The sequence below is a fragment of the Mycobacterium sp. MMS18-G62 genome (assembly GCF_053877835.1).
In genome coordinates, this window is the sequence record NZ_CM132662.1 from 1,306,659 (window position 1) to 1,362,847 (window position 56,189).

At 66.1% G+C, this 56,189-nt stretch carries 59 protein-coding genes and 1 riboswitch (2 of these 60 cut by a window edge); of the genes, 31 read left to right on the forward strand and 28 right to left on the reverse strand.

Annotation, left to right across the window (positions count from 1 at the left end; genetic code table 11):
• From ACWW36_RS06480 to ipdE1, 3 genes are all read right to left on the reverse strand, one after another.
• Positions 1–263: the beginning of a response regulator transcription factor gene (locus ACWW36_RS06480; protein WP_456140765.1), read on the reverse strand. The gene continues 403 nt to the left of window position 1, outside the view; 263 of the gene's 666 nt are visible here — the first part of the coding sequence; its start codon is at positions 261–263; the stop codon falls past the left edge of the window.
• Positions 264–335: 72 nt separating this feature from the next.
• The gene (gene ipdF, locus ACWW36_RS06485; protein WP_456140766.1) at positions 336–1,124 is read right to left on the reverse strand and encodes a (5R,7aS)-5-hydroxy-7a-methyl-1-oxo-2,3,5,6,7,7a-hexahydro-1H-indene-carboxyl-CoA reductase; all 789 of its coding nucleotides are present in this window, start codon (positions 1,122–1,124) and stop codon (positions 336–338) included.
• A 31-nt stretch (positions 1,125–1,155) separates the two neighbouring features.
• Positions 1,156–2,304 carry an acyl-CoA dehydrogenase IpdE1 gene (gene ipdE1, locus ACWW36_RS06490; RefSeq protein WP_456140767.1) on the reverse strand — a complete coding sequence of 383 codons (1,149 nt, stop codon included), beginning with the start codon at positions 2,302–2,304 and terminating at the stop codon, positions 1,156–1,158.
• Between the two features lie 47 nt (positions 2,305–2,351).
• Here ipdE1 and fadD3 point away from each other — a divergent pair, with 47 nt between their 5' ends.
• The 6 genes from fadD3 to ACWW36_RS06520 all read left to right on the forward strand — a co-directional run bounded on the left by fadD3 (position 2,352) and on the right by ACWW36_RS06520 (position 8,909).
• Positions 2,352–3,881 (forward strand): 3-((3aS,4S,7aS)-7a-methyl-1,5-dioxo-octahydro-1H-inden-4-yl)propanoate--CoA ligase FadD3, encoded by a 1,530-nt coding sequence (fadD3, locus tag ACWW36_RS06495; RefSeq protein ID WP_456140768.1) that lies wholly within the window; start codon positions 2,352–2,354, stop codon positions 3,879–3,881.
• A 1-nt stretch (position 3,882) separates the two neighbouring features.
• The gene (locus ACWW36_RS06500; protein ID WP_456140769.1) at positions 3,883–5,007 is read left to right on the forward strand and encodes an acyl-CoA dehydrogenase family protein; all 1,125 of its coding nucleotides are present in this window, start codon (positions 3,883–3,885) and stop codon (positions 5,005–5,007) included.
• A 15-nt stretch (positions 5,008–5,022) separates the two neighbouring features.
• The gene (locus ACWW36_RS06505; protein ID WP_456140770.1) at positions 5,023–5,991 is read left to right on the forward strand and encodes an acyl-CoA dehydrogenase family protein; all 969 of its coding nucleotides are present in this window, start codon (positions 5,023–5,025) and stop codon (positions 5,989–5,991) included.
• Complete coding sequence (gene ipdE2 / locus ACWW36_RS06510) at positions 5,988–6,929, forward strand: acyl-CoA dehydrogenase IpdE2 (protein ID WP_456140771.1); 942 nt, start codon at positions 5,988–5,990, stop codon at positions 6,927–6,929. Before ACWW36_RS06505 ends, ipdE2 begins: the two co-directional genes overlap by 4 nt.
• Positions 6,930–7,008: 79 nt before the next feature.
• On the forward strand, positions 7,009–8,118 hold the full coding sequence (locus tag ACWW36_RS06515; RefSeq protein ID WP_456142383.1) for a pyridoxal phosphate-dependent aminotransferase: 1,110 nt from the start codon (positions 7,009–7,011) through the stop codon (positions 8,116–8,118).
• Positions 8,119–8,135: 17 nt separating this feature from the next.
• Positions 8,136–8,909, forward strand: a complete 774-nt coding sequence (locus ACWW36_RS06520) for an enoyl-CoA hydratase/isomerase family protein (RefSeq protein ID WP_456140772.1) — start codon at positions 8,136–8,138, stop codon at positions 8,907–8,909.
• On the opposite strand, the gene ACWW36_RS06525 is transcribed toward ACWW36_RS06520, so the two are convergent.
• The 3 genes from ACWW36_RS06525 to ACWW36_RS06535 are packed head-to-tail and all read right to left on the reverse strand — an operon-like array spanning position 8,906 to position 12,833.
• The gene (locus tag ACWW36_RS06525) at positions 8,906–10,801 is read right to left on the reverse strand and encodes an acetoacetate--CoA ligase (RefSeq protein ID WP_456140773.1); all 1,896 of its coding nucleotides are present in this window, start codon (positions 10,799–10,801) and stop codon (positions 8,906–8,908) included. The genes ACWW36_RS06520 and ACWW36_RS06525 overlap by 4 nt on opposite strands.
• Positions 10,798–11,544 carry a 3-hydroxybutyrate dehydrogenase gene (locus tag ACWW36_RS06530; protein WP_456140774.1) on the reverse strand — a complete coding sequence of 249 codons (747 nt, stop codon included), beginning with the start codon at positions 11,542–11,544 and terminating at the stop codon, positions 10,798–10,800. The genes ACWW36_RS06525 and ACWW36_RS06530 overlap by 4 nt, the downstream gene beginning before the upstream one ends.
• Positions 11,541–12,833 carry an MFS transporter gene (locus ACWW36_RS06535; RefSeq protein WP_456142384.1) on the reverse strand — a complete coding sequence of 431 codons (1,293 nt, stop codon included), beginning with the start codon at positions 12,831–12,833 and terminating at the stop codon, positions 11,541–11,543. The genes ACWW36_RS06530 and ACWW36_RS06535 overlap by 4 nt, the downstream gene beginning before the upstream one ends.
• 146 nt (positions 12,834–12,979) lie before the next feature.
• Between ACWW36_RS06535 and ACWW36_RS06540 the strand changes: the two genes are divergently transcribed.
• From ACWW36_RS06540 to ACWW36_RS06555, 4 genes are all read left to right on the forward strand, one after another.
• A complete protein-coding gene (locus tag ACWW36_RS06540; protein ID WP_456142385.1) occupies positions 12,980–13,936 on the forward strand; it encodes a LysR family transcriptional regulator in 957 nt (318 codons plus the stop codon).
• Between the two features lie 9 nt (positions 13,937–13,945).
• Complete coding sequence (locus tag ACWW36_RS06545) at positions 13,946–14,719, forward strand: alpha/beta fold hydrolase (RefSeq protein WP_456140775.1); 774 nt, start codon at positions 13,946–13,948, stop codon at positions 14,717–14,719.
• A gap of 4 nt (positions 14,720–14,723) precedes the next feature.
• Positions 14,724–14,969, forward strand: coding sequence for a fibronectin-binding protein (locus tag ACWW36_RS06550; RefSeq protein ID WP_456140776.1), 246 nt, complete (start codon positions 14,724–14,726; stop codon positions 14,967–14,969).
• A gap of 133 nt (positions 14,970–15,102) precedes the next feature.
• Positions 15,103–15,453: a hypothetical protein gene (locus tag ACWW36_RS06555; RefSeq protein WP_456140777.1), complete on the forward strand. Its 351-nt coding sequence runs from the start codon at positions 15,103–15,105 to the stop codon at positions 15,451–15,453.
• A gap of 12 nt (positions 15,454–15,465) precedes the next feature.
• Here ACWW36_RS06555 and hsaB read toward each other — a convergent pair whose 3' ends face one another.
• From hsaB to hsaA, 4 genes are read right to left on the reverse strand one after another with little or no spacing between them, the layout of a single operon-like run.
• Positions 15,466–16,032 carry a 3-hydroxy-9,10-secoandrosta-1,3,5(10)-triene-9,17-dione monooxygenase reductase subunit gene (gene hsaB / locus ACWW36_RS06560; RefSeq protein ID WP_456140778.1) on the reverse strand — a complete coding sequence of 189 codons (567 nt, stop codon included), beginning with the start codon at positions 16,030–16,032 and terminating at the stop codon, positions 15,466–15,468.
• Complete coding sequence (hsaC, locus tag ACWW36_RS06565; protein WP_456140779.1) at positions 16,032–16,934, reverse strand: iron-dependent extradiol dioxygenase HsaC; 903 nt, start codon at positions 16,932–16,934, stop codon at positions 16,032–16,034. The genes hsaB and hsaC overlap by 1 nt, the downstream gene beginning before the upstream one ends.
• On the reverse strand, positions 16,931–17,821 hold the full coding sequence (gene hsaD / locus ACWW36_RS06570) for a 4,5:9,10-diseco-3-hydroxy-5,9,17-trioxoandrosta-1(10),2-diene-4-oate hydrolase (RefSeq protein WP_456140780.1): 891 nt from the start codon (positions 17,819–17,821) through the stop codon (positions 16,931–16,933). Before hsaD ends, hsaC begins: the two co-directional genes overlap by 4 nt.
• 12 nt (positions 17,822–17,833) lie before the next feature.
• Positions 17,834–19,018, reverse strand: coding sequence for a 3-hydroxy-9,10-secoandrosta-1,3,5(10)-triene-9,17-dione monooxygenase oxygenase subunit (hsaA, locus tag ACWW36_RS06575; protein ID WP_456140781.1), 1,185 nt, complete (start codon positions 19,016–19,018; stop codon positions 17,834–17,836).
• Between the two features lie 142 nt (positions 19,019–19,160).
• Here hsaA and ACWW36_RS06580 point away from each other — a divergent pair, with 142 nt between their 5' ends.
• Entirely contained in the window at positions 19,161–20,213 is a 1,053-nt protein-coding gene (locus ACWW36_RS06580) for a 2Fe-2S iron-sulfur cluster-binding protein (RefSeq protein WP_456140782.1), read from the forward strand.
• A gap of 39 nt (positions 20,214–20,252) precedes the next feature.
• The gene (locus ACWW36_RS06585) at positions 20,253–20,798 is read left to right on the forward strand and encodes a hypothetical protein (protein WP_456140783.1); all 546 of its coding nucleotides are present in this window, start codon (positions 20,253–20,255) and stop codon (positions 20,796–20,798) included.
• Here ACWW36_RS06585 and ACWW36_RS06590 read toward each other — a convergent pair.
• Positions 20,795–22,906, reverse strand: a complete 2,112-nt coding sequence (locus ACWW36_RS06590; protein ID WP_456140784.1) for an acyl-CoA dehydrogenase family protein — start codon at positions 22,904–22,906, stop codon at positions 20,795–20,797. The genes ACWW36_RS06585 and ACWW36_RS06590 overlap by 4 nt on opposite strands.
• A gap of 262 nt (positions 22,907–23,168) precedes the next feature.
• Here ACWW36_RS06590 and kstR point away from each other — a divergent pair, with 262 nt between their 5' ends.
• A complete protein-coding gene (gene kstR / locus ACWW36_RS06595) occupies positions 23,169–23,774 on the forward strand; it encodes a cholesterol catabolism transcriptional regulator KstR (protein WP_456142386.1) in 606 nt (201 codons plus the stop codon).
• A gap of 3 nt (positions 23,775–23,777) precedes the next feature.
• Positions 23,778–26,324 (forward strand): trehalose-phosphatase, encoded by a 2,547-nt coding sequence (otsB, locus tag ACWW36_RS06600; protein ID WP_456140785.1) that lies wholly within the window; start codon positions 23,778–23,780, stop codon positions 26,322–26,324.
• Positions 26,325–26,327: 3 nt separating this feature from the next.
• On the opposite strand, the gene ACWW36_RS06605 is transcribed toward otsB, so the two are convergent.
• A complete protein-coding gene (locus tag ACWW36_RS06605) occupies positions 26,328–27,428 on the reverse strand; it encodes a LacI family DNA-binding transcriptional regulator (RefSeq protein ID WP_456140786.1) in 1,101 nt (366 codons plus the stop codon).
• 127 nt (positions 27,429–27,555) lie between these two features.
• Between ACWW36_RS06605 and ACWW36_RS06610 the strand changes: the two genes are divergently transcribed.
• From ACWW36_RS06610 to ACWW36_RS06620, 3 genes are read left to right on the forward strand one after another with little or no spacing between them, the layout of a single operon-like run.
• Complete coding sequence (locus ACWW36_RS06610; RefSeq protein WP_456140787.1) at positions 27,556–28,464, forward strand: metal ABC transporter solute-binding protein, Zn/Mn family; 909 nt, start codon at positions 27,556–27,558, stop codon at positions 28,462–28,464.
• Between the two features lie 9 nt (positions 28,465–28,473).
• Complete coding sequence (locus ACWW36_RS06615) at positions 28,474–29,286, forward strand: metal ABC transporter ATP-binding protein (protein WP_456140788.1); 813 nt, start codon at positions 28,474–28,476, stop codon at positions 29,284–29,286.
• Positions 29,279–30,136 carry a metal ABC transporter permease gene (locus ACWW36_RS06620; protein WP_456140789.1) on the forward strand — a complete coding sequence of 286 codons (858 nt, stop codon included), beginning with the start codon at positions 29,279–29,281 and terminating at the stop codon, positions 30,134–30,136. The genes ACWW36_RS06615 and ACWW36_RS06620 overlap by 8 nt, the downstream gene beginning before the upstream one ends.
• On the opposite strand, the gene ACWW36_RS06625 is transcribed toward ACWW36_RS06620, so the two are convergent.
• Positions 30,133–30,936 (reverse strand): sulfurtransferase, encoded by an 804-nt coding sequence (locus ACWW36_RS06625; RefSeq protein ID WP_456140790.1) that lies wholly within the window; start codon positions 30,934–30,936, stop codon positions 30,133–30,135. The two genes, ACWW36_RS06620 and ACWW36_RS06625, sit on opposite strands and share 4 nt — an antisense overlap.
• Before the next feature lie 24 nt (positions 30,937–30,960).
• Between ACWW36_RS06625 and bluB the strand changes: the two genes are divergently transcribed.
• From bluB to ACWW36_RS06650, 5 genes are all read left to right on the forward strand, one after another.
• On the forward strand, positions 30,961–31,656 hold the full coding sequence (gene bluB, locus ACWW36_RS06630) for a 5,6-dimethylbenzimidazole synthase (protein WP_456142387.1): 696 nt from the start codon (positions 30,961–30,963) through the stop codon (positions 31,654–31,656).
• Between the two features lie 10 nt (positions 31,657–31,666).
• Positions 31,667–32,425, forward strand: a complete 759-nt coding sequence (locus ACWW36_RS06635; RefSeq protein WP_456140791.1) for a LamB/YcsF family protein — start codon at positions 31,667–31,669, stop codon at positions 32,423–32,425.
• Entirely contained in the window at positions 32,425–33,345 is a 921-nt protein-coding gene (locus ACWW36_RS06640) for an MBL fold metallo-hydrolase (RefSeq protein WP_456140792.1), read from the forward strand. Before ACWW36_RS06635 ends, ACWW36_RS06640 begins: the two co-directional genes overlap by 1 nt.
• On the forward strand, positions 33,336–34,574 hold the full coding sequence (locus ACWW36_RS06645) for an SLC13 family permease (protein ID WP_456140793.1): 1,239 nt from the start codon (positions 33,336–33,338) through the stop codon (positions 34,572–34,574). The genes ACWW36_RS06640 and ACWW36_RS06645 overlap by 10 nt, the downstream gene beginning before the upstream one ends.
• 117 nt (positions 34,575–34,691) lie before the next feature.
• Positions 34,692–35,450, forward strand: a complete 759-nt coding sequence (locus tag ACWW36_RS06650; RefSeq protein ID WP_456142388.1) for an SGNH/GDSL hydrolase family protein — start codon at positions 34,692–34,694, stop codon at positions 35,448–35,450.
• Positions 35,451–35,467: 17 nt separating this feature from the next.
• Here ACWW36_RS06650 and rlmB read toward each other — a convergent pair whose 3' ends face one another.
• The 4 genes from rlmB to carD all read right to left on the reverse strand — a co-directional run bounded on the left by rlmB (position 35,468) and on the right by carD (position 38,827).
• Entirely contained in the window at positions 35,468–36,406 is a 939-nt protein-coding gene (gene rlmB, locus ACWW36_RS06655) for a 23S rRNA (guanosine(2251)-2'-O)-methyltransferase RlmB (RefSeq protein WP_456140794.1), read from the reverse strand.
• Positions 36,407–37,798 carry a cysteine--tRNA ligase gene (gene cysS / locus ACWW36_RS06660; protein ID WP_456142389.1) on the reverse strand — a complete coding sequence of 464 codons (1,392 nt, stop codon included), beginning with the start codon at positions 37,796–37,798 and terminating at the stop codon, positions 36,407–36,409.
• 64 nt (positions 37,799–37,862) lie between these two features.
• Positions 37,863–38,339 carry a 2-C-methyl-D-erythritol 2,4-cyclodiphosphate synthase gene (ispF, locus tag ACWW36_RS06665; RefSeq protein ID WP_456140795.1) on the reverse strand — a complete coding sequence of 159 codons (477 nt, stop codon included), beginning with the start codon at positions 38,337–38,339 and terminating at the stop codon, positions 37,863–37,865.
• A complete protein-coding gene (gene carD / locus ACWW36_RS06670) occupies positions 38,339–38,827 on the reverse strand; it encodes an RNA polymerase-binding transcription factor CarD (RefSeq protein WP_015309632.1) in 489 nt (162 codons plus the stop codon). Before carD ends, ispF begins: the two co-directional genes overlap by 1 nt.
• Positions 38,828–39,119: 292 nt before the next feature.
• Here carD and ACWW36_RS06675 point away from each other — a divergent pair, with 292 nt between their 5' ends.
• Genes ACWW36_RS06675 through disA form a run of 3 tightly spaced genes read left to right on the forward strand, consistent with a single transcriptional unit; the run spans position 39,120 to position 42,258 of the window.
• The gene (locus tag ACWW36_RS06675; protein ID WP_456140796.1) at positions 39,120–39,695 is read left to right on the forward strand and encodes a hypothetical protein; all 576 of its coding nucleotides are present in this window, start codon (positions 39,120–39,122) and stop codon (positions 39,693–39,695) included.
• Positions 39,696–39,739: 44 nt separating this feature from the next.
• Positions 39,740–41,149 carry a DNA repair protein RadA gene (radA, locus tag ACWW36_RS06680; RefSeq protein WP_456140797.1) on the forward strand — a complete coding sequence of 470 codons (1,410 nt, stop codon included), beginning with the start codon at positions 39,740–39,742 and terminating at the stop codon, positions 41,147–41,149.
• Complete coding sequence (gene disA, locus ACWW36_RS06685) at positions 41,140–42,258, forward strand: DNA integrity scanning diadenylate cyclase DisA (RefSeq protein ID WP_456140798.1); 1,119 nt, start codon at positions 41,140–41,142, stop codon at positions 42,256–42,258. Before radA ends, disA begins: the two co-directional genes overlap by 10 nt.
• Position 42,259: 1 nt before the next feature.
• Here the strand turns inward: disA and ACWW36_RS06690 are convergent, their stop codons facing one another.
• Positions 42,260–43,198 (reverse strand): hypothetical protein, encoded by a 939-nt coding sequence (locus ACWW36_RS06690; protein ID WP_456140799.1) that lies wholly within the window; start codon positions 43,196–43,198, stop codon positions 42,260–42,262.
• Positions 43,199–43,365: 167 nt separating this feature from the next.
• Here ACWW36_RS06690 and ACWW36_RS06695 point away from each other — a divergent pair, with 167 nt between their 5' ends.
• Entirely contained in the window at positions 43,366–43,929 is a 564-nt protein-coding gene (locus tag ACWW36_RS06695; protein WP_456140800.1) for an XRE family transcriptional regulator, read from the forward strand.
• Here ACWW36_RS06695 and ACWW36_RS06700 read toward each other — a convergent pair whose 3' ends face one another.
• Positions 43,930–44,697 (reverse strand): hypothetical protein, encoded by a 768-nt coding sequence (locus ACWW36_RS06700; protein WP_456140801.1) that lies wholly within the window; start codon positions 44,695–44,697, stop codon positions 43,930–43,932. It lies immediately after the preceding gene.
• A gap of 59 nt (positions 44,698–44,756) precedes the next feature.
• A complete protein-coding gene (locus ACWW36_RS06705) occupies positions 44,757–45,377 on the reverse strand; it encodes a carbonic anhydrase (protein ID WP_456140802.1) in 621 nt (206 codons plus the stop codon).
• Between ACWW36_RS06705 and ACWW36_RS06710 the strand changes: the two genes are divergently transcribed.
• Positions 45,376–46,251 carry an A/G-specific adenine glycosylase gene (locus tag ACWW36_RS06710; RefSeq protein ID WP_456140803.1) on the forward strand — a complete coding sequence of 292 codons (876 nt, stop codon included), beginning with the start codon at positions 45,376–45,378 and terminating at the stop codon, positions 46,249–46,251. The two genes, ACWW36_RS06705 and ACWW36_RS06710, sit on opposite strands and share 2 nt — an antisense overlap.
• A 9-nt stretch (positions 46,252–46,260) precedes the next feature.
• Positions 46,261–47,625: an alpha/beta fold hydrolase gene (locus ACWW36_RS06715; protein ID WP_456140804.1), complete on the forward strand. Its 1,365-nt coding sequence runs from the start codon at positions 46,261–46,263 to the stop codon at positions 47,623–47,625.
• Here ACWW36_RS06715 and ACWW36_RS06720 read toward each other — a convergent pair.
• Positions 47,615–48,601, reverse strand: coding sequence for a GlxA family transcriptional regulator (locus tag ACWW36_RS06720; RefSeq protein WP_456140805.1), 987 nt, complete (start codon positions 48,599–48,601; stop codon positions 47,615–47,617). The genes ACWW36_RS06715 and ACWW36_RS06720 overlap by 11 nt on opposite strands.
• Before the next feature lie 71 nt (positions 48,602–48,672).
• On the opposite strand from ACWW36_RS06720, the gene ACWW36_RS06725 reads away from it, so the two are divergent.
• The gene (locus tag ACWW36_RS06725; RefSeq protein ID WP_456140806.1) at positions 48,673–48,927 is read left to right on the forward strand and encodes a hypothetical protein; all 255 of its coding nucleotides are present in this window, start codon (positions 48,673–48,675) and stop codon (positions 48,925–48,927) included.
• On the opposite strand, the gene ACWW36_RS06730 is transcribed toward ACWW36_RS06725, so the two are convergent.
• Entirely contained in the window at positions 48,901–49,665 is a 765-nt protein-coding gene (locus ACWW36_RS06730; protein WP_456140807.1) for an alpha/beta fold hydrolase, read from the reverse strand. The genes ACWW36_RS06725 and ACWW36_RS06730 overlap by 27 nt on opposite strands.
• 39 nt (positions 49,666–49,704) lie before the next feature.
• Here ACWW36_RS06730 and mhuD point away from each other — a divergent pair, with 39 nt between their 5' ends.
• Positions 49,705–50,022: a mycobilin-forming heme oxygenase MhuD gene (mhuD, locus tag ACWW36_RS06735; protein ID WP_325337630.1), complete on the forward strand. Its 318-nt coding sequence runs from the start codon at positions 49,705–49,707 to the stop codon at positions 50,020–50,022.
• Positions 49,997–51,361, forward strand: a complete 1,365-nt coding sequence (locus tag ACWW36_RS06740) for a serine hydrolase (protein ID WP_456142390.1) — start codon at positions 49,997–49,999, stop codon at positions 51,359–51,361. The genes mhuD and ACWW36_RS06740 overlap by 26 nt, the downstream gene beginning before the upstream one ends.
• A gap of 105 nt (positions 51,362–51,466) precedes the next feature.
• Here ACWW36_RS06740 and ACWW36_RS06745 read toward each other — a convergent pair whose 3' ends face one another.
• The 6 genes from ACWW36_RS06745 to clpC1 form a co-directional block, all read right to left on the reverse strand.
• The gene (locus tag ACWW36_RS06745) at positions 51,467–52,018 is read right to left on the reverse strand and encodes a histidine phosphatase family protein (RefSeq protein WP_456140808.1); all 552 of its coding nucleotides are present in this window, start codon (positions 52,016–52,018) and stop codon (positions 51,467–51,469) included.
• On the reverse strand, positions 52,015–52,746 hold the full coding sequence (locus tag ACWW36_RS06750; RefSeq protein WP_456140809.1) for a CbtA family protein: 732 nt from the start codon (positions 52,744–52,746) through the stop codon (positions 52,015–52,017). The genes ACWW36_RS06745 and ACWW36_RS06750 overlap by 4 nt, the downstream gene beginning before the upstream one ends.
• A gap of 12 nt (positions 52,747–52,758) precedes the next feature.
• Positions 52,759–52,902, reverse strand: coding sequence for a CbtB domain-containing protein (locus tag ACWW36_RS06755; RefSeq protein WP_456140810.1), 144 nt, complete (start codon positions 52,900–52,902; stop codon positions 52,759–52,761).
• 25 nt (positions 52,903–52,927) lie between these two features.
• Positions 52,928–53,120, reverse strand: a riboswitch (cobalamin riboswitch).
• A gap of 47 nt (positions 53,121–53,167) precedes the next feature.
• Positions 53,168–53,443 carry a hypothetical protein gene (locus ACWW36_RS06760; protein ID WP_456140811.1) on the reverse strand — a complete coding sequence of 92 codons (276 nt, stop codon included), beginning with the start codon at positions 53,441–53,443 and terminating at the stop codon, positions 53,168–53,170.
• Between the two features lie 131 nt (positions 53,444–53,574).
• On the reverse strand, positions 53,575–53,943 hold the full coding sequence (locus tag ACWW36_RS06765; RefSeq protein ID WP_456140812.1) for a YbjQ family protein: 369 nt from the start codon (positions 53,941–53,943) through the stop codon (positions 53,575–53,577).
• An 80-nt stretch (positions 53,944–54,023) separates the two neighbouring features.
• Positions 54,024–56,189 carry the 3' portion of an ATP-dependent protease ATP-binding subunit ClpC gene (clpC1, locus tag ACWW36_RS06770; RefSeq protein ID WP_456140813.1) on the reverse strand. Its footprint extends 384 nt past the window's final position, so only the last 2,166 of its 2,550 coding nucleotides appear in the window; its start codon lies off the right edge, out of view; its stop codon occupies positions 54,024–54,026.

The following is a 56,189-nucleotide window of genomic DNA, read 5'->3' on the forward strand; positions in this document are numbered from 1 at the left end:
AGCATGTCGGTCTCATCGCTTCGTGCGGTCAGCATCAGCACGGGGATGGACTGCACGGCCTGGATTCGCCTGCACACCTCGAGCCCGTCGAATCCCGGCAACATGACGTCGAGCACCACGAGGTCCGGCGGGGAGGCCGTGGCCGCGGCGACGGCCGACGGTCCGTCAACGGCCGTCTCTACCAGGAACTCCTCGGCGCGCAACCGGGTCGCGACGGCGGCCAGGATGGTCGGCTCGTCATCGATGACCAGGATTCGCTTCACACATCCGACTGTAAGTGCCGGATGTGGGGCTTCCGAGCAGCGTTCGTGAAGATTCCGTGGAGATTTCGGTCGTCAGGCCCGCTGGCTCGACACCGAGATGACTTCGCCGGTCAGGTAACTGGAGTACTCGCTGGCCAGGAATGCAATGGTGGCGGCGATCTCCCACGGCTCTGCCGCCCGGCCGAACGCCTCGCCTTCCGACAGCCTGTCCAACAGCTCCGAGGAGCTGGTCTTCTCAAGGAACTTGTGCCTGGCGATGCTCGGTGACACGGCGTTGATCCGCACCCCGTATTCGACGGCTTCGATTGCGCTGCAGCGGGTCAGCGCCATCACACCGGCCTTGGCCGCCGCGTAATGCGACTGCGAATGCTGCGCTCGCCAGCCGAGCACGCTCGCGTTGTTGACGATCACGCCGCCATGGTCGGCATCGCGGAAATACCGCAGCGCCGCACGCGTTGCCCGCATCACGGAGGTCAGCGTGACGTTGAGGACGCGGTCCCATTCCTCGTCGGTCATGTCGACCACGGGAGTCTGCCCGCCGAGGCCTGCGTTGTTGACCAGCACATCGAGCCGGCCCATCCGCGCGGTGGTCGACGCGATCAGCGCATCGACCTGCGCGGTGGACGTCACGTCGCAGACCACGCTTTCGACCCGGCCAAGCCCGAGTTCCGTCAACTGGTCGCGGGTCTCGCTCAGCCGCCGTTCGTGGTGATCGGACACGACGACGTCGGCACCTTCGGCCAAAGCACGCCGCGCCACCGCGGACCCGATGCCGGTGCCGGCCGCAGCCGTCACGACGACGACCTTGCCGTTGAGAAGTCCGTGTCCCTCAATCTCTTTCGGGGGGTCAGATAAGGTCATACGGCCCTTCCTATGGTCTTCGCGCAAGCGCTCATCCGCGAACCTCCCTGGGTAAGCCGAGCACGCGCTCGGCGATGATGTTGCGCTGGATTTCATTAGATCCGCCGTAGATGGTGTCGGCGCGGCTGAACAGATAGAGCCGCTGCCACTCGTCGAAGTCGCCGTCGGTCAACACCAGCCCGGCCTTGCCGACGACGTCCATCGCGATCTCGCCGAGATCGCGATGCCAGTTGGCCCACAACAGCTTCGAGACGTTGTCTTGGCCTGGCTGCTCGACGTCCATCGTCGCCAACGCGTACGACCGCATCGACTGCAGGCCAGCCCACGACCGGGTCAGCCGCTCGCGGATCAGCGGGTCGTCGGCGGCACCGGTCCGCTTGGCCACCTCCACCAGATTGGAAAGCTCACGCGCATAACGGATCTGCTGGCCCAGCGTGGACACGCCCCGCTCGAACGTCAGCGTTCCCATCGCCACCCGCCAGCCGTCACCGGGCTGTCCCACCACCAACGAGGCGTCGGTGCGCGCGTCGTCGAAGAAGACCTCGTTGAACTCCGAGTCTCCGGTCAGCTGCACGATAGGCCGGACTTCTACGCCCGGTTGATCCAGCGGCACAAGCAGATACGACAGACCGGCGTGTCGTTTGGAGCCCTTCTCGGTACGGGCCACCACGAAGCACCACTGGGCCCAGTGCGCCAGCGACGTCCACACCTTCTGCCCGTTGATCACCCACTCATCGCCGTCGAGCTCGGCCGTGGTCGACACATTGGCCAGGTCACTGCCCGCACCGGGCTCGGAGTAGCCCTGGCACCACAGCTCGGTGACATCGAGGATCTTCGGGAGGAATCGCTTCTGCTGCTCTTCAGTGCCGTACGCGATCAGCGTCGGCCCGAGCAGTTCCTCACCGAAGTGGTTGACCTTGTCGGGCGCGTCGGCCTTGGCGTATTCCTCGTAGAACGCGACGCGGTGCGCGACGGACAATCCGCGGCCGCCATGCTCTTCCGGCCAGCCCAGGCAGGTCAGTCCGGCGGCGGCCAGATGCTGGTTCCACGCACGTCGTTCCTCGAACGCCTCGTGCTCGCGACCCGGTCCGCCGAGGCCTTTGAGCGCGGCGAATTCGCCGACGAGGTTGTCGGCGAGCCACTGCTTTACCTCGGCCCGGAACTCCTGGACCTCTATCACCCTTGTAGGCTAACCTACCAAGCACTTGCTTTGTTAGAGGAGCATCGATGACGACCTCCGCGAGGACCATTCCTGCGGTTCTCGACCGGATTGCCGACCGATTTTCCGACCACGATGCGCTGGTCACCGAGGACCGCCGGTTCACATACGCCGAGCTTCGGGCCGAGGTCCGGCAGGCCGCCGCGGCACTGATCGACCTCGGCGTGGGCCCCGGCGACCGGGTCGCGATCTGGTCGCCGAACACCTGGCACTGGGTCGTCGCATGCCTGGCCACGACCTACGCCGGCGGCGTGCTCGTCCCGCTCAACACCCGGTACACGGCTAGCGAGGCCAGCGACATCCTGGCCCGCACGGGCGCACCGGTGCTCGTCGCGGCCGGCGAGTTCCTTGGCGCCGACAAGGCGGCTGACCTCGACCGTGGCGAGCTGCCGAAGCTGCAACACATCGTGCGGGTGCCCATCGACAAAGAGGACGGCAGCTGGGACGACTTCATGGCGCGGGGAGGCGACCTGGACGCGGCGGATGCGCGGGCAGCGGCCGTCAGGCCCGACGACGTCTCCGACATCCTGTTCACCTCCGGCACCACCGGCCGCAGCAAAGGCGCGTTGTGCGCGCACCGTCAGTCCCTGGCGGGGTCCGCGGCGTGGGCCGAGTGCGGGCAGATCACCAGCGACGACCGCTACCTGTGCATCAACCCGTTCTTCCATAACTTCGGCTACAAGGCCGGCATCCTGGCCTGCCTGCAGACCGGTGCCACGCTGATTCCCCAGCTCACCTTCGACCCCGAGCGGGCCATGGCCGCAGTGCAGGAGCACCGCGTCACCGTGCTGCCTGGGCCGCCGACGATCTATCAGACGCTGCTCGACCATCCCAAACGCTCTGATTACGACCTGACCTCGCTGCGGTTCGCCGTCACCGGCGCCGCGGTGGTGCCGGTCGTGTTGATCGAGCGCATGCAAACCGAGCTGGACATCGACATCGTGCTGACCGCCTACGGCCTCACCGAAGCCAACGGGTTCGGCACGATGTGCCGCGCCGACGACGATGCGGTCACCGTCGCCACTACATGCGGTCGTCCCATTGCCGATTTCGAGCTGCGCATCGGCGACCACGATGAAGTGCTGCTGCGCGGGCCCAACGTCATGCTCGGCTACCTCGACGACCCAGAAGCCACCGCAGCCGCAATTGATGCCGAGGGTTGGCTGCACACCGGTGACGTGGGGCGCGTCGACGACGACGGCAACCTCACGATCACCGATCGACTAAAAGACATGTACATCTGCGGCGGTTTCAATGTCTATCCCGCCGAGATCGAGCAAGTGCTCGCGCGCCTCGACGGAGTGGCCGAATCGGCGGTCATCGGTGTGCCCGACGAGCGGCTCGGCGAGGTCGGCAAGGCTTTCGTCGTGATTAAGCCTGGTGCCACGCTGGACGAGCAGTCCGTAATCGCTTATACACGACAGTATTTGGCCAACTTCAAGACCCCACGGTCGGTGGAGTTCCTCGACGTGCTTCCGCGCAACCCCGGCGGCAAAGTGGTCAAGCCTCTCTTGCGCCAACACAGTGAAAGGGCCTGAATTGGACCTGAACTTTGACGACTCCACCCTCGAGTTCCAGGCCGAGGTGCGCGACTTCCTGTCGGCGAACAAGGATTCGTTCCCAACGAAGTCGTACGACACCGCAGAAGGTTTCGAGCAACACCGGCGCTGGGACAAGGTACTTTTCGACGCCGGCCTGTCGGTGATCACCTGGCCCGAGAAGTACGGCGGTCGCGACGCCACCCTGCTGCAATGGGTCGTGTACGAGGAGGAGTATTTCCGCGCAGGCGCGCCGGGACGGGCCAGCGCCAACGGGACATCGATGCTAGCGCCGACGCTGTTCGCGCACGGCACCGAAGAACAACTGGATCGCGTGCTGCCGAAAATGGCGAGCGGCGAGGAGATCTGGGCGCAGGCGTGGTCGGAGCCGGAGTCCGGCAGCGATCTGGCGTCGCTGCGCTCGACGGCCACCAAGACAGACGGCGGCTGGCTGCTCAACGGCCAGAAGATCTGGAGCTCACGAGCACCCTTCGGCGACAGGGCCTTTGGACTGTTTCGCTCTGACCCGGAGGCCGAGCGTCATCGCGGCCTGACGTACTTCATGTTCGACCTGGAGGCAGACGGCATCACCGTCCGGCCCATCGCGCAGCTCGGCGGAGATACCGGGTTCGGCGAGATCTTCCTCGACGACGTTTTCGTACCCGACAACGACGTGATCGGCGATGTGCACGACGGCTGGCGCGCGGCGATGAGCACGTCGAGCAACGAACGCGGCATGTCGCTGCGCAGCCCCGCCCGCTTCGTCGCACCGGCGGAACGGCTTGTGGCGCAGTGGAAGACCGATCCAAACGAGGCATTCGCCGACCGCGTGGCCGACGCGTGGATCAAGGCGCAGGCCTACCGGCTGCACACGTTCGGGACCGTCACACGGCTGGCCGCCGGCGGCGAGCTGGGTGCCGAGTCGTCGGTGACCAAGGTGTTCTGGTCAGATCTCGATGTGGCGCTGCATCAGACGGCACTGGACATGCGGGGTGCCGACGCTGAGCTCGCGGACTCGTGGACAGAGGGACTGCTGTTTGCGCTCGGCGGCCCGATCTACGCCGGCACCAACGAGATTCAGCGCAACATTATTGCCGAGCGGCTGCTGGGCCTGCCCCGAAAATGAAGGTGAAATTCGACTGTGTTTTTTGAGACTGACGAACAGCAGCGCGATTTCGCCGCCAGCATCGACGCGGCACTGGCGTCCGCCGATCTGCCGGGCGCGGTGCGCGCATGGGCCCAAGGCGATACCGCACCGGGCCGCAAGGTGTGGGCACGGCTTGCCGACCTCGGCGTCACCGCGCTGATGGTTCCGGAGAAGTTCGACGGGATCGAGGCGCATCCTGTCGACCTGGTCGTCGCCGCGGAACGGCTTGGCCGGTGGTGCGTCCCGGGACCAGTCACCGAATCCATCGCTGTCGCACCGATTCTGCTCGCCGACGACGAACGATCCGCCGCCCTGGCCGCCGGTGAACTCATCGCAACCGTCGCCCTGCCGCCACGCGTGCCGCGTGCCGTGGACGCCGATACCGCGGGCCTGATCCTGGTGGCCGCAGACGACGCCGTCCGCGAAGCCACGGCGGGAGATCAACACGAATCCGTCGATCCGAGTCGAAAGCTGTTCGACGTCAACGCATCCGGCGATTCTCAGGCAGCAGACGTGGCACGCGCATTCGAGTTCGGTGTGCTAGCCACGGCCGCACAGCTGGTCGGCGCCGGTCAGGCGATGCTGGACATGTCCGTCGAATACGCCAAGCAACGAAGCCAATTCGGCCGGGTGATCGGCACCTACCAAGCGATCAAGCACAAGCTGGCGGATGTGCACATCGCCGTCGAACTGGCGCGTCCGCTTGTCTATGCGGCGGCGCTGTCACTGGCCAGCGACAACACTGGGGCATCACCCGGCACCGCGCGCGACGTCAGCGCTGCACAGGCGGCGGCCGCAGACGCCGCGCTATTGGCGGCGCGCTCGTCACTGCAGACCCACGGGGCCATCGGCTTCACCCAGGAGCACGACCTGTCGCTGTGGCTGCTGCGCGTGCAGGCCCTGCGTTCGGCATGGGGTGATCCGACATGGCATCGCCGCCGGGTATTGGAGGCCCTCTCGTGACTGAAGAACGGGAACTGCTGCGCCAAACCGTCGTGGCGCTGGTCGAAAAGCACGCGTCCCCAGCAGCGGTGCGCGAGGCGATGGCGTCCGAGCACGGCTACGACGAGTCGCTGTGGAAGCTGCTGTGCGAGCAGGTCGGTGCCGCCGCTCTCGTGGTGCCTGAGGAGTTGGGCGGCGCCGGTGGGGAGCTCGCCGACGCCGCCGTCGTGCTCGAGGAGCTGGCCAAGGGATTGGTGCCGACGCCGCTGCTGGGCACCACGCTTGCCGAGCTCGCGCTACTGACGGCTGACGAACCGGACGCCGACGCCCTCGAGGGTCTCGCCGAGGGCACGAAGATCGGCGCCGTCGTCTTCGACCCCGGCTATGTGGTCAACGGCGACATCGCCGACGTGGTCATCGCCGCCGACGGCACGACGCTGAACCGCTGGACAACTTTCACCGCTGAGCCGTCCGACACCATGGACCTGACGCGTCGGCTCTCGCGGGTCGAGCCGCAAGACACGGCCGAGATCGGTGCCGATCCTGGGCTGGGCGAAACCGCCGCGATCCTGCTGGCCGCCGAGCAGATCGGCGCCGCCACGAAGTGTCTCGATCTGACCGTCGAATACACGAAGGACCGCGTGCAATTCGGCCGGCCGATCGGCAGCTTCCAGGCGCTCAAGCACCGGATGGCGGACCTGTACGTCGCGGTGCAGTCCGCGCGGGCTGTCGTCAACGACGCAATCGCCGAACCGTCGCCGGCTTCGGCCGCGCTGGCCCGCGTCGCGGCCAGTGAGGCGTTCTCCAAGGTCGCAGCCGAAGCGGTGCAGATGCACGGCGGCATCGCGATCACGTGGGAGCACGACATCCAGCTGTACTTCAAGCGCGCGCACGCCAGCGCGCAGCTGCTCGGGCCGCCGCGGGAGCATCTGCGTCGGCTCGAATCCGAGGTGTTCTAGCGTTGACGACGTGAGCGCCGCGGACGCGAGGAGCACAGGGGGCCCCGCGCTGCGGGCCGGGATTCCGCCGTTCTATGTGATGGACGTGTGGCTGGCCGCCGCCGAGCGCCAGCGCACGCACGGCGATTTGGTCAACCTGTCGGCCGGCCAGCCGAGTGCGGGCGCACCCGCTGCCGTGCGAGATGCCGCCAAGGAGGCTTTGGACAGCGGCCCACTCGGGTACACCGTCGCACTCGGCATTCCGGAGCTGCGGACCGCGATCGCGGGTTCGTACAAGGACCGGCACAGCCTCGATGTCGACCCGAATGACGTCGTGATCACCACCGGCTCGAGCGGCGGGTTCCTGTTGGCGTTCCTGGCGTGCTTCGACGTCGGCGACCGGGTGGCCATCGCGAGTCCCGGTTATCCCTGTTACCGCAATATTCTGTCGGCGCTCGGCTGCGAGGTCGTTGAGATCCCCTGCGGGCCGGACACCCGGTTCCAGCCGACCGCGCAGATGCTGCGAGAACTGGACCCGCCGATCAAAGGCGTAATCGTCGCAAGCCCGGCCAACCCGACAGGGACGGTGATTCCACCTGGCGAACTCGCGGCGATCGCGTCGTGGTGTGAGGCCTCGGGTGTGCGATTGATCAGCGACGAGGTGTATCACGGGCTGGTCTACGAGGGCGCACCGGCGACCAGCTGCGCGTGGGAAACGTCACGAGATGCCGTGGTGGTCAACAGCTTCTCGAAGTACTTCGCGATGACTGGCTGGCGGCTCGGCTGGCTGCTGGTGCCGCAGGAGCTGCAGCGTGCGGTGGATTGCTTGACGGGAAACTTCACAATCTGCCCGCCGGCACTGGCGCAGGTCGCCGCCGTCGCGGCGTTCACGCCGGAATCGGTGGCGGAGGCCGATGCGCTGCTGCATCACTACGCGGCGAATCGCCAGCTGCTGCTCGATGGGCTTCGTAAGATCGGCATCGACAAAGTGGCGCCGACCGACGGCGCATTCTACGTCTACGCCGATGTCTCGCATCTGACCACGGATTCGCTCTCGTTTTGCTCAAAGCTGTTGGAGGACACCGGTGTTGCGATCGCGCCGGGTATCGATTTCGACACCGTCCGCGGCGGCGCGTTCGTCCGGCTGTCGTTCGCAGGCCCGACGGGCGATATCGACGAGGCTCTGCGCCGCATCGGCAGCTGGCTCTAGCGAACTAAGCTGCGGCCATGAGCCTGGTTACCTATGAGCTCCAAGACCACATTGCGACCATCACCCTCAATCGCCCGCAAGCGCGCAATGCCATCAACGGCGCCCTGCGGCAAGACCTGAATGCGGCTTGGGACCGGTTCCGCGACGACGAGGAAGCCTGGGTGGCGATCCTGACGGCGAACGGGGATGTCTTCTGCGCCGGCGGCGATCTGAAGGACGGCGAGGGGTCGGTCGGCACGTTTGGCGGCACTTTTTGGGAAAAGCCCACGATCAACTCTTTCGAGAGCGGAATGGAACTGTTCAAGCCGACGATCGCGGCCGTACACGGGCCGTGCATCGGCTATGGGCTCACCGGAGTGCTCTTCTGCGACTTCGTGATTGCCACGACCGACGCGGTGTTTTCCTTCCCCGAGGTGTCCATCGGAGTCCCCACCATCGTCGGGGCCATCCGGCTCCCGCAGCGGGTCGGTTGGGCCAATGCCATGGAGTTGCTGCTGACAGGCAAACCGATGAGCGCCCAGCGGGCCAAGGAAGTCGGTTTGGTGTGGAAGCTGGTCGAGCCTGAACAGCTGCAGGAGGAGGCCCGGACGTGGGCCAAAACCCTCACGGAGGCCGCACCCTTGGCTCAGCGCGCGACCAAGGAGGTGGCGTGGCGCACCGCGGACATGGGCTGGATCGAGTCGGTTCGCTTCGGTGAGACCATGCGCAAGGTGGTCGCGGTCACCGAGGACGTGGCCGAGGGTATTCGGGCATGGCGCGAAAAACGCAAGCCGGATTGGCGGGGCCGTTAGCGCTTCTGGTCCGCGTACCAGTCGAGCAGTGCCGGGTCGTCGACGGCGCTGCGTTCCACCACGTTCGCGGGGTCGGCGCCTTGGAACAGCTTCTTGATCGGCACCTCGAGCTTCTTGCCGGTGCGGGTGTGCGGAACACCGGGCGCGACAAGGATTTCGTCGGGGACGTGCCGCGGCGACACCTCGGAGCGGATCGTGGCCTTGATGCGCTCCTGTAGCTCGTCGGTCAACTCCGCATCATCGGCGAGTACCACGAACAGCGGCATCCAGTACCCGCCGTCGGGTTGCTCTGCGCCGATCACGAGCGCCTCCGCGACCTCCGGCAGGCGCTCGACAGCCTGGTAGATATCCGCGCTGCCCATGCGGATGCCGTGCCGGTTCAACGTCGAATCCGACCGGCCGTGCACGATGATGCTGCCGTGCTCGGTGATCGTGATCCAGTCGCCATGACGCCACACGCCGGGAAACATCTCGAAATACGCTGCGCGATAGCGTGATCCGTCAGCATCGTTCCAAAACGCCACTGGCATCGACGGCATCGGCTTCGTGATGACCAGCTCGCCGACCTCGCCACGCACCGGCTTCCCGGATTCGTCCCAGGCATCCAACGCCACGCCCAGATACGGTGCTGACAGCTCCCCCGGCCACACGGGCACGGTCCGCACGCCGCCGATGAACGCCGACACCACATCGGTTCCGCCGCTGATCGACGCAACCTGGACATGCTCACCGACGTTGTCGCCCAACCACAATGACGACGACGGCGGCAATGACGAGCCGGTGATGCCGACCGTCCGCAGCGCCGATAGGTCATGCTCCTTGCGTGGCACCGCGCCGGCTTTGGCGCAACCGAGCACATAGCCCGGACTTGTCCCGAGGACCGTCGCCCGGACGCGGGCCGCGATGTCCCACAGCGCGTCGGGCTTCGGGAAGGTGGGGCTGCCGTCGTAGCAGACGATGGTCGCACCCACGAGCAGGCCGGCCACCTGGAAATTCCACATCATCCAGCTAGGGCTGGTGAACCAGAAGAACGTGTCGTCGCGCCCGATATCCGACTGCAGCGCAATTGCTTTCAAGTGTTCGAGCAGTACGCCGCCGTGCCCGTGCATGATGCCCTTCGGCAAGCCGGTGGTGCCCGACGAGAACAGGATCCACAGCGCATGGTCGAAATCGACTGGGACGGTCTGCAGCGGGTGATCGACCGTGGCCGCGAGCTCTGACGCCATCACGGTGGCCTTCAGCGTCGGCAGGCCTGCTTGCAGAGCGGCGATGTCGTCGTGCTTGTCGTGCGTTTTCCCGCCATACTGGTAGCCCTCCGACGTCACCAGCACTACCGGCTCCAGCTGACCCAAACGATCCAGCGCAGCCTTGGCCGAGTAATCCTGGCCGCAGGCGCTCCAGATCGCGCCGATGCTGGCCGTCGCCAGGAACGCGATGACCGCCTCCGGGATGTTCGGCAGGTACCCCACGACACGATCTCCCGTGGCCACCCCAAGTGACCGAAGTCGATCTGCGAAAGCCGCAGTGCGGCTGATTAATTCGGCCCAGGACAGTTCGGTGACGGATTCATCCTCGCTGACGTACAGGATCGCGGGGCGGTCGGTGCGGGCGTTGCGGACAATCTGGTCGACGTAGTTGAGCTGCGTGCCGGTGAACCATCGCGCGCCCGGCATCTGTGCATCGTCGAGCACCCGATCGGGCCGGTCGCCGAGCTCGAAGTAATCCCATAGCGAGGCCCAGAACGCGGCCGGATCATCGACCGACCATTGCCACAGTGATTTGTAGTCGACGGCGGAGACACCGGTGCGCTGCTGCACGAACCGGGCGAAGTCCGTCACCCGCGCACGCGAGATGTCTTCGTCGGTCGGGACCCATTGGGGCGAATCGGTCATCGAGAGCTCCATCCGCCGTCCATCGTGTACGAGGCGCCTGTCACCATGCCCGCGGCCGGCGAGGCGAGCCATCCGACCAGGTCGGCAACCTCTTCTGGCTCCACGAGCCGCTTGATCGCGCTTTCCTTCAGCAGGATATCTGCCACCACCTGGTCCTCGGGAACGCCGTGTGTGCGGGCCTGGTCGGCGATCTGCTTGGTCACCAGTGGCGTTCGCACATATCCAGGGTTTACGCAGTTGCTCGTCACCTCATGCGGGCCGCCCTCCAAGGCGGTGACCTTGGACAGGCCTTCGAGTGCATGCTTGGCCGTGACGTAGGCGACCTTGTACTCGGAGGCCCGAATGCCGTGCACCGACGAGATGTTGATGATGCGGCCGAACTTCTGCCCATACATGTGGGGCAGCGACGCGCGAATGAGGAGAAACGGCACTTCGACCATCAGCGCCATCATCGATCGGAACACCTCGGGCGGAAAGTCCTCGATCGGGGCGATGCTCTGCACGCCGGCGTTGTTGACCAGGATGTCGGTCTCCAGCCGAAGGGTCTCCAGCTGCGCGACGTCGAGAAGGTCGACGGCCCAGGCTTTTCCGCCGATGTCCTGAGCCAGCTTCTTGGCTGCGACCTCGTCGACGTCGGCGACGGTGACCGTCGCACCGCGGGCGGCAAGCTCGCGCGCACAGGCCGCACCGATGCCGCTCGCGCCACCGGTGACCAGTGCGGAGCGGCCGCTCAGGTCCGTCATACGACGCCAGCCTTGGCGAGTTCCTCGCGGTCGGCCTGATCGATCGAGGCCAGGTCGATGCCCTTGGTCTCACGGGTGAAGTAGACGGCGATCAGTGTGACGATGGCGGCCGCCGCCAGGTAGACCGCGATCGGCACCGAGGAGTCGTACGCCTTGAGCAGGGCCGCTGCGATCGACGGTGCCAGCGAGCCGGCGAAGATCGCAGTGACCTGATAGCCAAGGGACACACCGGAATACCGCATCCGCGTCGGGAACATCTCGGCCATGATCGCCGGCTGCGGGGCGTACATGATCGCGTGGATCACCAGGCCGATGATGATGGCGCTCATGATCAGCAGATAGTTCGCGGTGTCCATCATCGGGAACGCGAAGAAACCCCACGTGCCCGCCGCGAGAGCGCCGACGAAGTACACCGGACGCCGGCCGTAACGGTCGGACAGCCTGCCGATCTGCGGAATGACGATGAAGTGCACAGCATGCGCGGCCAGCAGCCACCACAGGATGTCGGCGGTGTTGGCGTGTACCTGTTCCTTGAGGTAGACGATCGAGAAGGTGACCACAAGGTAGTACATGATGTTCTCGGCCAGCCGCAGGCCCATCGCGGTGAAAACGCCTCGGGGATAACGCTTTAGCACCTCGACGACGCCGAAGGAGACGGCCTTGACCCGTTCGACCTCCTGCTGCGCTTCGAGGAAGATCGGCGCGTCGGTGACCTTCGTCCGGATGTAGTAGCCGACCAGCACCACCACCGCCGACAACCAGAATGCGACCCGCCATCCCCACGACAGGAATGCCGAATCCGACAGTGTCCCGTTGAGCACCAGCAACACCACAGTCGCGAGCATGTTTCCGACTGGCACTGCGGCCTGCGGCCAACTGGCCCAGAATGCGCGACTCTGGTTGGGGCTGTGCTCGGCGACCAGTAACACCGCGCCGCCCCATTCGCCCCCAACTGCGAAGCCCTGCAGGAACCGCAGTGTCACGAGCAACACCGGAGCCCAATAACCGACTTGTGCGAACGTCGGCAGACATCCCATCAGAACCGTCACCGCGCCGACCATCAAGAGGCTGAACTGCAGCAGCTTCTTGCGGCCGTACTTGTCACCGAAGTGCCCGAAAACCACGCCGCCTAGCGGGCGAGCTAGGAAGCCGACCGCGTAGGTCAGCAGCGCGGCGATGATCGCGTCGAGGTCGCTGTCGCTCTTGGCGAAGAAGATCTTGCCGAAAACCAGCGTGGCGGCGGTGCCGTAGAGGAAGAACTCGTACCACTCGACGACGGTGCCCGCCATCGAGGCGGCAACCACTCGCTTGAGGCCGGTCGGGATGGACTCGCGTTCACCTTCGGTGGTCTCGGTGCTGATGGTCAATTCAGGCTCCTCGTTGTGACGCGGCACACAGATGCGTGTGAGTATTCATGCAGGTGCTTGACGGCGCAATGGCCAAATCTGCAGGAGCCATCTGCAAAAATGCAGAAATGACCGGTCCCTCGTCCAGCCGCCGCCCCAGCGCCGATGACCTGCTGGTGCTGCTGGCCGTCGGCCGCTCTGGGCGCTACAACATCGCCGCTGAGGAGCTCGGACTGAATCACACCACCATCTCCCGCCGCATCGCCGCGCTCGAAGAGTCGATCGGCGGCCGGGTGCTGGCGCGCGTCGGCGGCGGCTGGGAGCTGACCGACCTCGGCCGGGAAGCGCTGGCCGCGGCCGAAGCCGTCGAAACGGCGGTCCGCTCGCTGACGGTCGACTCCGCCGGCGCGCGCACATTGGAGGGTGTGGTGCGGATATCGGCGACCGACGGGTTCTCCGCATACATCGCGGCCCCGGCAGCGGCCCAGGTGCAGCGCAAGCATCCGCGCGTGGCCGTCGAGATCGTGGCGGCAACCCGACGCGCCACCCAACAGCGGTCGGGCCTCGACGTCGAGGTCGTGGTCGGTGAACCGAAGGTGCACCGCGCCAAGGCGATCCGGCTTGGTGACTATTGCCTCGGCCTATACGGCGCCCGTGACTACCTAGCGGAGCACGGCACGCCGACGAGTGTCGCGGACCTTGCGCACTACCCGCTGGTCTACTTCATCGACTCGATGCTGCAGGTCGACGATCTCGACCGGGCAACGAGTTTCGCTCCCGCGATGCGCGAATCAGTCACGTCGACAAACGTTTTCGTGCATGTGGAGGCGACCCGCGCTGCCGCAGGCATCGGCCTGCTGCCGTGCTTCATGGCTGACCGCCACGACGACCTGATCCGTGTGCTGCCCGACGCAGTGGCGATCCGGCTGACGTATTGGCTCGTGACCCGTCCCGAGACGTTGCGCCGGCCGGAAGTCGCGGCCGTCGTCGACGCGATCCGCGCTCGCATGGATGACCAGCGCGACGTGCTGCTGGGTGCGCGCTAGCGTCAACTCATGCCGTTCATCGATCACCCCAAGGGCCGGGCGTACTACCGGCACTGGGCCGCCGCCGAGCCGCGCGCCGCCGTCATCTTCCTGCATGGCTTCGGCGAGCACACGGGCGTCTACCACCGTTACGGCTTCGCCCTGAATGCCGCAGGCATCGACCTGTGGGCCGTCGATCAGTTCGGCCACGGCCTGAGTCCTGGCAATCGGGGTGATTTCGGTTCGATCGAAGACAGCTCGGATCTGGCCGACACATTGACCGAACTTGCAGAAGGCGCCCGGCCGGGGCTGCCGCTCGTCGCCCAGGGGCATTCGTTCGGTGCGGTGGTGACATTGTTCCGCTTATTGGGGCAACCGGATCGCTATCGAGCCGGCGTGATCTCCGGTGCGCCGCTGGTTCCCGTCCCCGAACTGCTCGACACCGACAGCGATTTGGACCTCGATCCCAGTTGGCTGTCCGGCGACCCGTTCTATCTGGATTCAATGGAGAACGACCCACTGGCGTTCGTCGATGCCGACGGCAAGCCGCTGGCCCGTGAACTCGACAGGGCGTGGGACCGGTTCGGCGCGGAGCTGCCGACGTTGTCCGTTCCGACGGTGGCGATACACGGCGAAAACGATCCGATTGCGCCGATTAGTGCTGTGCATGCCTACGCAGAGCAGATCGACGCACTGCAGGTCGCGGACTTCCCCGGCGCGCATCACGACATCCTCAACGAGGCCGTTCACGCCGAGGTGGCCGCGACCATCGTGGACTTCATCGAGAAGCAAGCGCTAGGGTGACGCGATGGTGAAGAAGGCGGTGATCGCCGCAGTTGGCGCTCTAACGGCGGGCCTGCTGTTCGCCGCGCCGGCCACCGCCGAGCCAGGCAACCCGTGCGAATTGGCCATCAACTTCTTGTGCCGGTTCGTCCCCGTCGCGCCCGAGCTGGACCACGACATCGACCTCACCCAGCAGCAAGCTGTCGACCCCAACGCGCCGCCACCGGACTCGCTTCCGCCGGCCAACCCCTGCGCGGCGGGCTGCATCTAGCGCCCGATTGGCCGTACCCGACGCCAGGCCGTTGGCATCCCCTGTGGGGTTTGCCGAAAAGTAACTCCTCCCAGTAGGCAAAGGCGTTAATGTGCGCTGGGACGGGGAGCATGAACAATATGGGGGAACAATCGTGTCGACAAAATCGGTGAGGGCCGCCGTATGCGGCGTTGGCTTGGCACTCGCGTGGCTTTCCGCCGCGGCGATTCCTACGGCGGCTGCCCTACCTGGGCTTGCCCCTCCGCTCGGCCCGCAGGTCGAACAACCGTGTAACGACTTCGACAAACTCGCCTACGACCCCTCGGCTGGTCAGATCGTCTGCAATGGAAGTGAATGGTCCCTGTCGGTCATACCGGTTGGCGTCCAGCGCATCGGGGCAGCCTGCCTGCCGGACCAGATCGATCGGCAGTTCGCTACATCGGACGACGGCTACCTGATCTACTGCCCGTCCTCGACCGGGGTGTGGGGTCTTTACCAGCCGTAGCTGAGAACGTCGCTACAGCCAGGTGTCGTCGGTGGTGGCGGTGAGGAACGCCTCCAGGTCGTCTCGCCACTGAGCCGGCGTGTTCTTGTCGGGCTCGATGCCGGTGTACTGACCGCGGTAGAACAGCAGCGGTCTGGGCTTCTTGTGAGGCACGTCGGACATCGAATGTACCGCGCCGAACACGACGAAGTGATCGCCGCCGTCGTGCACAGAATGCACCGTGCAGTCGATGTGCGCGAGCGTGTCGTTGATGACGGGTGAGCCCAGTTTGGAAGGGCGCCATTCGATTCCGGCGAATTTGTCCGGCTCCTTGGATCCGAACCGCGCGGAGACGTCCTTCTGGTTCTCGTGTAGCACGTTCACACAGAATCGGCCGCTCGCCTCGATCGCCTGCCACGACCGCGACACCTTCGTCGGACAGAACAACACCAGCGGTGGCTCGAGCGACAGCGCCGCGAACGACTGGCACGCAAATCCGATCGGCGAGCCGTCGTGCATCGTGGTGATCACAGTGATCCCGGTGCAGAACTGCCCGAGCACATTACGGAATGTGCGAGGGTCTAGCGGTTCGGGTGTCACTAGCCCTTGAAGCCGATGCTGAAGTCGTGACCCCACAGACTGACCGCTGTGCTTTCGCGGGCGATCCAGTCATGATCGTCGACCTTCAGTCCTTCGCAGCCGAATTCGACGTCGAAGCCGCCCGGCGTCTTCATGTAGAAGGACAGCATTTTGTCGTTGACGTGACGGCCGAGTGTCGCCGACATCGGCACCTTGCGCCGCAGCGCGCGGTCCAGGCACAACCCGACGTCATCGGGGCTCTGCACCTCGACCATCAAATGAACGATGCCACTTGGTGTTTCGCCAGGCATGAATGCCAGGCTGTGGTGTCGTGGATTGACACCGAAGAAGCGTAGCCATGCGGGAGGGCCATCGGCAGGCCGGCCGACCAGCTGCGGCGGCAGCCGCATCGAGTCACGCAGATAAAACCCGAGCACGTCGCGGTAGAAGTGCAGCGACTCCGCGTCGTCACGGGTGGTGAGCACCACGTGCCCCAGGCCCTGTTCTTCGGTGACGAACTTGTGTCCGTAGGGGCTGACCACGCGACGGTGCTCCAGCGCCGCGCCGTGGAACACCTCCAACGTGTTGCCCGACGGATCCTGGAACCGGATCAGCTCGTCGACGCGACGGTCGGCCAGCTCAGCGGCGGTGGCCTCTTTGTAGGGAGTGCCTTCGAGGTCGAGCCGGTTGCGGATGTCTTGCAGCGCTGCGGCATTGGCGGTCTCCCAGCCGGACTCCAGCAGCCGGTCGTGCTCACCCGGCACGATCACCAGCCGGGCCGGGAACTCGTCCATCCGCAGATAGAGCGCGCCCTCGGTCTGGCCCTTACCCTCGACCATGCCGAGCACCTTCAGCCCGTATTCGCGCCAAGCCGCGACATCGGTGGACTCGATGCGCAGATAACCCAGCGACCGGATGCTCACGATCCGCCTCCCAAGAAGTCAACAGTCAGCTTGTTGAATTCGTCGAACTTCTCCAACTGTGCCCAGTGCCCGCACTGCCCGAAGACATGCAGTTGCACCCGCGGGATCTGCTTGAGGGCGACCAGTGCTCCGTCGAGCGGATTGACACGGTCCTCACGACCCCAGATCAGCAGTACCCGCTGACGCAGCTTGTACACCTCACGCCACATCATCCCCAGCTCGAAGTCGGGACCCGCGAACGACTTTCCCATCGCCCGCGCCGCGGCAAGCGACTCGGGCTGGCTGGCGATCTGGAAGCGCTCCTCGATCAGTTCGGGAGTTACGAGCTTCTGGTCGTAGACCATGATGCGCAGGAACTTCTCCATGTTCTCGCGCGTCGGCTCGGCGGTGAACTTGCCAAGCAGCTTCACACCCTCGGTCGGATCGGGGGCGAACAGGTTCACTGATAGCCCGCCAGGACCCATCAGCACCAGCCGGCCCGCACGATCAGGGTTGTCGAGCGCAAACCGTACCGCGGTGCCGCCGCCCAGCGAATTGCCCACCAGCGCAGCACGTTCCAGGCCGAGATGGTCGAAAAGGTTCAGCACCGCGGTGGCGCTGTAGCGGTTGTACTGCTCGTGCTCGGTGTGCTTGTCCGAGTGACCGTAACCGGGCTGGTCGACGGCCAGCACGTGGAAATGCTGCGCCAGCACGGCGATGTTGCGTCCGAAGTTGGACCAGCTCGACGCACCCGGTCCGCCTCCGTGCAGCAGCACGATCGTCTGGTCGTTACCGACGCCGGCTTCGTGGTAGTGCAGCCGCATGTCCTCGCGGACCTGCGCGTAGTGCGATGTCGATTCGAACGTGATCTCTTGCTGTTGTGCGGCTTCTGCGGCGAAGGAGGTCATCAGACCAGCCAATCAGACCATGGTGTCGCCGGGCGGGAGCCCGAACTCGTGGTTTCCGTAAATCAGGTAAGCCCGCTCGGGATCGTTGGCAGCGTGCACACGTCCGGCGTGCGCGTCACGCCAGAAGCGTTGGATCGGAGCGGTATTCGCCAGCGCGGTGGCTCCTGACGCCTCGAACAGCCGGTCGATCGACGCGATCGCGCGGCCGGTGGCACGCACCTGGTCGCGACGGGCGCGGGCACGCAGGTCGAACGGGATCTCCTGGCCCGAAGACAGCAGCGCGTACTCGTCGGCGACGTTGCCGATCAGCTGGCGCCACGCAGCGTCGATATCGCTGGCGGCCTCGGCAATGCGGACCTTCGCGAACGGGTCGTCCTTTGCCTTCTCGCCTGCGAACGCGGCACGCACCCGCTTGCCCTGATGTTCGACGTGTGCCTCGTATGCGCCGTAGGCCATGCCCACGATCGGTGCCGAGATCGTCGTGGGATGCACTGTGCCCCAAGGCATCTTGTACACCGGTGAGGTGTTGGTCTTCAGGCCGCCGGCGGTGTGGTCGTTCATCGACTTGTACGACAGGAAGCGGTGCGTCGGCACGAACACATCCTTGACGACAAGGGTGTTGCTTCCCGTGCCGCGCAACCCGACCACGTGCCAGACGTCGTCGATCTTGTACTCGGTGCGCGGGATCAGGAAGCTACCGAAGTCCACCGGCCTGCCGTCCTTGATGACCGGGCCGCCTACGAAGGTCCACGTGGCGTGGTCGCAACCGGATGACCAGTTCCAGGAGCCGTTGACCAGATAGCCGCCGTCGACAACCTGGCCGGCGCCCATCGGCGCGTACGACGACGACACCCGAACCGACGGGTCGTCGCCCCACACCTCTTGCTGGGCCTCCTGGTCGAACAGCGCCAGGTGCCAGTTGTGGACGCCGACGATGGAGCTGACCCATCCGGTCGAGCCGCATGCGCTGGCGAGCCGGCGAACCGCCTCGTAGAACGCGGTCGGGTCGCACTGATAGCCACCCCACTGCTCGGGCTGCAGCAACTTGAAGAAGCCGATGTCGTCGAGGTCCTTGATCGTCTCCTCGGGAATCTTGCGAAGATCCTCGGTCTCCTGGGCGCGCTTGCGCAGCAGTGGCAGCAAGTCGTCGATGCCGGCTAGGACCGACTGCACGTCACGCTGTTCAATGGACGTCACTGATTTGCCTCCCGAGATAGACCTAGACAGAGATTAGAACACGTTACGATTTGTGTCGAGCAGCGCATTCCTGCGGCGGCTGGACCTGCGGACATTCATTTCTGTAACATGTTCTAATTATGGCCGGAAGAAGGGGTCCCCAGTGACGGACGAGCCACTCGGTAGCCACGTGCTCGAGCTGCAGCTGGCCGACGTCGTCGAGGAGACCGCCGACGCGCGCTCGCTGGTGTTCACAGTGCCCGATGGCGCCGCTATCCCGGCCGAACGACTCCGGTATGCGCCGGGGCAGTTCCTGACGCTTCGGGTGCCCAGCGACCGCACCGGCTCGGTTGCTCGCTGCTACTCGCTGTGCAGCTCGCCGTTCACGGGCGACCCGATGACCGTGACCGTCAAGCGCACCGTCGACGGATACGCGTCGAACTGGCTGTGCGACCACGCCCACGCCGGCATGAAGATCCACGTGCTGGCGCCGTCGGGCACGTTCGTCCCCAAGACGCTCGACACCGACTTCCTGCTGTTGAGCGCAGGCAGCGGAATCACGCCGATGATGTCGATCTGCAAGTCGGCGTTGTCCGAGGGCAGCGGCAAGGTCGTGCTCATCTACGCCAACCGCGACGAGAACTCGGTGATCTTCGGCGGCGCACTGCGCGAACTGTCCGCCAAGTACCCCGACCGTCTTACCGTCGTGCACTGGCTGGAAACCGTGCAGGGATTGCCGAGCGCGGCGGCGCTGGCCGGACTCGCGGCGCCATATGCCGGCCACGACGCCTACATCTGCGGACCCGGCCCGTTCATGGCGGCAGCGGAAGAGGCGCTGAAGACCGTCGGCGCGGAACGCATCCATATCGAGGTGTTCAAGTCGCTCGAGTCTGACCCGTTCGCGGCGGTCGTCATCGACGAAGACGACAGCGACGAAGGTCCCGCCACCGCGATCGTGACGCTGGATGGTGAACGGCACGAAGTGCAGTGGCCGCGGAAAGCCAAGCTGCTCGACGTGTTGCTCGACAAAGGGCTCGATGCGCCGTTCTCCTGCCGCGAGGGCCACTGCGGCGCGTGCGCGGTGTTGAAGAAGAGCGGCGACGTCGAAATGGAAGTCAACGATGTGCTCGAACAGCAGGACCTCGACGAGGGCCTGATCCTGGGTTGCCAAGCGCGGCCCAAATCGGATTCGGTCGAAGTCACCTACGACGAATAGGCCGCGGGCTACCATTTCGCCGCACCGGAGGGAGCAATCGTGAAACGCTTCAGCAGCCTTGCCGGGCCGTTGGGCGCGGGTGTGTTGATGGCCATCGCGCTGTGCACGCCAGCGGTCGCGTCAGCCGAGTCGAATAACGCCGATTCATCGATCCCACTGCCCGACGGCACCACGCTGGAGATGCACACCACGCTCAACTGTCCGTTGCCCGACAAGCAGTGCTACTTCACGACGCAGGCCCAACGGCGTGACGGCGACGCCGTCGAAGGTTTTCCCGGCGACTTGTGGGCACGGCAGACGACCACCGTCCGCTCGATGAACCGGAACAACTACCTCGAGACTCAGGTCGTCGCCGACAACACCCGGGTGTTCAAGTCCGCCGGCACGCGAGAGATCACGACTATCTACTTCGGCGGTGGTCCGCCGGAGAAGTACTTCATCAGCGGCCAGATCCAGCCGACTGACTGGCACACCGGCCAGCCGCTGCTGACAGCCGATCAGATCGTCTGCGCTCACATCCAAGTCGTGTACGCCGGCGTGAATATCACGTCACCCGACGCCTGCTCCTGGACGACGTTCAGTTAGCGCGGCAATCCCAAGAGGCGCTCGCCCGCCAGTGTGAGCAGGATCTGTTCGGTACCACCGGCGATGGTCAGGCAGCGCGTGTTGAGGAAGTCGTGCACGGTGTTGTTCTCGACGACGCCCGCACCCTCGGACAGCTCCATCCGGAATTCGGACAGCGCTTGGCGGTAACGCACGCCAATGAGCTTGCGGGCAGACGATTCTGCGCCAGGGTCCTGGCCGCCGACGGCCAGCTGCGCGATGCGCTGGTCGAGCAGCGAGCCGACTTGCGCCGACCGGATCAGCTCGCCTAGCCGGTCCTGATCGGACGGGTCGAGCTCGGCCGTCGTGACTTGGCGCAGCAGCTCTTCCATTGGATTGCCCAGCGCGGTGCCGTGCGACATCGCGACCCGCTCGTTGGCCAGCGTGGTGCGCGCAAGGCGCCAACCATCGTTCACCTCCCCGACGACCATCTCGTCGGGGACGAACACGTCATCGAAGAACACTTCGTTGAACAAGTCTTCGCCGGTGATCTCCCGCAGCGGCCGGATGTCGATGCCCGGCGTCTTCATGTCGACGAGAAAGTAGGTAATTCCCTTGTGCTTCGGCGCATCTGGATCGGTGCGCGCCAGGCACACGCCGAACTGCGCCCAGCTCGCCCGCGACGTCCAGACCTTCTGTCCCGTGAGCAGCCAACCGCCGTCGGTGCGAACGGCCTTGGTGCGCAACGACGCAAGGTCGGAGCCTGCACCGGGCTCACTGAACAGCTGGCACCAGAACAGCTCGCCGCTCAGCGTGGGCGGTATGAACCGGTCGATCTGCTCCTGACTGCCGTGCTCGAGTATGGTCGGCGCCGCCCACCAACCGATGACCAGGTCGGGCCGCTCCACCCCGGCGGCCGCCAGCTCCTGGTCGATCAACAGCTGTTCGGCGGGCGAGGCCTCGCGGCCCCACGGCCGCGGCCAATGCGGCGCCTGCAGGCCGGCCTCGGCCAGAGCAAGCTGACGCTTCTCGACCGGCAGGGCCGCGACTTCGGCCACCAGACTTGAGATCTCGGGCTTCAGATGCTCGACCGAATCCAGGTCGATGTGAAGCTCACGTCGCACGCCTGCCTGCGTCAGCGACGCGACGCGGCGCAGCCAGTGATCGTGTCCCCCGAGGAATCGCGAAATGCCATATGCGCGACGCAGATACAGATGTGCATCGTGCTCCCACGTGATGCCGATGCCGCCGAGTACCTGGATGCAGTCCTTGGCGTTGGCCTTGGCCGCCCAGATGCCGGTGGCGGCCGCGATAGCCGCAGCGATCGACAACTGCTGGTCGTCGGAATCCCCGGCTGCCCGCACGGCGTCGGCCGCCGCCACCGCAATCTGCTTGGACCGCAACAACATCTCGGCACACATGTGCTTGATGGCCTGGAAGCTGCCGATGGGCTTGCCGAACTGCTCGCGCACCTTCGCGTATTCGGTGGCGGTCTCCAGCGTCCAGCGCGCCACGCCAGCCGCTTCGGCGGCCAGCACGGCCGCGGCGACGTCCCTGCCCCGCTGCGCCGAGACATCGAGCACTTCGGCGGGCGCCGAGTCGAACGTCACGCGCGCGAGCGGGCGCGAGAAGTCGGTGGCTTTCAGCAGTTCGATGGCGACACCGTCGGCGCCGGCGTCAACCAGTAGCCATCGCTCGTCGGCCTCGAGCACCAGCACCCCACCCGCGTCGGCGCCGAGCACGTATGCGGCGGTGCCGGACACCCGGCCGTCGTCGTAGCGCAGATCCGTGGACAGCGCGACGCCTGCGGTGCGCTCACCGGAGGCCAGTGCCTCGAGCAGGTCCGAATGTGAGTCGCCGATGAGCAATGTGGCCAGGGCCGTCGTCGCAACCGGGCCGGGCACCAGCGCGGCGGCCGCCGCGTCGAGCATCGCGCACAGGTCGTCGACCGTGCCGCCCGCGCCGCCGTGCTCTTCGGAAAGGGCGACGCCGAATATGCCCAGCTGCGCCAGCCCCTCGTAGGGGGCGCGCCATGCGTCAGCCTGACCCTGTTCGACGTCGCGCGCGGCCTGGACGGCACCGGAGCCGGCCGCCCAGCTACGGACCAGGTCCCGTGCGGCAAACTGCTCGTCAGTGATGGTGGCCGACAACGTAGCTCCTATTGTTTGGGCGAGAAGAGCGTGCTTCTCACTAGAACGTGTTCTAATAGTGCCAGCGTTCGACCGTCAAGTCGACCGCCATTACAGCAGGACATGTCGATGTCGGCGGGGCACGGAGGGAAGAAATTGTCCACCGGCGTGCGTATCGTTTCTGTCGAGATCATCAGATGAAGGAGCCACCTGCCGGATGTCGTCCCCAGCACACACCAACCCGTCTTCGGGGTCTGATTCCACGCCGCGTCAGGTGATGGCGGTGTCCGTGCTGGCCGAGTCGGAACTCGGCTCCGAAGCGCAGCGTGAGCGCCGCAAGCGCATCCTGGACGCCACCCTGGCCATCGCGTCCAAGGGTGGTTACGAGGCTGTTCAGATGCGCGCGGTCGCAGAACGCGCCGATGTCGCGGTCGGCACGCTCTACCGCTATTTCCCGTCGAAGGTGCACCTGCTGGTGTCGGCGCTGGGCCGGGAGTTCGAGCGCATCGACGCGAAGACGGACCGTGCCGCCATGGCCGGTGGCACTCCGTATCAGCGGCTGAGCTTCATGGTTGGCAAGCTCAACCGGGCGATGCAGCGCAACCCGCTGCTCACAGAGGCGATGACCCGCGCGTTCGTATTCGCCGATGCGTCGGCGGCCGGTGAGGTCGATCACGTCGGCAAGTTGATGGATTCGATGTTCGCCCGCGCCATGAGTGACGGCGAGCCCACCGAGGACCAGTACCACATCGCCCGCGTCATCTCGGACGTCTGGTTGTCGAACCTGCTGGCCTGGCTAACTCGCCGGGCCTCGGCGACCGATGTCAGCAAGCGGCTGGACCTGGCCGTGAGACTGCTCATCGGCGACGGGGAGCACCCTAAGATTTAGCGGGTGGCTTATGAGCCGTCCGAGCTACCACCTGAGCTGAGGCGCGCGCTCGGCACCGTTGCACGCGTGCCGCGGCTCTTGGTCGCGTGCGACTACGACGGCACTATGGCGCCGATCGTCGCCAATCCCGATGACGCCCGTCCCCTCGCGGAGTCGGCGGCCGCGCTACGCGAGCTGGCTGCGCTGCCGTCGACGGCTGCCGCGCTGATTTCCGGACGCGCGCTGCGTGACCTTGCGACGTTGTCGCGGATGCCCGCCGAGGTGCACCTGGTCGGCAGCCACGGTTCGGAGTTCGACACCGGCTTCGTACACGCAATCGACGATGCGGCCAAGTCACTGCTGAGGAAGATCAAGGACACCCTGGGCGCGATCGCGGCCGAGTACGCCGGTGTGGCGGTCGAGATCAAACCGGCCAGCGTCGCGATGCATGTGCGCAACGCCGATCCTGCCGACGCCGCCGAGGCGCTCGACAAGGCGCACACCGCCGCGCAGCACTGGGACGCGCAGATCACCGAGGGCAAGGCGGTGCTCGAGTTCGCGGTGATTCAGACCGACAAGGGTCAGGCTCTGGACATCCTGCGCCATCAGCAGGGCGCGTCGGCCGCGGTGTTCATCGGCGACGACGTCACGGACGAGAAGGCGTTTCGCCGGCTGCACGGTCCCGACATCGGCATCAAGGTCGGTGACGGGGACACGCTGGCCGGTTATCGAATCGAGTCGCCGGACGACGTCGCGACCGCGCTGGAGATACTGCTCGACGCACGCCGCACCTGGCTGTTGGGCGGGCACAGCACGCCGATCGAGCGGCTGACGATGCTGTCCAATTCCCGCACGGTTGCACTGCTGACACCCGACGCTGACGTCGTGTGGATGTGTCACCCGCAGGCCGATTCCGCGGCGGTGTTCTCGCGGCTGCTTGGCGACGCGAACGCCGGCCACTTTGCGATCGGCCCGCAACGCGAGGCGCTGCCGCTGAGCCAGCGCTACGTGGCCGGCACGATGACCGTCGAAACCCGTTGGGCCAGCCTGCTTGTCACCGACTATCTGTCTCACGATGTCGGCGCGGGTCGCACGGATTTGATCCGGGTCATCAGCGGCCAGGCCAAGGCCGTCGTGGAGTTCGCGCCGCGCCCCGAGTTCGCGCAGACGCCGGTTCACATTCGCACCGACGAGGGCGGGCTGCGGGTATTCGCGACAAACGAACCGATGGTGTTGCGGTCGCCTGCCGTCGAATGGGAGATCGTTCCCGACGGCATCCACGAAACCGCGCGCGCGGTGATCGACCCGTCGGAAGGCCCGTGCGTGCTGGAATTGCGCTGCGGTACGGAGGATCTGGCCGAGAGCCCGGTCGATGACTCGTCGCGCCGTGAACGGGCCGAAAGTCACTGGCGCGATTGGGTTTCCACGCTGAGCTTGCCGTCACTGAAACCGGAGTTGATGAAGCGGTCGGCGCTGACGTTGCGCGGCCTGGTGCACGCGGACACGGGCGCGATCATGGCAGCGGCGACCACGTCACTGCCTGAAGAAATCGGCGGGGTCCGCAATTGGGACTACCGCTACTGCTGGATCCGCGACGCGGCGATGACCGCTTCTGCGCTCGTGTCGCTGGGTTCGCTCACCGAGGCCGAGGGTTACCTGAACTGGCTGCATGGCGTGATCGAGACCATGCACGGGCCGGAGCGACTGCACCCGCTGTATGCGTTGTCGGGGGCGATGCTCGGTCCCGAGGCCGTCATCGATTCCCTGCCTGGATATGCGGGGTCTCGGCCCGTACGGGTCGGCAACGCCGCGAATGCCCAAGTGCAGCTGGACGTTTTCGGGCCGGTGGTTCAGCTGATCTCCGATCTGTGTCATCGGCGGCTGGCACTCGGCGCGGCTGACCCGTTGACGGATGCGGATTGGAATCTGGTCAGCGAGATGGTCTTTGCCGTCGAAAGCCGTTGGGTGGAGCCGGATCACGGGATCTGGGAGATCCGCGGCGCACCGCGCCACCACGTGTACTCGAAGGTGATGTGCTGGTTGACGGTGGACAGGGCGTTGAAGCTGGCCGCCGAGTTCGGCCGGCAGGCGCCGCCGGGGTGGGCGACCCTGCGCGACGTCATCTCCGAACAGGTGCGCGAGCGTGGCTGGAACGACGAGGTCAAGTCGTTCACCGCGGCCTACGACGGCACCGACCTCGATGCGGCCACGCTGCACATCGGATTGTCGGGACTGATCGATCCGTCCGATGAGCGCTTCGCCGCAACCGTCGTCGCGACAGAAGCCGAACTACGCAGCGGCGCAACCGTTTATCGTTATCACCGCGATGACGGGCTGCCGGGCACCGAAGGCGGCTTCCATCTGTGCGCGGCATGGTTGCTGGAGGCGTACCTGTTGACAGATCAGCGGTCACAGGCCGAGGCGCTGTTCGACCGTCTGGTCGCCGCGGCGGGCCCGACAGGTCTGCTGTCCGAGGAGTATGACCCTGTCGCCGAGCGGGCACTGGGCAATCACCCTCAGGCATATAGCCACATCGGCCTGCTGCGCTGCGCGCAACTCCTGGACGCTTAGCGATTAAGCGGGTGGGCCGGACGTTCGGCCGCGTACCACTTCGGTGTCGAGCACGTCGATAACGGGCAGTCCGTCACGCGGCGGGTGGTGCAGCAGCCGGCCGGCGCGGCGGCCCTTCTCCATGCTGGGTTGCACCACGGTGGTCAGCCCGCGCCGCAACGCCTCTGGTACGCCGTCGAAACCGGTGACGGTCATCTGGCCCGGCACGTAGATTCCCCGGGCGCGCAGGTAGTCCATCGCCGAGAGGGCAAGGACGTCGGCCGTACACATCAACGCGGTGAGACGTGGATTGGCGTCGAGCGCCACCTCCGCGGCGGCCCCACCGGACGTCGGTAGATGCTCGTAGCTCTCCACAACGGTTAGCGAATCCGGATCCAGACCCGCGGCGGTCATCGCGTCGTAGACGCCGTGGATGCGCTCGCGCTGCACGTGAAAGTGCGGCGTCTGTACCCGCTCCGGGTCGGCGACCGCCGGCCGCGGCCCGCCATGCGGCCAGTCGCGGCCCAGACGCATGGTCAGCAGCCCGATGTCGGTATGACCAAGCCCGACAACATATTCGGCAAGCTTGCGCATCGCGACGCGGTCGTCGATGCAGATCCGCGACGTGCCCGGCACATCCTTGGGTTGATCGACCACGACGACGGGCAGGTGCCGCTGCTGCACTACGGACAGATAGGGGTCGTCGTCTGACGCCGAGTAGACGACGAACCCGTCGACACCCGCAGCGAGCACGGCTCCCGACCCGTCGCTCACGCTGCGGTTCGGCCCGATCGCGACGAGTAAGAGCCCTTGCCCCGCCTCTTCACACGATTCGGCAAGGCCCGCAACGAAATCCAGCGCCGCCGGATCGCTGAACGAATAGTTGAGCGGTTCGGTGATCATCAGTCCCACCGCGCCCGCTTTGCGGGTACGCAGGGAGCGGGCCACCGGGTCCGGCCCGGGGTAGCCCAACCGCTTCGCGGTGGCCAGCACGCGCTCGCGCAGGTCGGCGGACAACTGATCGGGCCGGTTGTACGCATTGGAGATGGTGGTGCGCGAAACCTTGAGTTCGGCCGCCAATGAGGCCAGGGTCGCCCGCCGTCTGGGCGTCGCACTCCTGGACATGCTCTGTGACGTTAGCCGATCTCGACTTGTCAGCGATGAGCGCTTGCGCGAAGAGCGGATGGCACTGCCCGGTTTCCGTGCGCTAGAGTTATTGGAAACGGTTTTCATTTGTATTAGGGGAACACGAATGCGCGCGATGTTGGCCATGGGTGCGGCGGTAGCTGTTGCAATCGGCGTCGCAGGCTGCGGCCAGGACAACTCCGCACCCCAGCGTCACGGCACGCCGTCAGTCGTCGCGTCCACCGACGTCTGGGGCAGCGTGGCCAGCGCCGTCACCGGCGACCATGCGGCCGTGAAGTCGATCGTGACCCGCGCAGCCGACGACCCGCATTCCTTCGAGGCCACCCCCGCCGACGTGGCGGCCATCGCCGACGCGTCGCTGATGGTCTACAACGGAGGCGGCTACGACCACTGGGTCGACGACGTGCTGTCCAGCCACCAGGGCGTGCCGACCGTCAACGCCTACTCTCTGCTGCCCGCGGGCTATCCGCAGCCCGCCAACGAGCACGTCTTCTACGACCTCGAGACCGCGAAGGCCGTCGCCAACCAGATCGCCGAGAAGCTGGCGCAGGCGGACAGCGCGCACGCCGACGACTACAAGGCCAACGCCGCGACGTTCGGTGAAGAGGCCGACACCGTCGCCGCCGCAGAGCGGGCCATCGGCGCGGGCCACCCCGGGGCGTCCGTCTTGGCCACCGAACCCGTCGCGCACTACCTGCTGCTGAATATGGGCGTCCCCGACAAGACCCCGCCGGGTTTTGCCACCGCGGCCGAGGAAAGCCACGATCCGGCACCGGCCGACGTCGCCGCCGTCCTCGACCTGATCAACACCCATCAGGTGTCGGCGCTTGTGGTCAACAAGCAAACCGAAAGCCCTGTCACCAAGCAGATCACCGATGCGGCGCGCACAGCGACGGTCCCGATCATCGAGGTCACCGAGACGTTGCCGGAAGGTCAGACCTACCTCGACTGGCAGCGCAAGACGGTCGATGACGTCGCCCGTCAGTTGGATAACGCCGCTCAGGCGAACAGATAGTCACTGCTTGTGTCTGCTGACCCTGTTGTCTCGCTGACCGGCGCCCGGCTGGCATTCGGCGATCGCGTGCTTTGGGACCACCTGGACCTCACTGTGCACGCAGGCGAATTCGTCGCCGTGCTCGGCCCGAACGGGACCGGTAAGACCTCGCTCTTGAAGGTGCTGCTTGGGCAGATGCCGCTCAGTGCGGGCACCGCGACCGTCGCCGGGAGACGGGTCGAAGCCGGCAGCGAGCGCATCGGTTACGTCCCGCAGCACCGATCTGTGGAGCGGGGACTGTCGCTGCGCGGCCAGGACCTCGTCGGCCTCGGCTATGACGGCCACCGATGGGGCCTGACGAGCTTGCGTGACCGATCGACGAAACGCGCCGCCGTGCAACGCGCGCTGCATCAGGTCAACGGCGAGCGGCTCGCCGGTGTGTCCGTCGGCGTGATGTCCGGCGGTGAGCTGCAGCGCGTGCGGATCGCACAGGCGCTGGCCACCGATCCGTTGTTATTGCTGTGCGACGAACCGCTTTTGAACCTCGACCCGGCCAACGCCCGCCTGGTGTCCGGGCTGATCGACCAACGCCGTCGCGAGGCCAACACCGCCGTGCTGTTCGTCACGCACGAGGTGAATCCTGTTCTGCCCTATGTGGATCGGGTGCTCTATCTGGTCGACGGCAGGTTCCGTGTCGGCACGGTCGAAGAGGTGATGACGTCGGCGACACTGTCCGAGCTGTATCGCGCCGACATCCAGGTGGTCAAGGTCCGTGACCGCTACGTCGTCGTCGGTGAGCACCTAGACCACTCGGGTCACGCGAGCGGACACGAACATGAGTGAGCGCCTTACCGACCTGCTGTCCAACCTGTTCTCGTTCGACATCACGGCCGACTTGCTGCAGCGCGACTTCGTCCAGCACGCCCTGTTGGCCGCTGCGCTGCTCGCGTTGGTGTCCGGTTTGATCGGTCCGTTCATCGTGATGCGGCAGATGTCGTTCGCGGTACACGGGTCGTCCGAATTATCGCTCACCGGCGCGGCTTTCGCGCTCCTGGCCGGCTTCAACGTCGGTGTCGGCGCGCTCGTCGGGTGTGGGCTTGCGGCCGTGCTGTTCGGCATCCTCGGCCAGCGCGTCCGCGAGCGCGACTCGGCGATCGGCGTCGTGCTCGCATTCGGGCTCGGTCTTGCGGTGCTGTTCATCCACCTCTACCCCGGCCGCACGGGGACCAGCTTCGCACTGCTGACCGGGCAGATCGTTGGCGTGGGCTACTCCGGGCTCGCGCTCCTCGCCGTCGTGGCCGCAGTGGTGATCGTCGTGCTGGCGGTGTCCTACCGGCCGCTGTTGTTCGCGACCGTCGACCCGGAGGTGGCTGCGGGCCGCGGAGTTCCGGTGCGCGCGTTGGGCATTGTGTTCGCCGCGCTGGTCGGGGTGACCGCCGCCCAAGGCGTGCAGATCGTCGGCGCGCTGCTGGTGATGTCGCTGTTGATCACGCCCGCGGCCGCCGCGGTGCGGGTGTTTGTGTCACCCGTCGCGACGATGGCGGCATCGGTCGTCTTCGCCGAAATCTCGGCGGTCGGCGGCATTGTGTTGTCGCTGGCGCCAGGAGTTCCGGTGTCGGTGTTCGTCACCAGCATTTCGTTCGCGATCTTCTTGGTCTGCTGGCTGGTCGGTAAGCGCGACCGTGCCGCTTAGTCGCGTTCGACGGGACGCGAAGGGTCCGAACACCATTCAGACCACGAACCGGGATACAGGGCCGCGTCGACACCGGCAGCGGCGAATGCGGCCACCACGACCGACGCCGTGACGCCCGAACCGCAGTAGGTTCCCACCGGCCCGTCGAGCGACGGCAGCCGATCGAGTGAAAACGTCCCGTCGTCGGCCAACAACGATGTGCTCGGCACGTTGCGTGCTCCGGGGATATGTCCGGCTACCGGATCGATCGGTTCGACATCACCGCGGAATCGCTCAGGGGCTCGCGCGTCGATCAGACTTGCCGTTGCGGCCTGCGCGGCGGTCAGCGTCGCACGGGCCCCCGCGTGCAGATCGTCATGCGCGACGGTCACATCGCCCGGCTCCGGCGACACCGTCCCGGTCTCGAGCGGCCCAGTCCATGCGCCCAAACCGCCATCGAGAATGCGCACGTCCGAAATCCCTGCAGCCGTCAACACCCACCACGCGCGCGCCGAACCTGCCCGATTCCAGTCGTCGTAGACCACGACCGGCACGCCGTCGCGGACACCCCAGCGCCGGGCAGAGGCTTGCACGCTGCGACCCGACGGCAGCGGATGCCGTCCCCGGCCGGAAACGGTGTGGTCGCTCAGCTCGTCTTCGAGCGACACGTACACGGCACCGGGGATGTGGCCCCGCTCGTAGGCGGCGCGTCCGTCGGGTTCAGTCAACTGCCAGCGCACGTCCAGGATCGCCACCGAATCGCCGTCGGCCAGGCGTTTCGTCAGTTCGGTCGCGGTGATCAGGACGTCGTCGCGGGCCACCCCACGATCGTGCCACCTCATTCAATGTCGCCGGCCGAGCGGCTCCGTAAGCTCACCGACGTGAGCGAGCACGCATACAGCGCACCGGAGCGCCGAGCGATCTACCGGGTGATCGGTGAGCGCCGCGATATGCGCCGCTTCGTGCCCGGCTCCGTGGTGCCCGACGACGTCATGGCGCGGCTGTTGGCCGCCGCGCATTCGGCGCCGAGTGTCGGCCTGATGCAGCCGTGGCGGTTCATCCGCATCACGGACGCGAAGTTGCGGGAACATATCCACGAGCTGGTCGACGAGGAGCGGCTACGGACCGCCGACGCGCTTGGACCACGCGCCGACGAGTTCCTCGCGCTCAAGGTCGAAGGGATACGCGAGTGCGCCGAACTGTTCGTGGTGGCCTTGTGCGACGGGAGACAGGCCCACGTGTTCGGCCGACGGACACTGCCGCAGATGGATCTCGCGTCGGTGTCGTGCGCAATCCAGAACCTCTGGCTCGCCGCCCGCGCCGAAGGCATCGGCATGGGCTGGGTGTCGATATTCGACCCGCAGAAACTGGCCGAGCTGCTTGTGATGCCCGACGATGCGGAGCCGGTCGCGATCCTGTGTCTCGGGCCCGTCCCCGAGTTCCCGGATCGGCCCGCACTGGAGGTCGACGAATGGGCGTTCGGGCGTCCGCTGGACGAGTTCGTCTCGGAGAACGGGTGGACCGCACCCGCGCGGGCCTAGGCTGGGATTTGTGGTTTACGTCGATCTCAATGCCGACCTCGGCGAAAGCTTCGGGGTGTGGCAGCTCGGTGACGACGAGGCGATGCTCGACGTGGTCACCAGCGCCAACGTGGCATGCGGGTTCCACGCCGGCGACGCGGCAACTCTGGCGCGCACCTGTCGCGCAGCCGCCGAGCGCGGTGTGCGTATTGGCGCCCAGGTGAGTTACCGCGATCTGGCCGGGTTCGGCAGGCGTTTCATCGATGTTCATCCGGAGGAGCTGACGGCCGAGATCGTCTACCAAATCGGCGCGCTTCATGCGCTCGCCCGGGCCGCGGGCTCGGCCGTGAGCTATGTCAAACCCCATGGGGCGCTGTACAACGCGATCGTGTCCCATCGCAGCCAGGCCCGCGCAGTGGCGCAGGCTGTGCACACCGTCGATCCCACCCTGCCGGTCCTTGGCCTGGCCGGTTCGGCGTTCTTCTCCGAGGCGGAAGAACTGGGTCTGCGCACCGTGCCGGAGGCATTTGCCGACCGGTCGTATCGCCCTGACGGCCAACTAGTTTCGCGCCGCGAGCGTCACGCAGTACTGCGCGATGTCGCTGAGATCGCCGATCGGGTCGCGTCGATGGTCGGGGCAGGCCGGGTCGCGGCCGTCGACGGCTCGACAATTCCGATCACCGTCGAATCCATTTGTGTGCACGGTGATTCGCCAGGAGCGGTGGAGATCGCCAACGCGGTCCGGGACCGGCTGATGGCCGATGGTGTCGAGATCAGAGCGTTCACCTGATGCGCCTGAAGCTCGGCCGGCCTGACCTGAAGCACTACTCACGCTACTTCGACGAGCCTTCAGCCGAGCAGGACACACCGTTGACGGTCACGTGGGCTGGTGTCACGACGCTGCTCATCGACGACGGGTCGTCGGCGCTGATGACGGACGGATTCTTTTCGCGGCCAAGTCTTTTCGAAATAGGTCTGCGGGCATTGTCGCCGTCGGAACCACGCATCGACGGCTGCCTGGGCCGCCTCGGCGTGGACCGGCTGGAGGCTGTGCTGCCGGTGCACACGCATTTCGACCACGCGATGGACTCAGCGGTCGTTGCGGGGCGGACCGGTGCGCGATTGGTCGGCGGCACATCCGCCGCGCAGGTGGGGCGTGGGGGCGGATTGCCGGAGGACCGCATCGTCGCCGCTGCTCCTGGCGAGCCGATATCCCTTGGGGCGTACGACGTCACGCTGATCGAAGGTCATCACTGTCCTCCCGACCGCTTTCCCGGCGTGATCACCGAACCGGTCATCCCGCCGGTGAAGGTGTCTGCCTACAAGTGCGGTGAGGCGTGGTCGACGCTGATACACCACCGCCCGTCGGACCGCCGCCTGTTGATCGTCGGCAGCGCGGGCTTCATCCGCGGAGCGCTTGCCGAACAGCAGGCCGACGTGGTGTATCTGGGCGTCGGGCAACTCGGACTTCAGCCCGAGCAGTATCTGATCGACTATTGGACCGAGACCGTGCGCACCGTGGGTGCGCGCCGAGTCGTATTGATCCACTGGGACGACTTCTTTCGCCCGTTGCACGCACCGCTGCGCGCACTCCCCTATGCCGGCGACGACCTGGATGTCTCCATGCGGGTATTGACCCGGCTGGCCGAGCAGGACGGAATTTCACTGCATCTGCCCACACTGTGGCATCACGCTGACCCGTGGCGCTGACGCTGGCGCTGGTGGCGCTGGCCGTGGTGCTCGGCTATGCGATGGCGCGTCCCCACGGCTGGCCCGAGGCCGCAGCGGCTGTGCCCGCGGCAGGCATACTCATCGCGCTCGGTGCGATCTCATGGCACGACGCGGCGGCCGAAGTCGGTCGCCTGCTGCCGGTGGTGGGGTTCTTGGCGGCGGTGCTGGTGCTTGCCCGGCTGTGCGACGACGAGGGCTTGTTCCGTGCAGCGGGAGTCGCGATGGCCCGAAGCACTGACGGTAACCAACAGCGGGTCTTTGCAATGGTTTTCGTGATCGCAGCGGCGACGACCGCGGTGCTGAGCCTGGACGCAACCGTGGTGTTGCTGACCCCTGTGGTGCTGGCGACCGCCCGCACTCTGGCCGTGCCGCCCAAGCCGCATGCCTATGCCACCGCGCATCTGGCCAACACCGCGTCCTTGCTCTTGCCGGTGTCGAACCTGACAAACCTTCTCGCGTTCAGCGCTGCTGGCATCTCCTTCCTGCATTTTGCGGCGGTGATGACGCTGCCGTGGATTGCCGCGATAGCCGTCGAATTCGTAGCTCTGCGTTGGGTTTTCGCACGCGAACTCGCAGTGGCGCCCAAGCACGACGATACCGGCCCTGCAGAGGTGCCGGTGTTTGTTCTGGTTGTGCTGGTAGCGACGCTCGTCGGGTTCGCTGTCGCCTCGCTGCTGGGCTTCTCACCTGCATGGGCGGCACTCGCGGGTGCGGTCGTGCTCGGTGTGCGCGGGCTGGCCCAAGGGCGCAGCAGCGTGAAAGGCATCGCGAAGGCCCTCGATGTGCCGTTCCTGGCGTTTGTGCTGTGCCTCGGCGTCGTCGTCGCAGCGGTGATGGTCAACGGCCTGCAGACCGCGATGCGCGACGTGCTGCCCAGCGGTCACACCTTTCCCGCACTCCTCGGTGTCGCGGCCGTCGCGGCGGTTCTGTCCAACGTCGTCAACAACCTGCCTGCGGTGCTCGTGTTGCTGCCGCTGGTCGCAGCGTCGGGTCCCGCCGCAGTGCTTGCCGTGCTGATCGGGGTGAACATCGGGCCCAACCTGACGTATGTGGGTTCGCTGGCGAATCTGCTGTGGCGCGGCGTCGTGCGGCGCGATATTTCGACTGGTTATGTAGAGTTCAGCCGCATCGGGTTGTGCACGGTCCCAGTCACCTTGGCCGCTTCGGTGCTCGCGCTGTGGGTTGGGATTCGGCTCTTCGGGCTGTAGAGCAAAACAGCGGTTACGTCGACGCGAACAGCGGTCGGACGGCGGACGTCGAATCGTCGATCGGCGGCGCTGCGGCGAGCGAATCGCCGTAGCGTCGGCACAATTGGTCCCGTGGTCGTGTTCACGAGGTATGTGGCGCTCGGCGACTCTTTCACCGAGGGTGTCGGCGATCCACATCCCAGCAGTCCGAACGGTTTGCGCGGATGGGCGGATCACGTCGCAGTCGCGCTGTCGCAGAACAACCCAGAACTTCGCTACGCCAACCTGGCCGTGCGTGGTCGCAGGATGGACGAGATCCTCGCGGATCAAGTGCAGACCGCCGTCATGCTCGAGCCGGACCTCGTCACTGTCTACGCCGGCATGAACAACTTGTTGTTGGTGCGCAACGACATCGACGCGATGATGGCCAGGTATGCCGACGGACTGAAGACATTGCAGCAGACGGGCGCAACAGTGTTGGCGTTTACGGCGGGCGATCTCGGCACTGTGCCGCTGTTTCGGCGGCTGCGGGGCCGCGCTGCGGTCTACAACGAACTGCTGCGAGGCATCGCCGACGACTTGGACTTGCGGCTCGTCGATTTCTGGCGATTCACCGAGTTTCGCGATCCGCGTTTGTGGGCGGGAGATCGTATCCATCTGTCACCGCTGGGGCATGAGCGGATGGCCGCGAAAGTTCTTGACACACTGACTGTTCCCCACAGTCTGCCCAGCCGATCGGCCGCCTTGCTGGCGTCGACACCGCCGGCGCGCAACTTCTGGGCGAACCTGCGATGGACGTTCGCATTCGCGGCGCCGTGGGTGGGAAAGCGGCTTCGCCGCGCCACCCCCGGCGCGGGCGTCGAGCCAAAGTCCACAACGCTGGTCAAGGTGCTCTAGACACCGAGCCGAAGAAATCAGCCCCGTCGCTGGCGAGCGATTTCGGCGAGCACCACTCCGGCGGCCACAGAGGCGTTCAGCGACTCCGTCGGTCCCGCCATCGGGATCGACACCACGGCATCGCAGTTCTCCCGCACAAGTCGTGACAGTCCCTTGCCCTCGGAACCGACAACCACGACCGTCGGCGCGCTGCCGTCCAGCTCGTCGATCGGCGTGTCCCCGCCGGCGTCGAGTCCGACGACCTGCAGACCGGCGTCGCCCCAACTCTTCAGCGTCCGATTGAGATTCGTCGCGCGAGCGACCCGCAACCGAGCCGCCGCACCCGCGCTCGTGCGCCACGCGACCGCGGTGACGGAGGCGGAGCGCCGCTGCGGGATCACCACGCCGTGACCACCGAATGCGGCGACCGACCGGACGATCGCGCCGAGGTTCCGTGGGTCGGAGATGTTGTCCAAGGCCACCAGCAGTGCCGGCGTGCTGTCGGCGGTTGCGGCGGCGAGCAAGTCGTCGGGATGTGCGTATTGGTACGGCGGAACCTGCAGCGCGACGCCTTGATGCATGCCGTTGGAGGCGATGCGGTCCAGATCGTGGCGCTGTACTTCCAGGATCGAGATTCCGGAATCTGCTGCGATTCTTACGGATTCGGTCATCCGCTCGTCGGCTTCGGCGCCGAGCGCCACGTAAAGCGCAGTGGCGGGCACTCCGGCTCGCAGGCATTCCACGACCGGATTGCGGCCGACCACGATCTCGGTGTCGTCGGTCTTTCGGCCCTGCCGCTGCTGCTTTGCGGCTTTGGATGCCCGCTTGGCCGCCGGGTGGCCGGGCCGCATGTGTGCGGGCGGCGTCGCGCCTCGGGCTTCCAGACCGCGACGGCGCACGCCTCCGGACCCGACCGTGGGCCCCTTCTTGGTGCCGGGTTTACGAACCGCACCCCGGCGCTTGGAGTTTCCAGCCATCTATTTGGTGTACCCGTCGAGCAGCGCCCACTGCGGCCCATCGGCGGTGTCGGTCACTTCGATTCCGGCTTCCTTGAGCCGGTCGCGGATCGCGTCGGCCTCGGCCCAGTCGCGGCGAGCACGGGCGTCCTCGCGGCGTTGAACCTCGGCGTGCACGAGCACGTCGACGGCGGCCAGAGCGGCCGACGTCTCGTCTTTGGATTCCCAGCGCTCGTCGAGTGGATCCGCGCCGAGGATGCCCATCATCGCCCGGATCGACATCGCCTGTGCCAGAGCGGCTTCGTGGTCGCCGGCGTCCAGCGCGCGGTTACCCTCGGCACGGGCGGCGTGCACCTCCGCAAGAGCGATCGGCACCGCCAAATCGTCGTCCAACGCGGCCGCGTACTTCGGTGTCCATTCGCCAGGCACGACAGCTCCGACGCGGTTGCGCACCCGATGCAGGAAGTCTTCGATGCCGGTGTACGCCTTGGCCGCATCCTGCAGTGCGGTCTCGGAGAATTCGAGCATCGACCTGTAGTGCGCGCTGCCCAGGTAGTAACGCAGCTCCGCGGCCCGAACCCGTTGCAGCACAGCCGGAATCGCCAACACATTGCCTAGCGACTTGCTCATCTTCTCGCCGCCCATTGTCACCCAGCCGTTGTGCAGCCAGAACCGGGCGAACGAGTCACCGGCCGCCTCCGCCTGGGCGATCTCGTTCTCATGGTGGGGAAACACAAGATCCATGCCGCCGGCGTGGATGTCGAACTCGGAACCGAGGTAGCTCTCGCACATCGCCACGCATTCGGTGTGCCAGCCGGGGCGGCCTCGGCCCCATGGCGTCGGCCACGACGGCTCTGAAGGCTTGGCGCCCTTCCACAGCGTGAAGTCACGCTCGTCGCGCTTGCCCGTGGCCACACCCTCGCCCTGATGGACGTCGTCGATCCGGTGGCCGGACAGCTTGCCGTAGTCAGGAAGGCTCAGCACGTCGAAGTAGACGTCGCCGTCACCCGTATAGGCATGTCCTCGTTCGATCAACCGCTCGATCAGCTCGATCATCTGCGTGATGTGCCCGGTGGCCCGCGGCTCAGCCGACGGTGGCAGCACCCCCAGGGCGTCGTAGGCGGTCGAAAAGGCGCGCTCGTAGGTGGCGGCCCATTCCCACCATGGCCGGCCCGCATCGGCGGCCTTGTGGAGGATCTTGTCGTCGATGTCGGTGACGTTGCGGATGAACGCGACGTCGTAGCCCTTGGCCATCAGCCAGCGGCGCAACACGTCGAACGCCACGCCGCTGCGGACGTGTCCGATGTGGGGCAGACCCTGCACCGTCGCGCCGCACAGGTAGATCGAGACGTGACCGGGTCGCAGCGGCACGAAATCGCGTACGGCACCGGCCATGGTGTCGTAGAGCCGCATATCGCTGCGGCTGGATGTAGCCGCAGTGGCGGCTCCGTCGGTCACGACGCGCCAGCTTACCGGCCTATTCGGCGGAGACCAGCAAGGCCGTGGCCATAGCGGCCAGGCCCTCACCGCGGCCGGTCAGCCCGAGACCGTCGGTGGTGGTCGCCGACACCGAGACGGGGGCATCCAACAGTTCCGAAAGCACCTTCTGGGCCTCGGCGCGCCGCGGGCCGATCTTGGGCCGGTTACCGATCACCTGAACCGCCGCATTGCCGACGCGGAAGCCCTCGGCCGCCAGCAAGCCGTGCACGTGCCGCAGCATGTCTGCACCGCTGACACCCCGCCATTCCTCACGGTCGGTGCCGAACACCTCGCCGATGTCGCCGAGCCCCGCTGCGGACAACAGAGCGTCGCACAACGCATGCGCGGCGACATCGCCGTCGGAGTGACCGGCGCAGCCGTCATTGCCCTCGAACAACAAGCACAGCAACCAGCACGGCCTACCGGCCTGGATGGGATGTACGTCGGTGCCAAGCCCGACGCGCGGCAGCGTCACTACGACGCGGCAGCCAGAACCTCGTCGAGGATGATTGCTGCCTTGGCGTCATCGGTGTTCTCGGCAAGCGCCAGCTCGCCGACCAAAATCTGACGGGCCTTGGCCAGCATCCGCTTCTCACCCGCGGACAGGCCGCGCTCCTGATCCCGACGCCAAAGATCGCGGACGACCTCGGCGACCTTGTTCACGTCGCCGGAAGCCAGCTTCTCGAGGTTGGCCTTGTAGCGGCGCGACCAGTTGGTCGGCTCTTCGGTGTGCGGGGCGCGAAGCACCTGAAACACCTTGTCCAGGCCCTCCTGGCCCACTACATCGCGCACGCCGACGTACTCGGCGTTCTCGGCGGGTACTCGAACGGTGAGGTCCCCCTGGGCGACCTTCAAGACGAGGTATTCCTTTTGTTCGCCTTTGATGGTCCGGGTTTCGATCGCCTCGATCAACGCAGCACCGTGGTGTGGATAGACAACGGTGTCTCCGACCTTAAAAATCATCAGATACGAGCCCCTTTCACAAGTCAATGTTAACACGGGGCCTAGACACGTGCGTATCAACGGTGCAGGTCAGGGGCACTGAAGGTGAAGACTGGGGGTTGACAGGGTGACAAATCCGTGCAACGCGGAAGTCGCTCTAAAGAGCGCTGACGACGGCTTTCTCTCCCCTCGGAGGTAGCTGTCGACGTGCCGTCGGCCCTCAGCTACCGCCGCCAATCGCCACCTACTACTGTGCATAGTCGAATCACAGCGACTCGGATGTTGGTCGCGCCGTCGGCGAGCAGGAGGCCCAGTGGACCGCTTCAAACCGCGTACTTCTGCGCTGGCCGCGTTCGGGCTGGCGGCCGCCGTCGCCCTCTCCGGATGCGGCGCCGGGCAGGTTTCTCAGATGGCGACCCAGGAGCCGGCGGTCAACGGCACCAGCGGCAACATCGGCACCGTTGCACTGCGCAACATCCACCTGCGCGCCGTCCAGAGCACGGACTATGTCCAGCCCGGTCGCGACGTGGAGCTTATCTTCACGGCGGTCAACACCTCCCCTGACGTCAACGACAAGCTCGTGTCGATCGACTCCGACATCGGAAGGGTGTCGTTGAGCGGCGACACCACCGTGCCCGCCGGCGGCGTGTTGGTCGTGGGCCAGCCCGACGGGCAGACCGCCGCGCTGGAGTCCGCAGAGTCCACCGACGGAGCGAAAGCAGCCGTCGCGCTGTCCAAGCCGATCACCAACGGGCTGACGTACAACTTCAAGTTCACGTTCGAGAAGTCCGGTGAGATCACGGTGACCGTGCCGATCTCGGCAGGCGAAGCGCCGCGGCGCGCGGAAGAGCCACTGAAGCCCAGCGACGACACGACCGGTCACCACTAGGTCTTTTTCGGCGGGCTGTCGGTCCAACCAGCTACGGTCACGGCGTGGCCAAAGCGCGTTCGCAGTATCGCTGCTCGGAATGCCACCACGTCACGGCCAAATGGGTCGGCCGATGCCCGGATTGCGGCACCTGGGGAACGGTCGACGAAGTCGCGGTCCTGGCAGCCGTCAACGGTTCGGCAGCGCGGCGCGCCGTGGTACCCACCTCACCGGCAGTGCCGCTCAGCTCGATCGACCCCGGCACCACGCGCCACTTTCACACCGGGGTCAGCGAACTCGACCGTGTATTGGGTGGCGGCCTCGTCCCTGGTTCGGTGACGCTGCTGGCGGGCGATCCCGGGGTCGGCAAGTCGACGCTGCTGCTCGAGGTGGCGCATCGCTGGGCACGGGCGGGCAAGCGGGCGTTGTACCTGTCCGGTGAGGAGTCGGCGGGGCAGATCCGGCTGCGCGCGGAACGGACTGGTTGCACCCACGACGAGGTCTATCTGGCCGCCGAATCGGATCTGCAGATGGCGCTCGGCCACATCGAGCAGGTGCAGCCAACGCTTGTGGTGGTCGATTCGGTGCAGACCATGTCGACCGCCGAGGTCGACGGCGTCACCGGCGGCGTCACGCAGGTTCGGGCGGTCACCACGGCGCTGACCATGGCCGCCAAGACATCCGGCGTCGCGATGATTCTGGTCGGCCACGTCACCAAAGACGGCGCGATCGCGGGGCCGCGGTCGCTGGAGCATCTCGTCGACGTCGTGCTGCACTTCGAGGGCGACAGGGCTTCGGCGCTTCGGATGGTGCGCGGGGTAAAGAACCGCTTCGGCGCCGCCGACGAGGTTGGCTGTTTCCTGTTGCACGACAACGGGATTGAATGTGTTGCCGACCCGTCGGGTTTATTCCTCGATCAGCGGCCCAAGCCGGTATCGGGCACCGCGGTCACAGTCACGCTCGACGGAAAGCGGCCGTTGATCGGCGAGGTGCAGGCGCTGATCGGCGCGCCGGCGAGCGGGACGCCGCGGCGAGCGGTCAGCGGGATCGACTCGTCGCGCGCGGCCATGATCACCGCGGTGTTGGAGAAGAGGGCCAGGCTGCCCGTCGGCGCCAATGACATCTACCTGTCGACGGTCGGCGGCATGCGGCTCACCGACCCGTCGTCGGATCTGGCGGTGGCCCTTGCGATCGCGTCGTCCTATGCCGACTGGCCGCTGCCCGCCAACGCTGTGGTGATCGGCGAGGTCGGGCTCGCCGGGGATTTACGCCGGGTCAGCGGCATGGACCGAAGGTTGACCGAGGCGGCACGGCTCGGGTTCGGCATCGCGGTGGTGCCGGCGGGCGTGACGGCGACCCCGCCGGGTTTGCAGGCGCATCCTGCCGACAACATCGGAACGGCGTTGCGGGTGTTGCGTCAGATCAGCGACACTAACGCCAACAGCGGCCGACCCGAGGAGAAGAAATGGCCGTGAAGTCCGCCGGCAGGTCACGCCGCAACGTGGTGCAGCTCGCCCGTCCCACGCTGCGCGAGACCATCGCGCGGCTGGCTCCAGGGACCGCATTGCGCGACGGCCTCGAGCGCATACTGCGCGGCCGCACCGGCGCCCTGATACTGCTCGGCTACGACGACAGCGTCGAAGCGATCTGCGATGGCGGCTTTTCGCTGGACGTCCGTTACGCGCCTACGAGGTTGCGTGAGCTGTCGAAAATGGACGGCGCCGTCGTGCTCTCCAGCGACGGCAGTCGCATCCTGCGGGCCAACGTCCAGCTTGTGCCCGACCCGTCGATACCCACCGACGAGTCCGGCACCCGGCACCGCTCAGCCGAGCGCACCGCGATTCAGACCGGCTATCCGGTGATTTCGGTGAGCCATTCGATGAGCATCGTCACGGTCTACGTCGCCGGCGAGCGCCACGTCGTGCCGGATTCGGCGACCATCCTGTCGCGCGCCAACCAGACCATCGACACGCTGGAGCGCTACAAGACGCGCCTCGACGAGGTCAGCCGCCAGCTGTCGACCGCGGAGATCGAGGACTTCGTCACGCTGCGTGACGTGATGACCGTCGTGCAGCGGTTGGAGATGGTGCGCCGCATCAGCCTCGAAATCGACTCCGATGTAGTCGAATTGGGCACCGACGGTCGTCAGCTCAAGCTGCAGCTGGAAGAGCTGGCCGGTGACATCGACACTGCTCGTGAGCTGATCGTGCGCGACTACCACGCCAATCCCGATGCCCCGACCGCCGCTCAGGTCACCGCGACTCTGGAAGAGCTGGACTCCCTTTCGGATAACGAGCTACTCGACTTCACCGCGCTTGCAAGGGTTTTCGGCTATCCGTCGACAGCCGAGGCGCAAGATTCGGCGATGAGTTCGCGCGGCTACCGCGCCATGGCCGGTATTCCGCGGCTGCAGTTCGCCCATGTGGATCTGTTGGTTCGGTCGTTCGGTTCGCTGCAAGGGCTTCTAGCCGCAAGTTCGGATGACTTGCAGTCGGTCGAAGGCATCGGCTCGATGTGGGCCCGCCACATTCGCGAAGGGCTGTCCCAGCTGGCCGAGTCGACGATCGCGGACCGGCTGGCCTAGTTCAGCGCAGTTCCGTTGCGGCTCTTGTGTCGTCGAGCCCGTGTCGGACCAGCTCCCACGCGAGCCTGCGAGCTTCTGCAGCTCTTGTGAGCATGAGTCGCTGTACGGTCCGGATCGAGTCTTGCTTCGGAGTCCGGCCTTCGACGACGGCATCTTGCAATTCCTGCGCCACGCGGATCGCCATCAACGCGGCCTCGTTCACTTGGTTCAGCGCGCGATGCAGGCGATCGTCCTCAAGGAGGAGGTTGGCATTGCTGACCTCGACCGAAAAGTCGTTCACGACGCGGCTGATCTGCTCGAAGATCGGGCTCATCGCCTGCTCCCGTGAGTCGCGGTCCTCGATGCGCAGGATGCGCGCAGCCTCGTTCCACAGGTTGGCGAGCATTTGCGTGTGCCCGTTGACCGCACGTGATACCTCGATCATCGCCTGCTTCTGGAGCTGATTGATCAGGTGCATGCGCTCGTTGCAGGCCAACTCGCGTTGAGCCTCGACCTCGGCGCGGTACAACTTCTCCCGCGCTTCCATCTCGACCCGGTGCAACGCTTGGGTCATCGCCAGTTCGCGCGCGGCGCGCTCCTCAGCGGCCACCAACTCCGTGCGAAGTCGTTCTGCGGCTTCGGCGGCATGCAGGTTCGCCTGCCGCTGAATGTTGACGATCTGCCACATGCTGACCATCACGACGCAGAACACGGCGGCGCCGAAGAACCACTCGGCCTTGGACCCGATCTCTCCACGGCTGAGGAAGATGAACCACGCGATGGCGAGAAGACCTGCCGCACCGCAGGCAAACCATCCGACACCGCGCCAGCGCTGGGTCGTGCCCGAGCGAGGGGGTTGCTGGCGAATTGGCGCGACTACCGCGACAGGTTGCTCGGAGGCTCTCATGTCACCGGGTTCCGAATCCTCGGTGGCACTGGGGAATTGCGCTAGTCCGGTCACCGTCACCTCCCGTTCACCCGATGCTGCCGCCGTGCGCGTTCAGACTAGAGCCGCACGGGCGCGGCCGTCGCGCCCCCACCTCATGCCGGTGCACACGCACCGGCACGGACGGCTAGTGTCGAGCAGTATTCACCGCCACCGAATGACCGCTCGAGAATTGAGGGCCCATGGGACAACCCGCGCAGGAAGGTGATTCGTCGATCATCGTCGACCTCTCCGAGGCGGCGATGCACATGTACACAGCTGCGATCGACGCGTTGCCGTTCCCGGAGGACAAGAAGTTCCACAAGCGCGCCGATGTCGTTCTGTCCGGCATGCGGAAGTTGCGGGCCGCGCTCACCGACGCGGCAAGCACCCGCAGGCCCTCACCCGCTGTGATCGTGGCGCTCAGCAATGTACGGCGGCGTTACGACTCGCTGATGGCACACGCCGCCACTGCGCCTGGCGCGAGTTTGGGCCAGCAGATGTACGTCACGCGCGTCGAAGCCAAGCTGTCCGCACATGAGGTGGCCAACGGCGCCGGGCTTCGTGACGGTCTGCTCGACGAGCTCGAGGCGGGTGGGACGCCCAGTGACGACGAAGCGGCGAGGATCAAAGAGGCCATCGCCGCGCTCGGCGGCGTGCCCGGCACCGAACACCAACAGCAGCTTCCGGAACCTCAACATGAGGAGCCGGTGGAGTCACACGTCAACGGCTTCGACGAAGCGCTCGTCGGGGAGAACGCCGGCTAGTTAGCCGCCTTGCGGCGCGGGCACGGGTGCACCTTCGGCCGGAGGTGGTTGCTGCGCGGGAGCCGCGAGTATGAACGGCACAGGAGCGGACCGCAGGTTGCCCAGCTGGACCATCAGGTTGTAGGTGCCCGGTCCGATGGGCTGACGCGGCAACGGACATTGCGGCGCTGAGCCCATCCCCGTCCAGGTGACCTCTGTAGTCACCTGCTCACCCGGCTGGAACGTCTTGACCAACGTCTCGTTCGACGGCGCGCAGTCCAGGTTCGACCACAGGCGCGTGTTGTCCATCGAGTACACGTAAGCGGCGAGCACTGCCGCGCCGACATCACGCTGACAGGCGACCAGCCCGATGTTCGTCACGACCATGGTGAACTTCGGCTGTTCGCCGACGATGTACTGCGGCTGGTTGGTGATGCCCTTGACCGCAAGCGTGGAGTCGGGGCAGTCGTCGCCCTCTTTGAGGACCGGCGGCGGCATCACGGCCGCAGTGGGCGTGGGCGTTGGCGGCGGCACCTGCTGTGCCGGAGGAACTACGACGGGCGTCTTGATCTCGGGGTTCTCACCGGGCAGTGGCGTCGGCGCCGCGGCTTGGGTGGCCGCCGGCTTCTCTGCGACCTTCTTGTCGGGGCTCCCCGTGCTGTTCACGACCACCATCACCACGACGGCGGCGATGACGCCGATGACGAGTACCGCTATGCCCAGCGCTAAAGCCCTGCGTCGCCAGTAAATCTGCCTCGGTAGCGGGCCATGCGGTTCTAGATCCAGCACAACCTCACGGTAAGGGCAGGTCACGCCCAGTTGTCCGAGGTGACTCGGCGTGTCGCCCGTCAGCCTTCGCCGATATCGCCCAGGTGATCCCGCAACACCACCCGGCCGTCGGCTAGCTGGTAGGTCAAGCCGACGATCGCCAGCGCTCCCTCTTCGATGCGTTTGGAGATGGCCGTAGAGCGGTTGCACAGCTGAGCCCCGGTCTCGGTGACATGCCTGGCCTCGAACTCGTCGACCCTGGTCAACCCGTCGCGCCGGCCGAGCAGGATCGACGGCGTGACACGTTCGACCACGTCACGCACGTATCCTCCGGGCACGACGCCGTCGTCCAGCGCGGACAGCGTGGCCTTCACCGCGCCGCAGCTGTCGTGTCCCAGGACCACGATCAGCGGCACGTTGAGCACCGTCACCGCGTATTCAACGGAGCCGAGCACGGCGGAGTCGATGACGTGACCGGCTGTGCGCACCACGAACATGTCGCCGAGACCCTGGTCGAAGATGATCTCCGCGGCGACTCGGCTGTCGGCGCAGCCGAACACCACGGCGGTGGGCTTCTGCGCCTCGGCAAGGCTGGCGCGGTACTCGATGCTCTGGCTGGGATGTTCGGGCTTACCCGCAACGAAGCGCTCGTTACCCTCCTTGAGTGCTTTCCACGCGGTCACGGGGCTGGTGTTCGGCATGACCGACATTGTGCCGCAGTTGCTCGATTGGTATGAACGCGAGCAGCGCGACCTGCCGTGGCGACGCGAGGGGGTCACGCCGTGGCAGATCCTGGTCAGCGAGTTCATGTTGCAGCAGACGCCGGTGGCCCGTGTCGAACCGATCTGGCTGGCGTGGGTGGCACGCTGGCCGACGCCGTCGGCGACCGCCGCCGCGAGTGCGGCCGACGTGCTGCGGGCCTGGGGCAAGCTCGGGTATCCGCGGCGGGCCAAGCGGCTGCATGAATGCGCGACGGTGATCGCCACCGAACACGGTGACGTGGTGCCGTCGGACGTGGAGACGCTGTTGACGCTGCCGGGCATCGGCTCCTACACGGCCCGAGCCGTCGCATGCTTCGCGTATCAACAGCGAGTCCCCGTCGTCGACACGAACGTGCGTCGCGTGGTGGCAAGGGCCGTGCATGGACGGGCCGACGCAGCGGCATCGTCATCGTCGCGAGATCTGGACGACGTCGAGGCGTTGTTGCCGGAAGATCCTGTGGCCCCGCGGTTTTCGGTCGCATTGATGGAACTGGGGGCAACCGTGTGCACTGCGCGCTCACCGCGTTGCGGGCTCTGCCCGCTGAGCTCATGCGCGTGGCGGTCGGGTGGATTTCCGGCGGGTTCGGTGACGCGGCGGGTACAGCGGTATGCCGGCACGGACCGTCAGGTGCGCGGCCGGCTGCTGGATGTGTTGCGGGGCAACGACTCTCCGGTTTCCCGCGCGCAGCTGGACGTCGCGTGGCTGACCGACACCGCGCAGCGAGACCGTGCGCTGGACTCGTTGCTTGTCGACGGGCTGGTCGAGCAGACGCCCGATGGCCGTTTCGCTCTGGCGGGCGAGGGCGGCGACTAGCCTGAGGCTGTGGCGCAGGCTCTGCGGACTCGCTACGCCGGCTGCGGCGACATGGACATCGCCTACCAGGTCTTCGGCGAAGGCCCGGTCGATCTGCTCGTGTTGCCTGGGCCCTACGTTCCAATCGATTCGATCGACGCCGAGCCGTCGATGTACCGGTTCCATCGCCGCCTTGCGTCGTTTTCCCGGGTGGTCCGCTTCGACCAGCGCGGCATCGGCATGTCGTCGCGGCTGCCCTCGGTTGACATCATCGGGCCGGAGTTCTGGGCCGAGGACGCGATCGCGGTGATGGACGCGGTCGGCTGCGAGCAGGCGCACATCTTCGCCTCCAGCTTCAACGCCACCACTGCACTCGTCCTCGCTGCCGAACACCCCGACCGCGTGCGCGGCCTAATACTCGTCAACGCGGCCGCCCGCGTGCTGTGGGCACCCGACTACGAATGCGGCGTCAAGGGATACAGCCCCGATCAGTGGGAGGTCGCGCTGAAGCCGGACGCGGTCGAGCAGGGCTTCGATATTCTGGAGTCCATCGCGCCGACGGTCGTCGGCGACAACGCGTTCCGAGAATGGTGGGACCAGGCCGGCAACCGCGCGGCGTCACCGAGCATGGCTCGGACAGTAAGCCACGTCGTGGCCACCACCGACGTCCGCGATCGACTTTCGCGCATCACGGCGCCGACATTGATCCTGCATCGCGCGGACGCCACCTTCGTCTCGGCCGGACACGGCCGCTACCTCGCCGAGCACATCGCCGGATCGCGCTACGTCGAACTCCCAGGCGCAGATTCGCTGTATTGGGTGGGCGACACCGCGCTCATCCTCGACGAGATCGAAGAGTTCATCACCGGTGTGCGCGGCGGCTTCGACGCCGAACGCGTGCTCACCACAATAGTTTTCACCGATATCGTCGGCTCGACACGGCGCGCCGCGGAGCTCGGCGATCTAGAGTGGCACGACCTGCTCGACAACCACGACCGCATCGTCCGCCACCAACTCGGACGGTTCCGCGGTCGCGAAGTCAACACGGCAGGAGACGGATTCGTCGCGACCTTCACCAGTCCCAGCGTCGCGATCGATTGCGCGGACGCGATCGTCGACGCCGTGCGCGCACTCGGCATCGAGGTGCGCGTCGGCATTCACGCCGGCGAGGTCGAGATCCGCGGCGACGATGTCGCCGGCATGGCCGTGCATATCGGTGCGCGCGTCGCGGCACTTGCCGGTCCAAGCGAGGTGCTGGTGTCGTCGACCGTGCGCGAGATCGTCACAGGATCGCGGCGCAAGTTCATCGAGCGCGGCGAGCACGAACTCAAGGGCGTGCCCGGCCGTTGGCGGGTGTTCACGCTCGTGCGTGAGAACGCGGCAATCAGGCGGTAGCCGCGGCCTCCTCGCACGGCCCGTTACACGAGAACCGGCGCCGGTAATCTGACGGCGTCACGCCGATGATCCGGCGGAAGTGGTGGCGCAACAACGTCGCCGTGCCGAATCCCGATTTGTCGGCGATGCGGTCGACGTCGAGGTCGGTTTCCTCCAGCAGCCTGCGGGCGAAGAGCACCCGCTGATCGGTGACCCATTGCATGGGCGTGCGGCCTGTTTCCTCGACGAACCGCCGGGCGAACGTTCGCGGCGACATGTTGACCCTGCGGGCCAGCGTGGCGACCGTGAGCGGCTTGTCCAGATTGCTCAACACCCAGTCCAGGTGCGGGGCGAAACCCTCCGAACAGCGGACCGGGATCGGCTGGTCGATGTACTGACGCTGCCCGCCGTCGCGCTGTGGCGGCACCACCATCCGGCGGGCGATCTTGTTGGTCACCTCGCTGCCGAGCTCCCGCCGGACCAGGTGCAGGCACGCGTCGATGCCTGCCGCGGTGCCGGCGCTGGTGATCAGATTGCCGTCGTCGACGAACAGCACATTGCGGTCCACCTTGGCGGTCGGGTACATCCTGGCCAGTTCGTCGGCGTGCATCCAGTGCGTGGTGCACGGCCGCCCGTCGAGCAGACCCGCGGCGCCTGCCACGAACGCCCCCGAGCAGACCGTGAGGATGATCGAGCCGGAATCGGCGGCCTCACGGACGGCCTTCAACGCCTCGGGTAGATAACCGTCGTTCTGAGCGCTGATCGCGGGGATCGCCACCAGGTCCGAGCCGACGAGCCCGTCGAGGCCGCACTCCGGCGTCAGCGTGGCGCCGACGGACGTCCGGATCGGCTTGCCCGGCTCGGGTCCGCAGACCTTGAAATCGAAGTTCGGGACACCGTCGGCGGACCTGTCGATGCCGAAGACCTCGCAGATCACGCCGAACTCAAAAATCGCTAGACCGTCCAGCACCAGCGCCGATACGCTCTTAATAGCCATGGCAGCATTTTATCTCAAGGTGTCCTTCCTGCCACTGTTGGCGGGATATTTATGAGCGGAGCATTACTGCCATGACCACTGCACTGACCTTCCTCATCCTGATCTCCCCGTTCGCGGTGGCAGCGGTGCTCAGCTGGGCCGCACATCGCTCCGACTCGCTTCGCATCCGGTTCGACCAGTTCCGTTGGTCCGCGCCGATGATGGGCCGCTTATTCGAGGACGACCGCGACGGATTCCGCATTGCACACGACGTGGACGCGATCCGCACCCGTTTCGAGCACCAGCCGTTCTGGCCCGCGTCAGGCGCGATGGGCGAGCGTCGCTAGGAACGACTCGACCGCTTCCCGATAGATCTGCGGTGCGTCGTCGTGGATCAGATGACCGGCTCCGGGCACGTGCAAATACGTTGCCTGGTAGCCGGTCTCATACATTTCACGCATCTGGCCCGGCGGCGTGACGGAGTTGCCCGCCTCGATGAGCAGCGTCGGCGTCCGCACCGCCTTCCACTGCTTCCAGTAGTCGCGGGTGCCCCATTCGGCGGCGATCTCGAGCCAATAGGTCGTGTGCCCATGCAACCGCCAGCCCGTCGCGGTTCGCTCGAACGCCTCGATGAAGTACCGGCCTGCGACAGGACCGAACTCGTCGTAAACCCTTTCCTCCGAACTGAATTCGACCGGCAGCGCATGCAGCCACGGCTCCCAGGGACCCGTCGTGCGCCCCCGGAAATCGGGCGACATGTCCTCCACCACCACACCGGTGACCAGGTCCGGCTGCGTCGCGGCCAGGCACCACGAGTGCAGCGCGCCCATCGAATGACCGATCAGGACAGCAGGCCGCCCCAGCTCAGCGACCGCCTCGCCGAGATCCTCGACGAACCGCTCCGTGCTGATCGGATACGGACCGGCGATATCGCGGCCGCGATGCCACGGCGCGTCGTAGGTGTACACCGCACCGAGCCGGGTGAGCCACGGGATCTGCCGTGACCACGTGCTGCCCCGTCCCATCAGGCCGTGCACCAGCACCAGCGGCTCACCATCGCCGCCGTGCGGGCTCAGGAGTTGCATGCCGACATCATGCACATCACGGTTCGGTAACCTTGCCGCATGCCCGTCGTGAAGATCAACGCAATCGAGGTCCCGCCCGACGCCGGCCCCGAACTGGAGAAGCGGTTCGCCAACCGTGCACACGCCGTCGATAACCAGCCGGGTTTCCTCGGTTTCCAGCTGCTGCGCCCGGTCAAGGGTGAAGACCGCTACTTCGTCGTCACCCAGTGGGAGTCCGAAGAGGCGTTCCAGGCATGGGCGACCGGGCCCGCCGTTGAGGCACACGCCGGCCAGCGTGCCAACCCGGTAGCCACCGGTGCCTCGCTGCTGGAATTCGAGGTTGTGCTTGACGTTGCAGGCACCGGCGCCAAGGCGTAGCGCGGGCCGGGCGCGACGTGCGGCCGGCCTGACTATTGCTGTCCTGCTCGTCGTCGCACTGGCCGGCGGTTGCGCCAACACCGGAACGGCCCCCACGGCCGACGCCGCTTACGGCGTGCCCATCGACATCAACACGCCACAGGGCCTTCGGGCCAAGCAGACGATGGACATGATCAACTCCGACTGGCCGATCGGCACGGTCGGGGTGCGCACGATGGCCGCACCGGAGCAGGTCAACGGCATCACCAGCGCGATGGGCAATCTGTGGCTGGACCGGCCGATCACGGTTGCCGGCATCGACATCGGTGCGGGCGTCGCGACCTTGCACACGCTGAACCCCTATGGCGCGGCGCAGGACATCGAACTGCGCACCAACGCACAGGGCATGGTCGACCGGTTCGCGGTGAAACTGATGCCGCCCGTGATCAACAATTGGGCAGACATCGACACAGAGCTGAGCAAGTCGGGGGCGCGCTACTCGTATCAGGTGTCGAAGGTGACCGACGGTAAGTGTTCGACGTTGGCAGGCACCAACACCGACCTGTCGCTGCCTCTCGCTTCGATCTTCAAACTCTATGTGCTGCTTGCGGTTGCGGATGCGATCAAAGCGGGAACGGTGAGTTGGAACGACCCGCTGATCATCACCGACGAGGCCAAGGCCGTCGGCTCGGCGGGCCTCGAGGAGCTGCCCCCAGGCGCGCAAGTGTCGGTCCGCAAGGCGGCGCAGGAGATGATTTCGGCCAGCGACAACATGGCGACAGACCTGCTGATCGCGCGTCTGGGACCCGGCGCCGTCGAGCGGGCTCTGGTCGCGGCCGGGCACCACGATCCGGCAAGCATGACCCCGTTCCCGACGATGCACGAGCTGTTCTCCGTCGGCTGGGGCGAGCCGGACCTACGTGAGCAGTGGAAACATGGCTCTCCGCAGGATCGGGTCAAGCTGCTGCAGGAAACGAATTCCCGTCCGTTTCAACCGGATCCGAACCGCACGCACGCTCCTGCGTCCGATGATGGCGTCGAGTGGTACGGCAGCGCCGCCGACATCTGCCGCGTGCACGCCGCGCTGCAGGCCGCTGCGGTCGGCAAGGCCGCGCCGGTCAAGCAGATCCTTTCGGCCATACCGGGTATCGAACTGGACAAGTTGAAGTGGTCGTATATCGGCGCCAAGGGCGGAAACCTGCCGGGCGACTTGACCTTCAGCTGGTACGCGGTCGACCACAGCGGACAGCCATGGGTGGTGAGCTTCCAGTTGAACTGGCCGCATTTCTACAGTTCGACCGCGGCGAGCTGGCTGCTGTCGATCGTGCATCAGACCTTCGAGCGGATACCGGTCGCCTAGAGGCTCGACCGCAGCGTCCACGAGATCGTAGTTATCGTCGCCGCTACTCACACTTATCCACGACAACTGCAGTCTCGCCACAAATGCGAAGAAGCGACCGGTCGCCTAGAGGCTGGACCGCAGCGTCCACGCGTGCCCGCGGAAATGCATCACCGTTCGGCTTGCTGGCGCAATATCGATGCGCCAGAACGATTTTGGCGGTGCGTCAAGCGCCACCAGTATCGCCGCGCGGATAACCGCCGGATGGGTGACGGCAACCAGCCGGACGCGGCTGGCGGTCAGTGAATCCATCCACCCGCGCACCCGGCTGATCAGCTCGACGACGGACTCGCCACCGTGCGGGGCGCGCGTGGGGTCGGTCAGCCAGATCGCCAGATCGGCCGGACGCACACCGCCGAGCACGTCTCCTTTCCAGCGGCCGCAGTCCAGATCGGCCAGCCGGTTGTCGACGCTGGCGTGCAGGCCGAGCAGTTCGGCAGTCTGCCTGGTGCGCTTCTCCGGTCCGCAGTAGGCGCGTTCAGCGACGCCGAGTTCGATCGACGTGTCGACCTGACGATGGCCGACTGAGTTGAGCGGTTCGTCGGTGGGGAATCGTCCGGCCGCCATCGCATCCGTCATCGCGTGGGATACGAGGGTGAGCCGGACGACCTCGCTCACGCGGTAATGCTCTCCCGTCGTTGCGGTTCGGTGAGCAGCCGCTGTGCCATCGACGCGAACACCAGCCCGATCATCGCCCACAACACGAACTGGGTTCCCAGCGAGTACAGACGGAACTCGTAGAGCGCATCGGCGGGGAAATGGTCCGGCGTCTCGTCAATGGTCGGCAGCACCAGCATCAGGATCGAGATCGCGACGACATATGATCCGCCCGCGATCAGCGTGGCGCTCCAGCTGCCGTACCGCTTGACCAGGCCGCGGCCCAGATAGACCGCCGCCACCATCAGCGCCGCCGACAGCACGACCATCAGCAGATACAGCAGCGTGCGCTGGCGGATGGTCTCCTCCAAGCTGGCCGCCGGCGGACTGGGCGGATACTTCAGGAACGGAATCACATAGAGCGACAAGAACATTGCGCCCGCCAGGAACACCGACAGCATTCTGGGTGAGATGTTGCCGACGCGGCCGTAGGCCACGCAGTAAGCCACCGCGAACAACACGCCCATCGCGACGCCGAATGCCAGCACACCGAATCCCATGCCGACGTTGGCCTGCACACCGCGGCTGAACAATTCGACACCGTGCTCGTGACCGCCGTGGTCATGCGATTCCTCGAACGCGATAGCGCGGTCGATCACAGGCTCGACGAATGTGCGCGCGAACAGAAACGCGAGCACGCCACCAATTGCGCCAGCCAATAAGCCGCGCGCGATTATTCGTTTTTCCATACTGGGTGTCGCTCAGTGGCAGGGGAAGCCGAGCAGATGGCGAGCGTCGTGCACGAATTCGTGCACGTACATGTTGTCGCCGAACACCGACGTCGCCCCCTGGTCAAGGCCGACGAAGTACAGCACCACCAACGCGAGGAACGCCGTCAGGGACAACCACAGCGCCGCCTTGGCAATCGAGAGGTCGACGGCTGGTGCGACGGTCTTGCGGGCCTCGGGAGAGGTCATCTCATTTTCCTTTCCGGGATTTCGCGTCCCAGTTCAAGGTGATGGCGGACGTCGGGTCTGACTGTCACAGTGGCGCGACCGTTCTGGATTCTCACCAGATTCCTTCGCCCGCCGATTACAGCAGCATCGTAACTAAGACGTCTAGGCTGGCGCGTCATAACTGCCCTGTGGGATGCCACGGCGACGGGGCTCGCTAAAGCGGAAGAAAGAATCCGTTGATCCAGAGGCCCCAACTCTTGTAGTGGTCATCCCACACCACAGGGTTGCCGGGCACCCAGACCGGCTGCCGCGGCTGAGGCGGCGCCCATGCAGGTGCAGCTGCCGGAGGCTGATCGGGGCCTTGTTCGGCGGGAAGCGGCGGAGGCACGGTCGGCTCGGCATTCGCGGTGGCGGCGGCCAGGCTCATCGCCCCGGCGGTGAGGCCGCCCGCGATAGCGCAGGCAGCGAGAGCAGCTTTGATCGACCTCATGAGTTTTGGATTCCAATTCCGAGAAGCACGCGAACACTAGGGACTAACCGCATCGCTTGAAGCGTAATCCCCGTTATCGAGCAGTCCGCGCGCAGCTGTCGCTGTCCGCCGTCGAACCAGCTACGCCTTGGCTACGCGCCGCCGTATCCCAATTGCTGGGCGGTGTACTTCGCCCCGTCGGTCACGGGGACGGCCTGCACCGCGGTGCCATACGCGCAGATCTCGGTCCAGACATCGCCGAGTTCGGTGGTGTCGAAGCGCATCGCAACGATCGCGTTGCCACCGCGGGCGCGCGCCTCGGCGATCAGCCTGCCCATCGCTTCGTTGCGGCTGTCGGCGAGGTTCTTGGTCATGCCCTGCAACTCACCGCCGAACATCGACTTGAATCCGGCGCCGATTTGAGCGAACGCATTGCGGGAACGGACGGTCAGCCCGAACACCTCGCCGCAGACCCGCTGGATCTCCCATCCGGGAAGGTCGTTGGAGGTAACAATCAGCACGCACGGTCCTTTCTGCGACAAGACACGAAAAACGGGCGGCTACCCGGTGAGAGGGTAACCGCCCGTTTTCGTTGTCGTTATTACTCTGCGGCTGTCGCGCTCGGCGCGCCCGCGGCGCCAGCTTTCTCCAGTTCCGGTTCGACCGGCTTGGCCGGCTTCTTGGTCCCGGTGAACGTGAACACCGCGTCCTCGCCGGAGCCTTCGCCGTCCCAGTTGTCGACGTCGACCGTGACGAGCTGGCCAGGTCCGATCTCTTCGAAGAGGATCTTCTCGCTCAAAGCGTCCTCGATCTCGCGCTGGATCGTCCGGCGCAGAGGCCGAGCACCCAGCACCGGGTCGAACCCGCGCTTGGCGAGAAGCGACTTGGCCTTGTCCGTCAGCTCCATGGCCATGTCCTTGCCCTTGAGCTGCTTTTCCACCCGAGTGATCATCAGGTCGACCATCCGGATGATCTCGTCGCGAGTCAGCTGGTGGAAGACGATGATGTCGTCGATGCGGTTGAGGAACTCGGGCCGGAAGTGCTTCTTGAGCTCGTCGTTGACCTTCTGCTTCATCCGCTCGTAGTTGTTCTCTCCACCGCCCTGGGAGAAGCCCAGGCCGACTGCCTTCGAGATATCGGACGTGCCGAGGTTGGACGTGAAGATCAATACGGTGTTCTTGAAGTCGACCGTGCGGCCCTGGCCGTCGGTCAGGCGGCCGTCCTCGAGAACCTGCAGCAGGCTGTTGTAGATCTCCTGGTGCGCCTTCTCGATCTCGTCGAACAAGACCACGCTGAACGGCTTGCGCCGCACCTTCTCGGTGAGCTGGCCGCCCTCCTCGTAGCCGACGTAGCCCGGAGGGGCGCCGAACAGCCGCGAGGCGGTGAAGCGGTCGTGGAACTCGCCCATGTCGATCTGGATGAGCGCGTCCTGGTCGCCGAAGAGGAACTCCGCGAGCGCCTTGGACAGCTCGGTCTTACCGACACCGGACGGGCCGGCGAAGATGAACGAGCCCGACGGACGCCGGGGGTCCTTCAGCCCGGCGCGGGTGCGGCGGATCGCCTTGGAGACGGCCTTGACGGCGTCCTCCTGACCGATGATCCGCTTGTGCAGCTCGTCCTCCATGCGCAGCAGCCGAGTGGTCTCCGCCTCGGTCAGCTTGAACACGGGGATGCCGGTCCAGTTGCCAAGCACCTCGGCGATCTGCTCGTCGTCGACCTCGGCCACGACGTCGAGATCACCTGAGCGCCATTGCTTCTCGCGCTCGGCGCGCTGAGCGACCAGTTGCTTTTCCTTGTCGCGCAGGCTTGCCGCCTTCTCGAAGTCCTGCGCGTCGATCGCGGACTCCTTCTCGCGACGCGCCTCGGCGATCTTCTCGTCGAAGTCGCGCAGGTCTGGCGGAGCGGTCATCCGACGGATCCGCATCCGGGCGCCGGCCTCGTCGATCAGGTCGATCGCCTTGTCCGGCAGGAAGCGGTCGTTGATGTAGCGGTCGGCAAGGGTGGCCGCCGCGACCATCGCGGAGTCGGTGATCGAGACGCGGTGGTGCGCTTCGTAGCGGTCCCGCAGACCCTTGAGGATCTCGATGGTGTGCTCGACCGTGGGCTCGCCGACCTGAACCGGCTGGAACCGGCGCTCCAGGGCGGCGTCCTTCTCGATGTACTTGCGGTACTCGTCGAGCGTGGTGGCGCCGATGGTCTGCAGCTCGCCTCGCGCCAGCTTCGGCTTGAGGATGCTCGCGGCGTCGATCGCGCCCTCAGCGGCACCGGCACCGACCAGCGTGTGCAGCTCGTCGATGAACAGGATGATGTCGCCACGGGTGTTGATCTCCTTGAGCACCTTCTTCAGGCGCTCCTCGAAGTCACCGCGGTACCGGCTGCCGGCCACCAGCGAACCGAGGTCAAGCGTGTAGAGCTGCTTGTCCTTCAGCGTCTCGGGGACCTCGCCATGCACGATCGCCTGCGCCAGCCCTTCGACGACGGCCGTCTTGCCGACGCCGGGCTCGCCGATCAGCACCGGGTTGTTCTTGGTGCGCCGGCTCAAGACCTGCATCACCCGCTCGATTTCCTTCTCGCGGCCGATGACCGGGTCAAGCTTGCCTTCCATCGCGGCCGCGGTCAGGTTGCGGCCGAACTGGTCGAGCACCAGTGAGGTGGACGGGTTGCCCGCCTCACCGCCGCGGCCGCCGGTGCCGGCCTCCGCGGTCTCCTTGCCCTGGTATCCGCTCAGCAGCTGGATCACCTGCTGACGCACGCGCGTCAACTCGGC

What these genes read in the sequence shown, in the direction of transcription:
- ipdF (WP_456140766.1), bottom strand. Translation starts at nt 1,124, where the DNA reads ATGACCTTATCTGACCCCCCGAAAGAGATTGAGGGACACGGACTTCTC.
- fadD3 (WP_456140768.1), top strand. Translation starts at nt 2,352, where the DNA reads ATGACGACCTCCGCGAGGACCATTCCTGCGGTTCTCGACCGGATTGCC.
- ACWW36_RS06515 (WP_456142383.1), top strand. Translation starts at nt 7,009, where the DNA reads ATGGACGTGTGGCTGGCCGCCGCCGAGCGCCAGCGCACGCACGGCGAT.
- ACWW36_RS06520 (WP_456140772.1), top strand. Translation starts at nt 8,136, where the DNA reads ATGAGCCTGGTTACCTATGAGCTCCAAGACCACATTGCGACCATCACC.
- ACWW36_RS06525 (WP_456140773.1), bottom strand. Translation starts at nt 10,801, where the DNA reads ATGACCGATTCGCCCCAATGGGTCCCGACCGACGAAGACATCTCGCGT.
- ACWW36_RS06530 (WP_456140774.1), bottom strand. Translation starts at nt 11,544, where the DNA reads ATGACGGACCTGAGCGGCCGCTCCGCACTGGTCACCGGTGGCGCGAGC.
- ACWW36_RS06535 (WP_456142384.1), bottom strand. Translation starts at nt 12,833, where the DNA reads ATGGCGGGCACCGTCGTCGAGTGGTACGAGTTCTTCCTCTACGGCACC.
- ACWW36_RS06540 (WP_456142385.1), top strand. Translation starts at nt 12,980, where the DNA reads ATGGCCAAATCTGCAGGAGCCATCTGCAAAAATGCAGAAATGACCGGT.
- ACWW36_RS06545 (WP_456140775.1), top strand. Translation starts at nt 13,946, where the DNA reads ATGCCGTTCATCGATCACCCCAAGGGCCGGGCGTACTACCGGCACTGG.
- ACWW36_RS06550 (WP_456140776.1), top strand. Translation starts at nt 14,724, where the DNA reads ATGGTGAAGAAGGCGGTGATCGCCGCAGTTGGCGCTCTAACGGCGGGC.
- hsaD (WP_456140780.1), bottom strand. Translation starts at nt 17,821, where the DNA reads ATGACCTCCTTCGCCGCAGAAGCCGCACAACAGCAAGAGATCACGTTC.
- ACWW36_RS06605 (WP_456140786.1), bottom strand. Translation starts at nt 27,428, where the DNA reads ATGTCCAGGAGTGCGACGCCCAGACGGCGGGCGACCCTGGCCTCATTG.
- ACWW36_RS06610 (WP_456140787.1), top strand. Translation starts at nt 27,556, where the DNA reads ATGCGCGCGATGTTGGCCATGGGTGCGGCGGTAGCTGTTGCAATCGGC.
- ACWW36_RS06620 (WP_456140789.1), top strand. Translation starts at nt 29,279, where the DNA reads ATGAGTGAGCGCCTTACCGACCTGCTGTCCAACCTGTTCTCGTTCGAC.
- bluB (WP_456142387.1), top strand. Translation starts at nt 30,961, where the DNA reads ATGTCGCCGGCCGAGCGGCTCCGTAAGCTCACCGACGTGAGCGAGCAC.
- ACWW36_RS06640 (WP_456140792.1), top strand. Translation starts at nt 32,425, where the DNA reads ATGCGCCTGAAGCTCGGCCGGCCTGACCTGAAGCACTACTCACGCTAC.
- rlmB (WP_456140794.1), bottom strand. Translation starts at nt 36,406, where the DNA reads ATGGCTGGAAACTCCAAGCGCCGGGGTGCGGTTCGTAAACCCGGCACC.
- cysS (WP_456142389.1), bottom strand. Translation starts at nt 37,798, where the DNA reads ATGCGGCTCTACGACACCATGGCCGGTGCCGTACGCGATTTCGTGCCG.
- carD (WP_015309632.1), bottom strand. Translation starts at nt 38,827, where the DNA reads ATGATTTTTAAGGTCGGAGACACCGTTGTCTATCCACACCACGGTGCT.
- disA (WP_456140798.1), top strand. Translation starts at nt 41,140, where the DNA reads ATGGCCGTGAAGTCCGCCGGCAGGTCACGCCGCAACGTGGTGCAGCTC.
- ACWW36_RS06695 (WP_456140800.1), top strand. Translation starts at nt 43,366, where the DNA reads ATGGGACAACCCGCGCAGGAAGGTGATTCGTCGATCATCGTCGACCTC.
- ACWW36_RS06710 (WP_456140803.1), top strand. Translation starts at nt 45,376, where the DNA reads ATGACCGACATTGTGCCGCAGTTGCTCGATTGGTATGAACGCGAGCAG.
- ACWW36_RS06705 (WP_456140802.1), bottom strand. Translation starts at nt 45,377, where the DNA reads ATGCCGAACACCAGCCCCGTGACCGCGTGGAAAGCACTCAAGGAGGGT.
- ACWW36_RS06720 (WP_456140805.1), bottom strand. Translation starts at nt 48,601, where the DNA reads ATGGCTATTAAGAGCGTATCGGCGCTGGTGCTGGACGGTCTAGCGATT.
- ACWW36_RS06725 (WP_456140806.1), top strand. Translation starts at nt 48,673, where the DNA reads ATGACCACTGCACTGACCTTCCTCATCCTGATCTCCCCGTTCGCGGTG.
- ACWW36_RS06730 (WP_456140807.1), bottom strand. Translation starts at nt 49,665, where the DNA reads ATGCAACTCCTGAGCCCGCACGGCGGCGATGGTGAGCCGCTGGTGCTG.
- mhuD (WP_325337630.1), top strand. Translation starts at nt 49,705, where the DNA reads ATGCCCGTCGTGAAGATCAACGCAATCGAGGTCCCGCCCGACGCCGGC.
- ACWW36_RS06750 (WP_456140809.1), bottom strand. Translation starts at nt 52,746, where the DNA reads ATGGAAAAACGAATAATCGCGCGCGGCTTATTGGCTGGCGCAATTGGT.
- ACWW36_RS06760 (WP_456140811.1), bottom strand. Translation starts at nt 53,443, where the DNA reads ATGAGGTCGATCAAAGCTGCTCTCGCTGCCTGCGCTATCGCGGGCGGC.